Annotated in this window: 48 protein-coding genes and 1 riboswitch (1 of these 49 only partly in view); of the genes, 21 read left to right on the top strand and 27 right to left on the bottom strand. The window is 53.9% G+C overall.

All coding sequences use genetic code 11. The features are described 5' to 3' along the window. The 18 genes from ftsA to leuO form a co-directional block, all read right to left on the bottom strand. A protein-coding gene (gene ftsA / locus FDW88_RS03140; RefSeq protein WP_003018755.1) for a cell division protein FtsA crosses the window boundary here: on the bottom strand, nucleotides 1-1,106 show its 5' portion. It extends 157 nt beyond the left edge of the window; only the first 1,106 of its 1,263 coding nucleotides appear in the window; it begins with the start codon at nucleotides 1,104-1,106; the stop codon falls past the left edge of the window. After that, on the bottom strand, nucleotides 1,103-1,939 hold the full coding sequence (gene ftsQ / locus FDW88_RS03145; RefSeq protein ID WP_096758299.1) for a cell division protein FtsQ: 837 nt from the start codon (nucleotides 1,937-1,939) through the stop codon (nucleotides 1,103-1,105). Before ftsQ ends, ftsA begins: the two co-directional genes overlap by 4 nt. Nucleotide 1,940: 1 nt before the next feature. Continuing rightward, nucleotides 1,941-2,861, bottom strand: coding sequence for a D-alanine--D-alanine ligase (locus FDW88_RS03150; RefSeq protein WP_137362007.1), 921 nt, complete (start codon nucleotides 2,859-2,861; stop codon nucleotides 1,941-1,943). After that, nucleotides 2,854-4,329, bottom strand: coding sequence for a UDP-N-acetylmuramate--L-alanine ligase (murC, locus tag FDW88_RS03155; RefSeq protein WP_115259457.1), 1,476 nt, complete (start codon nucleotides 4,327-4,329; stop codon nucleotides 2,854-2,856). Before murC ends, FDW88_RS03150 begins: the two co-directional genes overlap by 8 nt. 51 nt (nucleotides 4,330-4,380) lie before the next feature. Then, nucleotides 4,381-5,448 carry an undecaprenyldiphospho-muramoylpentapeptide beta-N-acetylglucosaminyltransferase gene (murG, locus tag FDW88_RS03160; protein ID WP_096758302.1) on the bottom strand — a complete coding sequence of 356 codons (1,068 nt, stop codon included), beginning with the start codon at nucleotides 5,446-5,448 and terminating at the stop codon, nucleotides 4,381-4,383. Next, a complete protein-coding gene (gene ftsW / locus FDW88_RS03165) occupies nucleotides 5,445-6,689 on the bottom strand; it encodes a cell division protein FtsW (RefSeq protein WP_135912587.1) in 1,245 nt (414 codons plus the stop codon). The genes murG and ftsW overlap by 4 nt, the downstream gene beginning before the upstream one ends. Further along, nucleotides 6,689-8,005: a UDP-N-acetylmuramoyl-L-alanine--D-glutamate ligase gene (gene murD / locus FDW88_RS03170; protein ID WP_137362008.1), complete on the bottom strand. Its 1,317-nt coding sequence runs from the start codon at nucleotides 8,003-8,005 to the stop codon at nucleotides 6,689-6,691. Before murD ends, ftsW begins: the two co-directional genes overlap by 1 nt. Before the next feature lie 2 nt (nucleotides 8,006-8,007). Further along, on the bottom strand, nucleotides 8,008-9,090 hold the full coding sequence (mraY, locus tag FDW88_RS03175; protein WP_096758305.1) for a phospho-N-acetylmuramoyl-pentapeptide-transferase: 1,083 nt from the start codon (nucleotides 9,088-9,090) through the stop codon (nucleotides 8,008-8,010). After that, a complete protein-coding gene (murF, locus tag FDW88_RS03180; RefSeq protein WP_137362009.1) occupies nucleotides 9,084-10,442 on the bottom strand; it encodes a UDP-N-acetylmuramoyl-tripeptide--D-alanyl-D-alanine ligase in 1,359 nt (452 codons plus the stop codon). The genes mraY and murF overlap by 7 nt, the downstream gene beginning before the upstream one ends. Continuing rightward, nucleotides 10,439-11,926 (bottom strand): UDP-N-acetylmuramoyl-L-alanyl-D-glutamate--2,6-diaminopimelate ligase, encoded by a 1,488-nt coding sequence (gene murE, locus FDW88_RS03185; RefSeq protein WP_117342316.1) that lies wholly within the window; start codon nucleotides 11,924-11,926, stop codon nucleotides 10,439-10,441. The genes murF and murE overlap by 4 nt, the downstream gene beginning before the upstream one ends. Continuing rightward, nucleotides 11,913-13,679, bottom strand: a complete 1,767-nt coding sequence (gene ftsI / locus FDW88_RS03190; protein ID WP_096758308.1) for a peptidoglycan glycosyltransferase FtsI — start codon at nucleotides 13,677-13,679, stop codon at nucleotides 11,913-11,915. Before ftsI ends, murE begins: the two co-directional genes overlap by 14 nt. Nucleotides 13,680-13,694: 15 nt before the next feature. After that, on the bottom strand, nucleotides 13,695-14,060 hold the full coding sequence (gene ftsL / locus FDW88_RS03195) for a cell division protein FtsL (RefSeq protein ID WP_137362010.1): 366 nt from the start codon (nucleotides 14,058-14,060) through the stop codon (nucleotides 13,695-13,697). After that, complete coding sequence (gene rsmH, locus FDW88_RS03200; protein WP_115259463.1) at nucleotides 14,057-14,998, bottom strand: 16S rRNA (cytosine(1402)-N(4))-methyltransferase RsmH; 942 nt, start codon at nucleotides 14,996-14,998, stop codon at nucleotides 14,057-14,059. The genes ftsL and rsmH overlap by 4 nt, the downstream gene beginning before the upstream one ends. A 1-nt stretch (nucleotide 14,999) precedes the next feature. Then, on the bottom strand, nucleotides 15,000-15,458 hold the full coding sequence (gene mraZ, locus FDW88_RS03205) for a division/cell wall cluster transcriptional repressor MraZ (protein ID WP_005124560.1): 459 nt from the start codon (nucleotides 15,456-15,458) through the stop codon (nucleotides 15,000-15,002). A gap of 613 nt (nucleotides 15,459-16,071) precedes the next feature. Beyond that, a complete protein-coding gene (gene cra, locus FDW88_RS03210) occupies nucleotides 16,072-17,076 on the bottom strand; it encodes a catabolite repressor/activator (protein ID WP_096758311.1) in 1,005 nt (334 codons plus the stop codon). 179 nt (nucleotides 17,077-17,255) lie between these two features. Continuing rightward, a complete protein-coding gene (ilvN, locus tag FDW88_RS03215; RefSeq protein WP_096758312.1) occupies nucleotides 17,256-17,747 on the bottom strand; it encodes an acetolactate synthase small subunit in 492 nt (163 codons plus the stop codon). 2 nt (nucleotides 17,748-17,749) lie between these two features. Further along, complete coding sequence (gene ilvI, locus FDW88_RS03220) at nucleotides 17,750-19,474, bottom strand: acetolactate synthase 3 large subunit (protein WP_096758313.1); 1,725 nt, start codon at nucleotides 19,472-19,474, stop codon at nucleotides 17,750-17,752. 319 nt (nucleotides 19,475-19,793) lie between these two features. After that, nucleotides 19,794-20,741, bottom strand: a complete 948-nt coding sequence (leuO, locus tag FDW88_RS03225) for a transcriptional regulator LeuO (protein ID WP_137362011.1) — start codon at nucleotides 20,739-20,741, stop codon at nucleotides 19,794-19,796. Between the two features lie 654 nt (nucleotides 20,742-21,395). Between leuO and leuL the strand changes: the two genes are divergently transcribed. From leuL to leuD, 5 genes are all read left to right on the top strand, one after another. Beyond that, the gene (gene leuL, locus FDW88_RS03230; protein WP_115259466.1) at nucleotides 21,396-21,476 is read left to right on the top strand and encodes a leu operon leader peptide; all 81 of its coding nucleotides are present in this window, start codon (nucleotides 21,396-21,398) and stop codon (nucleotides 21,474-21,476) included. 96 nt (nucleotides 21,477-21,572) lie between these two features. Beyond that, nucleotides 21,573-23,144, top strand: a complete 1,572-nt coding sequence (gene leuA, locus FDW88_RS03235; protein ID WP_137362012.1) for a 2-isopropylmalate synthase — start codon at nucleotides 21,573-21,575, stop codon at nucleotides 23,142-23,144. After that, complete coding sequence (gene leuB / locus FDW88_RS03240; RefSeq protein WP_115259468.1) at nucleotides 23,144-24,235, top strand: 3-isopropylmalate dehydrogenase; 1,092 nt, start codon at nucleotides 23,144-23,146, stop codon at nucleotides 24,233-24,235. Before leuA ends, leuB begins: the two co-directional genes overlap by 1 nt. A gap of 2 nt (nucleotides 24,236-24,237) precedes the next feature. Continuing rightward, the gene (gene leuC, locus FDW88_RS03245; protein WP_137362013.1) at nucleotides 24,238-25,638 is read left to right on the top strand and encodes a 3-isopropylmalate dehydratase large subunit; all 1,401 of its coding nucleotides are present in this window, start codon (nucleotides 24,238-24,240) and stop codon (nucleotides 25,636-25,638) included. A gap of 10 nt (nucleotides 25,639-25,648) precedes the next feature. Continuing rightward, nucleotides 25,649-26,254, top strand: coding sequence for a 3-isopropylmalate dehydratase small subunit (leuD, locus tag FDW88_RS03250; protein WP_096758318.1), 606 nt, complete (start codon nucleotides 25,649-25,651; stop codon nucleotides 26,252-26,254). 107 nt (nucleotides 26,255-26,361) lie between these two features. On the opposite strand, the gene FDW88_RS03255 is transcribed toward leuD, so the two are convergent. Together FDW88_RS03255 and sgrT are read right to left on the bottom strand one after the other, a co-directional pair. After that, nucleotides 26,362-27,540: a sugar efflux transporter gene (locus FDW88_RS03255; protein ID WP_137362014.1), complete on the bottom strand. Its 1,179-nt coding sequence runs from the start codon at nucleotides 27,538-27,540 to the stop codon at nucleotides 26,362-26,364. A gap of 115 nt (nucleotides 27,541-27,655) precedes the next feature. Beyond that, complete coding sequence (gene sgrT / locus FDW88_RS03260; protein ID WP_096758320.1) at nucleotides 27,656-27,778, bottom strand: glucose uptake inhibitor SgrT; 123 nt, start codon at nucleotides 27,776-27,778, stop codon at nucleotides 27,656-27,658. A 99-nt stretch (nucleotides 27,779-27,877) separates the two neighbouring features. Here sgrT and sgrR point away from each other — a divergent pair, with 99 nt between their 5' ends. From sgrR to thiQ, 4 genes are all read left to right on the top strand, one after another. Next, nucleotides 27,878-29,533 carry an HTH-type transcriptional regulator SgrR gene (gene sgrR / locus FDW88_RS03265; RefSeq protein ID WP_137362015.1) on the top strand — a complete coding sequence of 552 codons (1,656 nt, stop codon included), beginning with the start codon at nucleotides 27,878-27,880 and terminating at the stop codon, nucleotides 29,531-29,533. A 46-nt stretch (nucleotides 29,534-29,579) separates the two neighbouring features. Continuing rightward, nucleotides 29,580-29,757, top strand: a riboswitch (TPP riboswitch). Between the two features lie 157 nt (nucleotides 29,758-29,914). Next, complete coding sequence (gene thiB / locus FDW88_RS03270; protein ID WP_115259471.1) at nucleotides 29,915-30,898, top strand: thiamine ABC transporter substrate binding subunit; 984 nt, start codon at nucleotides 29,915-29,917, stop codon at nucleotides 30,896-30,898. Continuing rightward, nucleotides 30,874-32,484 carry a thiamine/thiamine pyrophosphate ABC transporter permease ThiP gene (thiP, locus tag FDW88_RS03275; RefSeq protein ID WP_137362016.1) on the top strand — a complete coding sequence of 537 codons (1,611 nt, stop codon included), beginning with the start codon at nucleotides 30,874-30,876 and terminating at the stop codon, nucleotides 32,482-32,484. The genes thiB and thiP overlap by 25 nt, the downstream gene beginning before the upstream one ends. Next, a complete protein-coding gene (thiQ, locus tag FDW88_RS03280; RefSeq protein ID WP_137362017.1) occupies nucleotides 32,468-33,166 on the top strand; it encodes a thiamine ABC transporter ATP-binding protein ThiQ in 699 nt (232 codons plus the stop codon). Before thiP ends, thiQ begins: the two co-directional genes overlap by 17 nt. Nucleotides 33,167-33,225: 59 nt before the next feature. Here the strand turns inward: thiQ and FDW88_RS03285 are convergent, their stop codons facing one another. Both FDW88_RS03285 and araC read right to left on the bottom strand, forming a co-directional pair. Beyond that, on the bottom strand, nucleotides 33,226-33,993 hold the full coding sequence (locus tag FDW88_RS03285; RefSeq protein WP_137362018.1) for a DedA family protein: 768 nt from the start codon (nucleotides 33,991-33,993) through the stop codon (nucleotides 33,226-33,228). Nucleotides 33,994-34,112: 119 nt separating this feature from the next. Then, nucleotides 34,113-34,958 (bottom strand): arabinose operon transcriptional regulator AraC, encoded by an 846-nt coding sequence (araC, locus tag FDW88_RS03290; RefSeq protein WP_117342325.1) that lies wholly within the window; start codon nucleotides 34,956-34,958, stop codon nucleotides 34,113-34,115. 339 nt (nucleotides 34,959-35,297) lie between these two features. On the opposite strand from araC, the gene araB reads away from it, so the two are divergent. From araB to araD, 3 genes are all read left to right on the top strand, one after another. Beyond that, nucleotides 35,298-37,007, top strand: a complete 1,710-nt coding sequence (gene araB, locus FDW88_RS03295) for a ribulokinase (protein ID WP_135912599.1) — start codon at nucleotides 35,298-35,300, stop codon at nucleotides 37,005-37,007. A gap of 10 nt (nucleotides 37,008-37,017) precedes the next feature. Next, nucleotides 37,018-38,520, top strand: a complete 1,503-nt coding sequence (gene araA, locus FDW88_RS03300) for an L-arabinose isomerase (RefSeq protein WP_115259476.1) — start codon at nucleotides 37,018-37,020, stop codon at nucleotides 38,518-38,520. Nucleotides 38,521-38,616: 96 nt separating this feature from the next. After that, nucleotides 38,617-39,312 carry an L-ribulose-5-phosphate 4-epimerase gene (araD, locus tag FDW88_RS03305; protein ID WP_115259477.1) on the top strand — a complete coding sequence of 232 codons (696 nt, stop codon included), beginning with the start codon at nucleotides 38,617-38,619 and terminating at the stop codon, nucleotides 39,310-39,312. A gap of 43 nt (nucleotides 39,313-39,355) precedes the next feature. Here araD and FDW88_RS03310 read toward each other — a convergent pair whose 3' ends face one another. Next, nucleotides 39,356-39,742, bottom strand: coding sequence for a DUF4751 family protein (locus tag FDW88_RS03310; protein ID WP_115259478.1), 387 nt, complete (start codon nucleotides 39,740-39,742; stop codon nucleotides 39,356-39,358). A 527-nt stretch (nucleotides 39,743-40,269) separates the two neighbouring features. Between FDW88_RS03310 and polB the strand changes: the two genes are divergently transcribed. From polB to rluA, 3 genes are all read left to right on the top strand, one after another. After that, a complete protein-coding gene (gene polB, locus FDW88_RS03315; RefSeq protein WP_137362019.1) occupies nucleotides 40,270-42,621 on the top strand; it encodes a DNA polymerase II in 2,352 nt (783 codons plus the stop codon). Between the two features lie 175 nt (nucleotides 42,622-42,796). Continuing rightward, complete coding sequence (rapA, locus tag FDW88_RS03320; protein ID WP_137362020.1) at nucleotides 42,797-45,703, top strand: RNA polymerase-associated protein RapA; 2,907 nt, start codon at nucleotides 42,797-42,799, stop codon at nucleotides 45,701-45,703. Between the two features lie 11 nt (nucleotides 45,704-45,714). Then, nucleotides 45,715-46,374, top strand: coding sequence for a bifunctional tRNA pseudouridine(32) synthase/23S rRNA pseudouridine(746) synthase RluA (gene rluA, locus FDW88_RS03325; protein ID WP_115259480.1), 660 nt, complete (start codon nucleotides 45,715-45,717; stop codon nucleotides 46,372-46,374). Between the two features lie 141 nt (nucleotides 46,375-46,515). Here the strand turns inward: rluA and djlA are convergent, their stop codons facing one another. Beyond that, nucleotides 46,516-47,328 carry a co-chaperone DjlA gene (gene djlA / locus FDW88_RS03330; protein ID WP_137362021.1) on the bottom strand — a complete coding sequence of 271 codons (813 nt, stop codon included), beginning with the start codon at nucleotides 47,326-47,328 and terminating at the stop codon, nucleotides 46,516-46,518. A 255-nt stretch (nucleotides 47,329-47,583) separates the two neighbouring features. On the opposite strand from djlA, the gene lptD reads away from it, so the two are divergent. The 6 genes from lptD to apaH are packed head-to-tail and all read left to right on the top strand — an operon-like array spanning nucleotide 47,584 to nucleotide 54,324. Further along, the gene (gene lptD, locus FDW88_RS03335; protein ID WP_137362022.1) at nucleotides 47,584-49,938 is read left to right on the top strand and encodes an LPS assembly protein LptD; all 2,355 of its coding nucleotides are present in this window, start codon (nucleotides 47,584-47,586) and stop codon (nucleotides 49,936-49,938) included. A gap of 54 nt (nucleotides 49,939-49,992) precedes the next feature. After that, nucleotides 49,993-51,279, top strand: coding sequence for a peptidylprolyl isomerase SurA (gene surA / locus FDW88_RS03340; RefSeq protein WP_096758335.1), 1,287 nt, complete (start codon nucleotides 49,993-49,995; stop codon nucleotides 51,277-51,279). Further along, nucleotides 51,279-52,271 carry a 4-hydroxythreonine-4-phosphate dehydrogenase PdxA gene (gene pdxA, locus FDW88_RS03345; protein ID WP_137362023.1) on the top strand — a complete coding sequence of 331 codons (993 nt, stop codon included), beginning with the start codon at nucleotides 51,279-51,281 and terminating at the stop codon, nucleotides 52,269-52,271. The genes surA and pdxA overlap by 1 nt, the downstream gene beginning before the upstream one ends. Further along, nucleotides 52,264-53,085 (top strand): 16S rRNA (adenine(1518)-N(6)/adenine(1519)-N(6))-dimethyltransferase RsmA, encoded by an 822-nt coding sequence (gene rsmA, locus FDW88_RS03350; protein WP_096758337.1) that lies wholly within the window; start codon nucleotides 52,264-52,266, stop codon nucleotides 53,083-53,085. The genes pdxA and rsmA overlap by 8 nt, the downstream gene beginning before the upstream one ends. Before the next feature lie 2 nt (nucleotides 53,086-53,087). Then, a complete protein-coding gene (apaG, locus tag FDW88_RS03355; RefSeq protein ID WP_096758338.1) occupies nucleotides 53,088-53,465 on the top strand; it encodes a Co2+/Mg2+ efflux protein ApaG in 378 nt (125 codons plus the stop codon). A gap of 10 nt (nucleotides 53,466-53,475) precedes the next feature. After that, nucleotides 53,476-54,324 (top strand): bis(5'-nucleosyl)-tetraphosphatase (symmetrical) ApaH, encoded by an 849-nt coding sequence (apaH, locus tag FDW88_RS03360; protein ID WP_115259484.1) that lies wholly within the window; start codon nucleotides 53,476-53,478, stop codon nucleotides 54,322-54,324. A gap of 92 nt (nucleotides 54,325-54,416) precedes the next feature. Here the strand turns inward: apaH and folA are convergent, their stop codons facing one another. The 3 genes from folA to kefF form a co-directional block, all read right to left on the bottom strand. Continuing rightward, nucleotides 54,417-54,896: a type 3 dihydrofolate reductase gene (gene folA, locus FDW88_RS03365; RefSeq protein ID WP_096758340.1), complete on the bottom strand. Its 480-nt coding sequence runs from the start codon at nucleotides 54,894-54,896 to the stop codon at nucleotides 54,417-54,419. 198 nt (nucleotides 54,897-55,094) lie between these two features. Further along, on the bottom strand, nucleotides 55,095-56,957 hold the full coding sequence (gene kefC / locus FDW88_RS03370) for a glutathione-regulated potassium-efflux system protein KefC (protein ID WP_137362024.1): 1,863 nt from the start codon (nucleotides 56,955-56,957) through the stop codon (nucleotides 55,095-55,097). Beyond that, nucleotides 56,950-57,480: a glutathione-regulated potassium-efflux system oxidoreductase KefF gene (kefF, locus tag FDW88_RS03375; RefSeq protein ID WP_115259486.1), complete on the bottom strand. Its 531-nt coding sequence runs from the start codon at nucleotides 57,478-57,480 to the stop codon at nucleotides 56,950-56,952. The genes kefC and kefF overlap by 8 nt, the downstream gene beginning before the upstream one ends. Nucleotides 57,481-57,671 lie beyond the last annotated feature (191 nt).

Below are 57,671 nucleotides of genomic sequence, written 5' to 3' on the forward strand. Positions count from 1 at the left end.
TCTGTCAGACCGGTAATGTTCAGCGGTGCACCAATTCGCACCTGCGTGTGGAACACGCGTTGAGCGCAGGCCGCAAGGCCTTCAATTTGTGCCGCACCACCGGTTAATACAATCCCCGCCGCCAGATGATGTTTCACACCCTGCTGGCGAAGCTGTTCCTGTAATTGCAAAATCTCTTCGTTGACCAGGTTGAGCAGCTCGGTATAACGCGGCTCAATCACCTCTGCCAGGGTCTGACGCTGCAGACTGCGCGGCGGACGACCGCCCACGCTTGGCACCTCAACGCTTTCATCTTTACCGACGATAGATCCCAGCGCGCAGCCATGGCGCACTTTGATGGCTTCGGCATCGCTCGGCGGCGTACCAAAGGCATACGCGATATCGCTGGTTACCACATTCCCTGCGTAAGGGATCACTTTGGTGTGGCGCAACGCGCCGCCAGTATAAACGGCGATATCCATTGTACCACCACCAATATCGACTACGCAGACACCCAGCTCACGTTCGTCTTCCGTCAAGACAGAATAACTGGCTGCCAACCCGGCAAATATGAGTTGGTCAACTTTCAGGCCACAACGTTCAACAGCTTTAACAATATTCTTCGCCATGTCGTTGTGGCAGGTAATCAGATGCACTTTAGCCTGCATGCGTACGCCGGAAAGCCCTACCGGATTTTTAATGCCTTCCTGGTAGTCAATGGCGTATTCCTGCGGAATGACATGCAGAACACGATGCTCATCGCGTACGCGTACGGATTTCGCCGTATGCACCACGTTCTCTACGTCTTCCTGTGTCACTTCCTCTTCGGAAATGGGCACCATACCAATTTCATTCTGACAACTAATATGTTTACCAGAAAGCGCCAGATACACCGAGGAAATCTGGCAATCCGCCATCAGTTCAGCCTGGTCAATGGCGCGCTGTACGCATTTCACCACTGACTCAAGGTCATTCACCCCGCCTTTATCCATACCTCGCGATGGGCAACTGCCCACGCCAATGATATTGACCATACCGTCGGGCAGAACTTCCCCTACTAAAGCGGCTACCTTCGCGGTGCCTATCTCCAGTCCAACTACCAGTTTTCTGTCCGTCGCCTTGATCATTGTTGTTCTGCCTGTGCCTGATTCTGTTGCTGATTAGATTCCTCAGGAGGCAAGGGAACCCAGCCTACTGCCGCTCCTGAGTCATAACGCAAATCAACGTAGCTAATCCTTTTGCCATCGGTTTGCGCCTGCTGCTGTAAAACCGGGTAGAGTTCCACAAAGCGAGCCAAACGTTTTATCGTGTCGCCCCTGCCCAGATTCAGCTTAATATCGTTATTCAGCGTCAACTGCCAGGAACGACGCGCGGTCATTGCCGCTTCCTTCAGGGTGAATCTGTCCTTAGCCAGCACCTGCCCCATATCGCGGAACCCTTGCAGCACTTCACTTGCGCTACCTTCCGGGCCATACAACATCGGTAATACCTGCTTGTTGGAGCGACCCGTCGGTATGCTGAACGTATTTCCGTCTGCATCGACCATATGCTGATCATTCCAACGCGCTATTGGCACATATTCAACCAGATGAATCTTCAATTCATCAGGCCATTGCTTCCTGACGCTCGCCTGTTTAATCCATGGCAGGCGTTCAATCTGGCTCTGGATGATGTTGACATCCTGAGTCATAAAGGTTCCTGGTGCGCCCAGCGCCAGGATGGACTGACGAATATCATCGTTGCGCGTGTAGTGACGCTCGCCGGTCAAAACCAGTTTTGACAACGGCAAACGCTGCGCATCTTCCATCCATCCCAACACTACCCAGCCGCTGACAAACACGGTGCACAGCACTGTCAGCAGGAAAATAATTCCTGCAAGACGCGTTCCATTGTTGCGGCGTGAGGAGAGAGCTTCTTCTTCATCATCACCGTTTCGCGTGTTCAGCGCAGCCTGCGACATATCAGTCCGCCAACTCCAAAATTCGTACCACCAACTGCGAGAAGCTCAGGCCCGCCTGACGTGCCGCCATCGGCACCAGACTGTGGCTGGTCATACCCGGAGAGGTATTCGCTTCCAGCAGATAAAACTGGCCATCACTGTCCAGCATGACGTCAATGCGACCCCACCCCTTACAGCCCAGCGCGGTCCATGCTTTCAGGACTAACGCCTGTAAAGCAGCCTCTTGTTCAACTTCCAGACCAGCAGGGCAGAAATATTGTGTCTCATCAGACAGATACTTCGCCTCATAATCATAGAAGGTTCCGGCCGGTTGGATACGTATTGACGGTAAAATTTCTTCACCAAGTATTGCAACGGTAAATTCCGGGCCACTCAACCATTTTTCAATCAGTACTTCTTCATCATGCTGAAAAGCCAATGCTAATGCAGCCTGCAAAGCATTTTCTTCTTCAACTTTTGACATCCCAACGCTGGAGCCTTCGCGGCTTGGCTTCACAATCAGCGGCAAGCCTAACGCAGAAATCTGCGTAACCACTTCATCGCTAAGCCCTTTTTCAAACTCAGCGCGGGTCAAGGCCACCCATGGTGCAACGGGTAACCCTGCCCCCTGCCACAGCAGCTTGCTGCGCAGTTTATCCATTGAGATAGCGGAAGCCATCACACCACTACCGGTATAGGGCAAGCCTATCAACTCCAGCATGCCCTGCAAGGTACCATCTTCCCCACCACGGCCGTGCAGCGCAATAAACACCTTCTGAAAACCCATTGATTTCAGAAGAGTGACATCGACCTCTTTCGGGTCAACCGGGTGCGCATCCACGCCGCCTTCGCGTAAACCGGCCAGCACCGCTGCGCCTGAATTCAACGACACTTCTCGTTCTGCAGAGGTTCCGCCCAACAGGACCGCGATTTTATCAGCCATGTTGCTCTTCCTCCGGGTTTTGCGGCTTCAGTTTGATTTCAGCTAAGGAACGCGCGATTTTGCCGATATTTCCAGCGCCCTGCACCAAAATCAGATCGTTACCCGTTAACACCGATGCCAGCATTTCAGCCACCTGTGCCGGATCGGACACCAGGATCGGGTCAACCTTGCCGCGGCCACGAATGGTACGGCACAGCGAACGGCTGTCAGCCCCCGGGATCGGCGTTTCACCTGCGGCATACACGTCCAGCATCAACAGCGCGTCAACCTGTGTCAGGACGTTAGCAAAGTCATCGTACAGATCGCGGGTACGCGTATAGCGGTGCGGCTGGAACAGCATCACCAGATTTTTGTCCGGCCAGCCCGCACGTGCGGCTTTGATCGTGGCATCCACTTCCGTCGGGTGATGCCCGTAGTCATCCACCAACATTGCGCTACCGGCTTTACCGTTGACGGGCTCCAGCGGGAATTCACCAAGGAAGTCAAAACGACGCCCAGTACCCTGGAAACTTTCCAGCGCGCGCAGAATAGCGTCGTCCTCAATACCCTCTTCGGTCGCTACCGCAACCGCGGCTGCCGCGTTCAGCGCATTGTGACGGCCTGGCGCATTTAACGTAACGCGCAGATCGGCCATCCCCTGACGCAACAGCGTAAAGTGACCCTGCGGGCCAATCTGCTGGTAATCTTCTATGCGTACGTCAGCATCATCGCTGAAACCATAGGTTGTAGTCTGACGACCGACGCGCGGTAACAATTCACGGATCACCGGATCGTCAACGCACATCACTGCACGACCATAAAACGGCAGGTTATGCAGGAAATTAATAAACGTCTGCTTTAAATTTTCGAAGTCGCCCTGGTAGGTATCCATGTGGTCAGCTTCGATATTGGTGACAATCGCCACCATCGGCTGCAAATGCAGGAACGACGCATCGCTCTCATCCGCTTCCGCAATTAAATAACGGCTATGGCCTAAGCGCGCATGTACGCCCGCCGCCTTCACCAGCCCACCGTTGACAAACGTCGGATCCAGCCCTGCTTCTGCGTAAATGCTGGAGACCATCGCGGTGGTCGTGGTTTTACCGTGCGTCCCGGCAATGGCGATACCATGACGAAAACGCATTAACTCAGCCAGCATCTCTGCGCGACGAATCACCGGAATACGCGCTTCATGCGCCGCCACAATTTCCGGGTTATCCGCAGAAATGGCGCTGGACACCACCACCACGCTCGCATCACGCACGTTTTCCGGGCGATGGTTGAAGAAAATCGTCGCGCCCAGATTACTCAGCTGTTGCGTGACCGGATTCGGCGCTAAGTCAGAACCGCTGATCTGATACCCTTCATTGGCCAAAACTTCGGCAATACCACCCATACCAGCACCACCGATGCCGACAAAGTGAATGTGCCGAACGCGACGCATTTCGGGCACGATGGAACGCAGTTTTGCCAATTGTTGTGTATTCATTCTTTAGCCATTAACTTCTCAGTTCATGCGATGCAAAAGGCATCGCCACAATTACGCCCGGGCAGCCCGGCTCACTGCATTTGCAACCCATTCGGTGGAATTCGGTATGGATGCATTACGAGCACGTTCTGCCATGGTTAATAAGGTTTCTCGCGACCACCCATCAAGGGTGCTGGCGACGGCATCCACAGTAAACTGCGGCTGCTCTAAAATTTTGGCGGCGCCCGCTTTTTCCAGCGGCAACGCATTCCAGTACTGCTGTCGGTCTTTATGCTGGAACGGCACAAAAATCGCTGGCAGGCCCGCTGCTGCGATCTCGCTCACCGTTAGCGCGCCGGAGCGACAAACCACCACATCTGCCCACGCATAGGCTGCGGCCATATCATCAATAAATTCGGTGACCTTATGCTGCGGCTGTCCGGCATCAACATAGGCCTGTTCCACGGTCTGCTGTGCGCCTTTACCGCTCTGATGCCAGATAGTCACCGCGTCGCCAAGCTTTGCAGCAACCTGCGGCAGCGTTTGGTTCAGCACGCGCGCGCCCTGAGAGCCCCCGACCACCAGCACGCGAACCGGACCTTCACGTCCAGCCAGGCGTTCTTCAGGTAATGGCAGCGCCAGCACATCGGTACGTACCGGGTTGCCCACCACTTCCGCATCCGGAAAGGCGCCGGGAAACGCCTGCATCACCGTCGTGGCAATCTTTGACAGCCATTTATTGGTTAAGCCTGCGATGCCGTTCTGCTCGTGCAGCACGACCGGAATGCCTAACGACCAGGCCGCCAGACCACCGGGGCCCGAGACATAACCGCCCATCCCCAGCACCACGTCAGGTTTAAACTGCTTCATGATGGCGCGAGCCTGGCGCCAGGCGTTAAAAATACGCACGGGTGCGGCCAGCAGTGCGTTGAGGCCCTTGCCACGCAAACCGGAGATACGAATAAAATCAATGTCAATGCCATGCTTCGGCACTAAGTCCGCTTCCATACGATCGGCGGTGCCCAGCCAACGAACCTGCCAGCCCTGGGCCATTAAATGGTGCGCAACCGCCAGTCCCGGGAACACATGCCCACCGGTACCGCCTGCCATCACCATTAACCGCTTCGGTTGACCACTCATCGCGCACCTCGTGTAAACGCCTGTGCTTTTTCCAGACGCGTTTCATAATCAATACGTAACAAAAACATGATGGCCGTCGACATGATCAACAGACTTGAACCACCATAACTAATCAGCGGCAGCGTCAGACCTTTCGTGGGCAGCATACCTGCCGCAGCCCCAACGTTAACCAGCGCCTGAAAACTAAACCAAACCCCAATCGAGCAGGCTAAAAAGCCTGAAAAACGGTGGTCAATTTCCAGCGCTTTACGGCCAATCGACATCGCGCGAAAAGCGACGAAGAATACCATTAAAAGTGCCAATACCACACCGATATAACCCAGTTCTTCCCCAATAATGGCGAAGATAAAGTCAGTATGCGCTTCCGGCAAATACTCCAGTTTTTGTACCGAATTCCCCAGCCCCTGCCCCCAAATCTCACCACGACCAAAGGCCATCAGGGATTGCGTCAGCTGGTAGCCGCTACCAAACGGATCCTCCCAGGGGTTCCAGAAAGAGGTTACGCGACGGATACGATACGGTTCGGCGAGGATCAGCAGCACCACCGCCGAGATCCCCATGCCGATGATGGCGATGAACTGCCACAATTTTGCACCGGCCAGAAACAGCATCGCCAGCGTGGTAACAAACAGCACCACCACAGTACCGAGGTCAGGCTGCGCCAGCAGTAGCACCGCCAGCACCAGGATCACGCCCATCGGTTTTAAGAAGCCGCGCAGGTTGTTACGCACCTCATCCACCTTACGTACCAGGTAGTTGGCGAGATAACAGAACAGCGACAGCTTGGTAAATTCCGCCGGCTGAATACGCAGCGGGCCCAGTGCAATCCAACGCGATGCCCCGTTAACCGAGCTGCCTACCACCAGTACGATCAGCAACATGATGATCGAGGCGATCAACATGGTGGTGCTGTACTTTTGCCAGAATTCCATCGGCAGACGTAGCGTGACCATCGCCAGACAGAACGCCAGGAAGATATACAGCGCATCACGTTTGGCGAACAGGAAAGGATCGCCCGCCAGACGTTGCCCAACGGGCATTGACGCCGATGTCACCATCACAAAACCAATCGCTGCCAGACCAAACGTCAGCCACAGCAACATGCGGTCATACATGATCAGGCTGTCCGCGTCTTTATCACGCGACGCCATCACCCAGCCTTTAAGCGCCGCGAAGATCCACGCCAGGACACCCCATCCCGGTATGCGCGGCATTCTCAGACGAGGGAGAGATAAACGCATCAACCCAACTCCTTCGCCAGGCGGGTAAAGACATCGCCACGCTGCTCAAAGTTTTTAAACTGGTCGAGGCTGGCGCAGGCCGGCGACAGCAACACCATATCGCCCGGTTTAACGCGCGGCGCGAGCAGACGCATCGCCTGCTCCATGGTTTCAGTTTGCTCGGCAACGTCTGGTCGCAGAGCGGCAAGCTGCGCCCCATCGCGACCAAAACAGTACAGACGAATACGATCGCCAACCAGATAACGACTGAGCGGAGAAAAATCAGCGGATTTCCCGTCCCCGCCCAGCAGCAGATGCAGCGTGCCGTCAACGTGCAGGCCATTCAGCGCCGCTTCAGTACTGCCGACGTTGGTGGCTTTAGAATCGTTAATCCAGCGTACGCCGTTATGTTCCAGCACAACCTGAAAACGATGCGCCAGTCCGGTAAAGGTGGTTAGCGCTTTCAGGCTGGATGCCCGCGGCAGGCCCGCAGCATCCGCCAGCGCCAGCGCTGCCAGAGCGTTGGTATAGTTATGCTGGCCGGAAAGCGTCATCTCTTTCACGTTCAGCACTTTTTCGCCCTTCACCCGCAGCCAGGTTTCGCCCTGCTGACGATTCAGGTGATAGTCACCCATATTGATGCCAAAGCTCACGCAGCGTTCATCAGCCCCGCGAACCGGCATCGTCAGCGCATCATCGGCATTAACCACGCACACTTTCGCGTTCTCATAGACGCGCAGTTTCGCTGCACGGTACTGCTGCAACCCAAACGGGTAGCGATCCATATGATCTTCAGTCACGTTCAGAATAGTGGCCGCCACAGCCTGCAGGCTGGAGGTGGTTTCCAGCTGGAAGCTGGAGAGCTCCAGAACGTACAGCTCGCGTTCAGCATCCAGCAGCATCAGCGCAGGCAAACCAATATTACCGCCGACGCCGACATTCACCCCGGCCGCTTTCGCCATTTCACCGACCAGCGTGGTGACGGTGCTTTTACCGTTAGAACCGGTAATCGCCACGATCGGCGCCTGCGCTTCGCGACAGAACAGCTCAATGTCACCCACAATTTCAATACCAGCATCAGCGGCCGCACTCAGCGCTGGATGCGCCAGGGCAATACCTGGGCTGGCGACGATCAGATCGGCGGCCAGCAGCCAGTCATCATTCAGGCTGCCAACATGGTGCTCAACCGCTTCCGGTAATTTATCCAGCCCCGGTGGCGTCGTGCGGGTATCCATCACCCGCGGCGTAACGCCACGCGCGAGGAAAAAATCCACGCAGGACAGCCCAGTCAGCCCCAGACCGATAATGACGATTTTTTTACCCTGGTAATCAGCCATGATTAACGTACCTTCAGCGTTGCCAGGCCAATCAGCACCAGCATCAGCGAAATAATCCAGAAGCGCACGATCACGCGCGGCTCCGGCCAGCCTTTCAATTCATAGTGGTGGTGGATCGGCGCCATACGGAAGATGCGCTGTCCGCGCAGCTTGAAGGAGCCAACCTGCAGAATCACCGACAGGGTTTCCACCACAAACACACCGCCCATAATCACCAGCAGGAATTCCTGGCGCAACAGCACGGCAATAATGCCCAGTGCGCCTCCCAGTGCCAGCGAACCGACGTCGCCCATAAAGACCTGCGCCGGATAAGTGTTAAACCACAGGAAGCCTAATCCAGCCCCGACAATCGCCGTGCAGACGATCACCAACTCCCCCGCATGGCGTAAATACGGAATATGCAGATAGTTGGCAAAGTTCATGTTCCCGGTCGCCCACGCCACCAGCGCAAAGCCAGCAGCAACAAACACGGTCGGCATAATAGCCAAGCCATCAAGGCCGTCGGTCAGGTTGACCGCATTGCCGGTACCGACAATCACGAAGTAGGCCAGCAGAACGTAGAACAGGCCCAACTGCGGCATGACGTCTTTAAAGAACGGCACGACCAGCTGCGTGGCGGGCGTATCTTTGCCCACCAGATACAGCGCGAAGGCCACGCCTAATGCAATCACCGACATCCAGAAGTACTTCCAGCGGGCGATCAGGCCTTTGGTGTCTTTACGCACCACTTTGCGGTAGTCATCGACAAAACCGATAATGCCGTAACCCACCAGCACCACCAGTACGCACCAGACGTAAGGGTTAGACGGGTAGGCCCACAGCAGAACGGAGATAACAATCGCAGTGAGGATCATAATGCCGCCCATGGTCGGCGTACCGCGCTTGCTGAAATGCGATTCTGGGCCGTCGTTACGCACGACCTGACCAAAAGACATTTTTTGCAGGCGGGCGATCATGCGCGGGCCCATCCACAACGAGATGAACAGCGCGGTCAGCAGGCTGACGATGGCGCGAAACGTCAGATAAGAGAAGACGTTAAAGCCGGAATAATATTTGACCAAATGTTCGGCCAGCCAAACTAACATGTTGCATTCTCCTGTAATGCGCGTACTACCTCTTCCATAGCGGCACTACGTGAACCTTTCACTAAAATCGTCATCACCTGATGCTCAGCAATCAATGTCTTAAGATGCGCGGCCAGCGCGGGTTTATCCGCAAAATGTTCGCCAACACCGCTGGCATCGCTGATTGCCTGACTCAGTTTCCCTGTACTCAATACGCGGTCGATACCCGCCGCCTTCGCAGCCTCTCCTACCTGTATGTGACAGGCTTCGCTTTCCGCGCCAAGTTCTGCCATATCGCCCACCACCAGCACGCGATAGCCCGGCATTTCAGACAACACCTGTACCGCGGCGGTCATCGAACCGACGTTGGCGTTATAGGAGTCATCCAGCAGCAGCTGATTTTCGGCGAGCGGGATAGGGAACAGGCGTCCCGGCACTGCGTGTAAATCTTTCAGGCCGGTTTTAACCGCCTCATGCGTCGCGCCAACCGCCATGGAGAGCGCGGTGGCAGCCAGGGCATTGGCAATGTTGTGACGCCCCGGTAACGGCAGCAAAACATCAATGCTGCCCGTCGGCGTGTGCAGCGTAAACTCGGTGCCGTGTGACGTAACATGAATGTTGGTAGCAGAAAAGTCGCTGTTGGCCGCATTCGGCGAGAAGCGCCAGACGGTGCGATCGCCAATAATGCTCTGCCAGTTCAGCCAGTCGTTGTTATCGGCATTCATAATGGCGATACCGTTTTCCGCCAGGCCGGTAAAGATTTCGCCTTTTGCTTTGGCGACACCTGCCAGAGAACCAAACCCTTCCAGGTGAGCCGCCGCCAGGTTATTCACCAGCGCCGCTTCCGGTCGAGTTAATCCGACGGTCCAGGCAATCTCGCCCTGGTGGTTGGCACCAAGCTCAATCACCGCATAGTCATAATCGTTGTTCAGTCGCAGCAGCGTCATTGGTACGCCGATGTCGTTGTTCAGATTGCCCGCAGTGTATAACGTGTTCCCACACTGGCTGAGAATCGCGGCTGCCATCTCTTTGACAGAGGTTTTACCGGATGAACCGGTCAGTGCCACCACGCGGGCCGGAACCTGAGCGCGCACCCACGCCGCCAGCTCGCCAAACGCCAGGCGTGTGTCCTTCACAATCACCTGCGGCAGAGAAACATCCAGCGGACGACTGACCAGCAGCGCTCCCGCCCCGTTCTCCTTCGCCGTTCCGGCAAAATCATGGGCATCGAAGCGTTCGCCTTTCAGCGCTACAAACAGGCAACCCGACGTGACTTTACGCGTATCGGTGGTCACCGCATCAAGGGTCAGATCGCCCCCTTTCAGTTCGCCACCGAGGATCTCCGCCAACTGGCTGAGCGTTACGCTAATCATGCGATCACCCCCAGCAAACGAGCGGCCGTCACGCGGTCAGAATAGTCGAGGCGATGCGCGCCGACGATCTGGTAATCTTCGTGGCCTTTACCGGCCACCAGCACAACGTCGTTTTCTTTCGCCTGCATAATGGCGTTGGTGACCGCTTCAGCACGACCTTCCATCACCTTCGCGTGCCCGGCATCCAGCATACCTGCCAGAATGTCGTTAATGATGGCGCGCGGCTCTTCAGTGCGCGGGTTGTCATCAGTGACCACCACAATATCCGCGAACTCTTCCGCGATGGCGCCCATCAGCGGACGCTTGCCTTTGTCACGATCGCCGCCGCAGCCAAAGACGCACCACAGCTTACCGGTGCAGTGCAGACGTGCCGCCTGCAGCGCTTTTTCCAGCGCATCCGGCGTGTGGGCATAATCCACCACCACCGTTGTTTTGCCCGGCGCACTGAACACTTCCATACGCCCGCAAACTGGCTGCAGACGTGCCGCCGTTTTCAGTAAATCCGCTAACGGGTACCCTAATGCCAGCAGCGTTGCCAGTGCCAGCAGCAGATTACTGACGTTGAAGGCGCCCATCAGGCGGCTCTCAATTTCACCGTCACCCCAGGACGAGGTAAAGCGGATCGTCGCGCCGCTGTCGTGATAATTCACCTCAACCGCTTTCAGCCAACGACCGTGGCAGTTCGGGTTAATATGGTCTTCCATCGAAACGGCGACCGCATCCGGCAATTTTGCCAGCCAGCGACGGCCGACTTCATCATCTGCATTGACGATGGCCTGACCGCAATGGTGCGTGGAGTACAGCAGCCACTTCGCGGCTTCGTAATGTTCCATATCGCCGTGATAGTCGAGATGGTCACGGCTTAAGTTGGTAAATACCGACGCGGCAAACTTCAACGCTGCCACGCGATGCTGAACCAGACCGTGGGATGACACTTCCATCGCGCCTAACGTGGCGCCCTGCTCAACCAGCCCCGCCAGCACATGCTGGACGTCAACGGCTGAACCGGTGGTATTTTCGGTCGGGATCACTTTGCCCAGCAGGCCATTGCCGACGGTCCCCATTACGGCGCTGGTTTCGCCCAACAGCTGGCTCCACTGCGCCAGCAGTTGGGTGGTCGTGGTTTTCCCGTTGGTGCCGGTGACCCCCACCAGACGCATAGTGTCAGAAGGCTCGTGGTAAAAACGGCCCGCCAGTGCTGATAAACGTTCGTTAAGCTGGCTCAGATAGATAACCGGTACGCCGTGCATTTCACGGATTTCACCGTCGGTTGCCTCATCTTTTGCCTCTGCAATAATGGCAGCCACACCTTGCGCTATCGCCTGCGGGATATATCGACGCCCGTCCGCCTGATGACCTACCACTGCCACAAAGAGATCGCCCGATGCAGCCACACGGCTGTCGAGCGTCATCTCCCGCAGTGCTCGCTCCGGTGCACCCGGCACCCATGGAGCAAGAAGGTCGCGCAAATTACGATCTGCCACCTGTCGCCTCGCCTTGATTATTCACAAAATCACTTTTATCGCTCGTTGTCAGCGCATCCGGCTCGATGTTCATGGTGCGCAGTACGCCGCCCATGATGGCACCGAAGACCGGCGCGGAAACGGCGCCACCGTAGTATTTACCCGCCTGCGGATCGTTGATAACAACCACCAGCGCGAAGCGCGGCTGACTCGCAGGCGCAACGCCTGCGGTATAAGCAATGTATTTGTTGATGTAGCGACCATCCGGCCCTACTTTTTTCGCCGTACCGGTTTTAATGGCGATGCGATAGCCTTTAATCGCCGCCTTCACGCCGCCGCCGCCGGGCAGCGCCACGCTTTCCATCATATGAACGACGGTACGTACGGTAGATTCCGGGAAGATACGCTCGCCCGGAACAGGAGGATCAACTTTGGTAATCGACAGCGGGCGATAAACGCCATAGCTGCCGATCGTTGCGTAGACTCGCGCTAACTGTAACGGGGTTACCATTAGCCCATAGCCGAAAGAGAAGGTGGCCCTCTCTATGTCAGACCACCGTTGTTTTTGAGGATATAAGCCACTGCGTTCTCCGACCAACCCCAAATTGGTCGCTTTTCCCAGCCCAAAACGTGAGTAAGTATCTACTAACGCTGAGGACGGCATCGCTAACGCCAGCTTGGAAACACCGACGTTACTCGACTTCTGTAGTACCCCGGTCAGGGTCAATTCGCTATAACGCGCCACGTCTTTGATTTCGTGGCCATTAATTCGATAGGGAATGGTGTTCAGCACGGTATTTTCACGCACCACGCCGCGCTGCAGTGCCGTCATCACCACCATCGGTTTAACCGTTGAGCCCGGTTCAAATACGTCGGTGATGGTACGGTTACGCATGACATCTTTTTGCGTACCGGAGAGATTGTTTGGGTTGTAGGATGGGCTATTCGCCATCGCCAGCACTTCGCCTGTGTTGACGTCTACCAACACGGCGCTACCTGATTCCGCTTTGTTAAACGCGACGGCGTTGTTCAGTTCGCGATAGACCAGTGCCTGCAAGCGCTCATCAATACTCAGCGCCAGGTTATGTGCCGCCTGACTGTCTGTTGAAGAAATATCTTCAATAACGCGGCCATAGCGGTCTTTACGCACCACGCGCTCGCCCGGCTGACCGGTGAGCCATTTATCAAAACTCTTCTCAACGCCTTCAATGCCCTGGCTGTCGACGTTGGTAAAACCGATGAGGTGAGCGGTCACTTCCCCGGAAGGATAGTAACGGCGGGATTCTTCGCGCAGATGAATCCCCGGCAGCTTGAGTTTTTTGATGTAGTCGGCCATGTCAGGGTTGACCTGGCGTGCGAGGTAGATAAAACGCCCTTTCGGGTTGGCATTGATGCGAGAAGCCAGTTGGTCGAGCGGGATGTTCAGCGCAGTCGACAGCGCTCGCCAGCGTTCGCCAACGCTTACGCCACCCGCATCATGCACTTCTTTCGGATCGGCCCAGATGGCCTTCACCGGCACGCTCACCGCCAGCGGACGGCCGGAACGGTCGGTAATCATGCCACGTGACGTGGAGACTTCCTGGACGCGCAAGGAGCGCATGTCGCCCTGACGCACCAGCATGTCAGGCGCAATAATTTGCAGCCACGCTACGCGTCCCAGCAGGAAGCACAGCGCCAGCAAAATACAGCCGCACAGTAACGCAAAACGCCAACTGATAAAGTTGGCTTGTTCTTCCTGGCGTTTTGGTTTGAGCGTCTTTGCCGCTGCTTTCATGCGTCGCGTTTATCCTTATTTTTGTACAACGATATTTTCTTGTGAGGGAGCGACATGCTGCAACTGCAGCTTTTCCGTTGCGATCCGTTCAACACGGCTATGGTCACCGAGAGCGTTCTCTTCGAGGATCAGGTTACGCCATTCGATATCCAGTGCATCGCGTTCCAGAACTAACTGTTCACGCTGTGCGGTCAGTAACCGCGTATGGTGCGCGGTCGTCACGACGGTGACCGCCGTCAAAATAATGCAAATGAACAGGCAGAGTGGCAGCTTCCCGAACCGCAAAAGATCGTCACCGATCACGCCAGGCAAAGCATGGCGCTCGTTACTTCCTATCGATCCTTTAACTTTGCTGAGGGCTTCTGTCACTCTGCTGATCATGCGTTCGTCCTCTCTGCAATGCGCAGAACTGAACTACGGGCACGAGGATTTTCTGCGACCTCTTCTTCACCCGGCATCAACTTGCCTAATGCTCTCAACTCACGGCCGCCCAGCTTTTGGATCTGCGCTTCGGTCATCGGGATCCCCGCCGGAACCTGAGGACCGCGACTTTGTTCGCGCATAAAGCGCTTCACAATACGGTCTTCAAGCGAGTGGAAACTGATGACAGAAAGGCGACCACCTGGAGCCAGCACGCTGAGCGAGCTTTTTAGCGCCTGCTCTATCTCCTCCAGTTCACTGTTCACCCAAATGCGCACCGCCTGGAAGGTACGGGTCGCGGGATGTTTGAATTTGTCTTTTACCGGCATGGCCGCCGCAATGACTTCCGCCAGTTGTTTGGTGCGGGTCATCGGTTCAACGCGGTTACGCTCGACAATGGCGCGAGCAATGCGTTTGCCAAAGCGTTCTTCGCCAAAGGTTTTAATCACCCAGGCAATATCCGCTTCATCTGCCGTTTGCAGCCACTCGGCGGCTGACTGGCCGCGCGTTGGGTCCATACGCATGTCCAACGGACCGTCACGCATAAACGAAAAGCCGCGCTCCGCATCGTCTAATTGCGGAGAAGAGACGCCAAGATCGAGAAGGATGCCATCGATCTTACCGGTTAGCCCGCGCTCACTCACGTACTCAGCCAGCGCGGAGAAAGGTCCATGAATGATGGAGAAGCGGGGATCGTTAATGCTCTGAGCCACCGCAATGGCCTGCGGATCGCGATCGATAGCCAGCAAACGCCCCTCTTCGCCAAGCTGCGAGAGGATCAGTCGTGAGTGACCGCCGCGACCAAATGTCCCGTCAATGTAGATGCCGTCCGGACGAATATTCAGACCGTTTACGGCCTCATCCAGCAACACCGTTGTATGTTTAAAATTTTCCATCATCTTATAGAGACAAATCCTGCAATCGTTCCGACAGCGCGCCGGTAACAGATTGCTCAGCGTCGATATCTTCCTTGACCTGTTGATACCAGGTCGTTTCATCCCACAGCTCAAATTTGTTGAACTGCCCAACCAGCATCACTTCTTTTGTTAACCCTGCATGTTGCCGCAAAATGGGTGCTATCAGTAATCGACCGGCGCTATCCATCTGACATTCACTGGCATGCCCCAACAGCAGGCGCTGTACGCGGCGCTCTACCGGATTCATGCTGGACAGACGAGATAGCTTCTGCTCGATAATTTCCCATTCAGGCAGGGGGTAAAGCAGCAGGCACGGGTGATGGATGTCAATGGTGCAAACCATTTGACCGGTAGCACTCTCGAGCAGTTGATCCCGATACCGGGTAGGCACTGATAAGCGCCCTTTACTGTCGAGATTAACTAACGTCGCTCCCCGGAACATGCCAGTCTCACCCCCGATTACCACTTTGTCCCACAAAATCCCACTTATAAGGAGTTTACGGAGCGGAGGAAAACCTTGTCAAGCAAGTCACGGCGCTTAGCGGAGCAAAAAACCCAATGTTTACGGCCAATATCAGCGTTGAACAAATTCCGTACAGCGAACGAAGCAAATTAACGTCATGAATATTTGTAAGAAAAAAATCCAACAACTCATCATTGTTTAAAACAACTCAATATCATCTCGAGAAAATATAAAGTGTCAGTTTGCGACGCGAGCGGCATTTTAGGACAATATGCAGCGAGATAACAGTACCAGTTAATCGGTCTGTACGCCTTGTACGACCAAGGCAGGTGAGAAAAATCTGCAATACAGAAGCAAAGTGTTTGTTAATTCGGCAATTCCCTACAACCATGTAACAAAATAATACAATCGTAACGCGTCGTTACGTATCAATAACGTAAAATGGTGGGTTGCGTTTTTAATCACGATATATAGAAATTGAATTTCAGACAATTCTAAAGAATATTCTTAAATATAATGAGGTTATTTCTGATATTTGAATAAATGACCGCGCCAGAAGGTTATCGCCTTCCAGCGCGTCCAGCAGAACACCTTAACTCCGACTGAGAATACCGCGGCGATACAGGTTACGCTTGATGCGCGTTAAGCCTGGTTTTGGCTTACGCGGCTCATCCAGACTGGCCAACACGATTTCCAGTACGCGCTCTGCAACGTCGCGATGACGTTGCGCCACCGCCAGTACCGGGCACTGTAGGAAGTCGAGCAATTCATGATCGCCAAAGGTAGCAATCGCTAAATCAGACGGTAGCTGCCCGTCACGACGTAATGTCACATCCATCACGCCCTGTAAAAGCGCAAAGGAAGTGGTAAACAACGCCTGTGGCATCGGGTGCGTTTCCAGCCATTTATCAAACAGCTGCGCGGCGGCTTCCCGCTCATAACTGTTGGCATACAGGAAATTCACTTCACGCGGATCGTCCTTCCACGCGGTACGAAAACCCTGCTCACGCAGGAAACTCACAGATAATTCCGGCAGCGCACCGAGATAAAGGACGGTATCAGCCGGGAACTTACGCAATTCTTCCGCCAGCATTTCTGCATCGTCCTGATCGGCCCCGACAACGCTGGTGAAATGTTCACGATCCAGCGCGCGGTCTAACGCCACAATCGGGAATGCGCTGTTAGCCCAGCGCTGGTAAAACGGATGCTCCGGCGGCAAAGAGGTCGACACAATAATGGCATCAACCTGGCGTTGTAATAGATGTTCAATACAGCGCATTTCGTTATCTGGCTGATCTTCAGAGCAGGCAATCAGCAGCTGATAGCCACGCTGACGCGCCTGGCGCTCCAGGTAGTTGGCTATCCGGGTATAACTTGTATTCTCCAGATCCGGGATCACCAGCCCGATAGAACGTGTGCGTCCAGCACGTAGCCCGGCTGCCACAGCATTTGGGTGGTAATTATGCTCGCGCACCACCGCCATGACTTTTTCAACCGTTTTGTCGCTTACGCGATATTGCTTTGCTTTGCCATTAATAACGTAGCTTGCAGTCGTTCGCGAAACGCCGGCCAGCCGAGCGATTTCATCCAGTTTCACAATTGCCCCTTGCGTAAAATGTACCAACCATAACCTTTGAGATGGCATGGGTTAAACTCTTAACATCTAAGCGCAGAATAATGACCGCGGCAACCGCTTTTGTCTCTGGTTACCGCTGATTTCTCAAAAAAAAGCCCAACCGGTAGCATTGGGCTCACGAATTAATAACTGGGCCATGATTAGCGCATGATTTTATCACCGCGAGAAAGCCCCACCACGCCGGAGCGCGCAACCTCGACGATTTTCGCCACTTCACGCAATGTAGCCAGGAAAGCATCGAGCTTATCGCTGGTACCTGCCAGTTGTACGGTGTAGATGGACGGCGTGACGTCAATGATTTGCCCGCGGAATATTTCCGTATTGCGCACCACTTCTTCACGGCCGTAACCGCTGGCCTGAATTTTCACCAGCATGATCTCTCGTTCAACATGAGCCCCCTGTCCCAACTCGCTTACGCGCAGGACATCCACCAGTTTGTGCAGCTGCTTTTCGATCTGCTCAAGGACCTTTTCATCACCCACCGTCTGGATCGTCATTCGCGATAACGTCGGATCGTCCGTCGGTGCGACGGTCAGGCTTTCAATGTTGTAACCGCGCTGAGCGAAGAGACCAATCACTCGTGACAATGCACCCGACTCGTTTTCCAGTAATACTGATAATATCCGGCGCATAATCAGGTCCTCTCCGTTTTGCTTAACCACATTTCATCCATACCGCCTCCGCGAATCTGCATCGGGTAGACATGTTCACTGCCATCAACGGTGACATCGACAAACACCAGACGATGGTTACGCACGTGCTCCAGCGCCTCACCCAATTTGCTCTCGAGTTCATCCGGATGGTTTATCTGGATACCAATATGACCATATGCCTCGGCAAGACGTACAAAGTCGGGCAGCGACTGCATGTAAGACTGCGAGTGACGCCCGGAGTAAATCATGTCCTGCCACTGTTTAACCATGCCGAGGTAACGGTTGTTAAGATTGAGTACCAGCACCGGCAGCTCATATTGCAACGCCGTCGACAGCTCCTGGATATTCATCTGAATACTGCCATCGCCGGTGACGCACACCACCGTTTCATTCGGTAGCGCCATCTTTACGCCTAACGCTGCAGGTAAACCGAATCCCATGGTGCCGAGGCCACCGGAGTTAATCCAACGACGCGGCTTATCAAACGGGTAGTACAGCGCGGCAAACATCTGGTGCTGACCAACGTCCGAGGTTACATACGCATCCCCTTTCGTCAGACGCCAGAGGGTTTCAATGACAGCCTGCGGCTTAATGCTCTCACTTTGCGTGTCATATTTCAGACACTGGCGCGCACGCCACTGTTCTATCTGCTGCCACCAGTCGCGGTTATCATCAAGCGGTTGCTGCGATTTCTCCTGCGGTAGCAGTTCCAGCATCTGATCCAGCACCAGTCGGGCGTCGCCGACAATCGGAATATCCGCAGTGACGGTTTTCGAAATAGAGGTCGGATCGATGTCGATATGCAGTACGGTCGCATTTGGGCAATATTTTGCCAGGTTATTGGTTGTGCGATCGTCAAAGCGAACACCAACGGCAAAGATCACGTCGGAATGATGCATGGTCATATTGGCTTCGTAGGTGCCATGCATCCCCAGCATGCCCAGCGCCTGACGATGCGTGGCCGGAAACGCGCCCAATCCCATCAACGAAGAAACAACCGGCAGGTTAAGCGCTTGTGCAATCTGGCCAAGTTGTTCATGACAGGCCGCATTGACCGCACCGCCGCCAACATATACCACCGGTTTTTTAGCCGCGACCAGCGTTTGTAGCGCGCGCTTTATTTGCCCCTTATGTCCGGTTGTCGTCGGATTATACGAGCGCATACTGACCGACTCCGGCCAGCTATACGGCAGTTTCTTTGCCGGATTCAGAATATCCTTTGGCAAATCCACGACCACAGGGCCTGGGCGACCGCTTGCCGCCAGCCAGAAGGCCTTTTTCAGGACCTGAGGAATATCTTCCGTTTGCTTAACGAGGAAGCTGTGCTTCACCACCGGACGAGAGATACCGACCATGTCGCACTCCTGAAAGGCATCGTAGCCAATCAGCGACGTCGCCACCTGCCCGGAGAGGATCACCAGCGGAATGGAATCCATATACGCCGTAGCAATACCGGTTATCGCATTGGTTGCGCCCGGCCCGGAGGTCACCAGAACTACGCCGACGTCACCCGTGGCACGCGCCAGACCATCGGCCATATGTACGGCGGCTTGTTCATGACGGACCAACACATGATCGATTCCCCCGACCGTATGCAGCGCATCATAAATATCGAGGACCGCGCCCCCAGGATAACCAAATACCTGCTTCACACCCTGATCGATGAGCGATCGCACGACCATCTCGGCTCCAGACAACATCTCCATGGCTTGCCTCCACTCTTATAATGAATAACGGTTTAACAACACATTAACCGCTGAGGATGACGCATGGCAATTGACACCTAAGAGGGGGAATTCGCATGAATAAGAATAAAAAGGAGGTAAGCGCAGAATAAATGGAGATTTAAACCAGCATCCGCTAATGAAATGAGAAATAATCGCTTAAAAATGGAGACTTACAGCGATTAGTCTATTTTTTTACACTTTTGGACAGATGCAGAAAGACAAGTTCAGCACAAAATCTTAGATAAAAAGACAAAAGCAGAATAAACCAGACGTCTTGCCCGATTTATTCTGCCGAATACTACTGCTTACAGACGGAGACTAACAATTCTTCCATCCATTGGTGGCCTTTATCCCTGCCCGCAGCTTCATGCCAGGAAAGATAGCATGTGCGGCTATTCAATTTTAACGGTAAAGGCAATATCTGCAGATCTAACTGCTCAGAGAATTCTTCCGCTAACCAACGTGGTGCAATAGACACCAGATGCGTTTGCGAAACAATATTCAACACGCTGATTAACGCCATACCTTGATAAGCGACACAAGATTGTTTATCCGCAGTGTCATACCAGGGTTGGCTAAATGATGCAAAGCGATCGAGAGATACCGCCGCATGCTGTTCATTATAAACATCGTTTTCCAATAATGGACCACTAATACGGGGGTGTTTTCTGCTCGCGACTAACACCATCTCGTCATTGAACAAGGGAATACTGGTGAATTCAGGGCGACGGAACTCTTCATAACTAATAACGAACTCAGTTTCCTGATAGCGTAATTGATGTTCGGTGTTTTGATTGAGTGAAGATTTAAATACGACATTAATGTTTGGCGCAACTTGCTCAACCCGATTATAAATCAAGGAGGTCAGAATATTATCCAATGGGCTGCATACGCAGAGGTTGAATACGCGCTCGCTGCTGGCAGGCTCAAACCCCGAACCCGGCAGTTCATTCTGTACCAGTTGCAATGCCTGACGGACAGAGCCAAAGAGTTGGAAGGCCCGCGCTGTCGGCTGGATCCCACGACCATAACGAACAAAAAGTTCATCATTGAACATAATTTTCAAACGAGCCACAGCATTACTGACTGCAGGTTGCGACATCCCCAGAGTATGCGCAGCGCGGGTAATATTTTGTTCCTGCATTACCGCGTCAAAGACGGTTAATAAATTAAGATCAACCATGCGAAGCTGCGGCTTTCCCATTGTTATAGGATTTGGTTTATCTATTATTTTCACTTCTGGCATATTTAACTCCACTGTCACTCTAAACTCCCTTTTCCCAGACGGAGTGAAGAAATAACCTCCGTTAATATGATTTACCATGCATATAAAATAAGAAAAAGGAAAAACATTAAAATTAGGAAAACATAAAGGTATGAACCTAAATGAACAGAAACCCAATGCGAGCGCAGTGTGGCGGATGTCACTGCACGATGATTCATATGTTTAAATTTCACGAACAATATAACCATAAGCACGACGAATACACAATCATACGCACGGTGAATATATATTTAAGATTTGATTAAATGTTTATATTATTAATACATTAAAAGTTAACATTAATTTATCAATCATTGATAAGCGTGCCCCCTGTACTCATTCATGGTCACTATAAAAACTGATAAATCATAAAGATAAAAAGTGTATCTACACCCCATCTCATCAGCATGCTGTCACAATAGTTGCAAACAAATATGCTCAAATATGTCAAAGCATGAAAAGTATGTACGAACGCACACTGATTTATTTTATGCTTCTCTAAAAATTCAGCACAATTCGCTTAGATTGCAGAGGTGTTTTTCTTCTGAATACGGACGTTTACCGGGAGCGGGGTTGACATCAGCTTTCATATCCAGTACCACTAAAAGCATATCGCATTCGCCTGGAGCCTGATTGATGACTTACATTGTTCGTTTTAACGGTCTACTACTACTAAACGCATCTTCGTTGCGCGGTAGACTGGTGAACGACATTTAGCATTACGTCAGCTCCAGTTAAGACAAAAACCCGCGCCGCTGCGCGGGTTTTTTTATGCTCGAAGCAAGGCGCCAAAAAAGACAAAGGACCTAAACCATGAGCCAGCAAGTCATTATTTTCGATACCACCTTACGCGATGGTGAACAGGCGTTACAGGCAAGCCTGAGTGTGAAAGAAAAACTGCAGATTGCTCTGGCTCTCGAGCGTATGGGCGTTGACGTGATGGAAGTCGGTTTCCCTGTGTCTTCGCCAGGTGATTTTGAGTCGGTACAGACCATTGCCCGACAGGTTAAAAACAGCCGCGTCTGCGCCTTAGCCCGCTGTGTGGAAAAAGATATCGATGTGGCCGCTGAATCCCTGAAGGTGGCTGAGGCTTTCCGCATTCATACGTTTATCGCCACCTCGCCGATGCATATCACCACCAAATTACGTAGTACGCTGGATGAGGTTATCGAGCGGGCTGTCTATATGGTTAAGCGTGCGCGTAATTACACGGATGACGTGGAATTCTCATGCGAAGACGCCGGCCGTACCCCTATTGCCGATCTGGCTCGCGTGGTAGAAGCGGCGATTAATGCCGGTGCCAAAACCATTAATATCCCCGATACCGTCGGGTACACCATGCCCTTCGAATTTGGCGCAATCATTTCCGGCCTGTATGAACGAGTGCCGAATATCGACAAAGCGATCATTTCCGTGCACACCCACGACGATTTAGGTCTGGGCGTCGGTAACGCGCTGGCCGCTGTTCATGCCGGTGCGCGTCAGGTCGAAGGGGCGATGAACGGGATCGGTGAACGCGCCGGTAACTGCTCGCTGGAAGAAGTGATCATGGCGATCAAAGTCCGCAAAGATATTCTGAACGTACAGACCCGCATTAATCATCAGGAAATCTGGCGTACCAGCCAGTTAGTCAGCCAAATCTGCAATATGCCGATTCCGGCCAACAAAGCGATTGTCGGTAGCGGCGCCTTTGCCCACTCTTCCGGTATTCATCAGGACGGCGTACTGAAAAACCGTGAAAACTACGAAATCATGACCCCGGAGTCCATCGGTCTGAACCAGGTGCAACTGAACCTGACGTCCCGTTCCGGACGTGCTGCGGTCAAACACCGTATGGATGAGATGGGCTATAAAGAGAGTGAATACAGCCTGGACAACCTGTACGACGCCTTCCTGAAGCTGGCGGATAAAAAAGGTCAGGTATTTGATTACGACCTGGAAGCGCTGGCCTTTATTAACAAACAGCAAGAAGAACCCGAACATTTCCGCCTGGATTACTTCAGCGTGCAGTCTGGCTCCAATGATATTGCCACCGCCTCCGTCAAGCTGGCCTGTGGCGAGAATGTGAAAGCTGAAGCCGCCAACGGTAACGGCCCGGTCGATGCTATTTATCAGGCCATCAACCGTATTACCGACTACGACATCGAACTGGTGAAATACAGCCTGACCGCAAAAGGCCACGGTAAAGATGCGCTGGGTCAGGTGGATATCGTCGCCAACTTTAACGGCCGTCGCTTCCACGGCGTAGGCCTGGCAACGGATATTGTCGAGTCCTCCGCGAAAGCCATGGTGCATGTACTGAATAACATCTGGCGCGCCGAAGAAGTCGAAAAAGAATTGCAACGCAAAGCTCAAAACAACGAGAACAACAAGGAAACCGTGTGATGTCGAAGAATTATCATATTGCTGTTTTGCCGGGTGACGGTATTGGCCCGGAAGTGATGGCGCAGGCTCTGAAAGTACTGGACGCGATTCGCACCCGTTTCGCTATGCGCATTACCACCAGCCACTATGACGTGGGCGGCGTTGCCATCGACAACCACGGTCAGCCGCTGCCACCCGCAACAGTTGACGGCTGTGAGCAGGCCGATGCCATTCTGTTTGGCTCCGTGGGCGGCCCGAAATGGGAAAACCTGCCGCCAAACCAGCAGCCGGAGCGTGGTGCCCTGTTGCCGTTGCGTAAACACTTCAAATTATTCAGCAACCTGCGCCCGGCTAAGCTGTACCAGGGGCTGGAAGATTTTTGCCCGCTGCGCGCCGATATTGCCGCCAACGGTTTCGACATCCTGTGCGTACGCGAACTGACGGGTGGGATCTACTTCGGTCAACCAAAAGGCCGTGAAGGTAGCGGTCAACATGAAAAAGCCTTTGATACCGAGGTCTATCACCGTTTCGAGATCGAACGTATTGCGCGCATTGCATTTGAATCTGCCCGCAAGCGTCGCTGTAAAGTGACGTCGATTGATAAAGCCAACGTGCTGCAAACCTCGATTCTGTGGCGTGAAGTGGTCAATGAAATAGCCAATGAATACCCGGACGTTGTCCTGACGCATATGTATATCGACAACGCCACCATGCAGTTGATTAAAGATCCGTCTCAGTTTGACGTGCTGCTGTGCTCCAACCTGTTTGGTGACATCCTGTCCGATGAATGCGCGATGATCACCGGCTCCATGGGCATGCTGCCGTCTGCCAGCCTGAATGAACAGGACTTTGGCCTGTACGAGCCCGCCGGCGGCTCAGCACCGGATATCGCCGGTAAAAACATTGCCAACCCGATTGCCCAGATTTTGTCACTGGCTCTGTTGCTGCGCTACAGCCTGGACGCCAATGATGCAGCAGCAGCCATTGAAAGCGCCGTTAACCGCGCATTAGCAGAAGGTATTCGCACCGGTGATTTAGCCCGTGGCACAGCCGCAGTCAGTACCGATGAGATGGGCGATATCATTGCTCGCTACGTCGCAGAAGGGGTGTAATCATGGCTAAAACGTTGTATGAAAAGTTGTTCGATGCGCACGTCGTGTATGAAGCGCAGGACGAAACGCCGCTGCTGTATATCGACCGCCATCTGGTGCACGAAGTGACCTCACCGCAGGCATTCGACGGGCTGCGGGCGCATAACCGTCCGGTTCGCCAGCCGGGTAAAACCTTCGCCACCATGGATCATAACGTCTCGACGCAAACCAAAGACATTAACGCCTCCGGTGAAATGGCGCGCATCCAGATGCAGGAGCTGATCAAAAACTGCAATGAGTTCGGCGTCGAACTGTACGATCTGAACCACCCTTTTCAGGGTATCGTCCACGTGATGGGACCCGAGCAAGGTGTGACCTTACCGGGTATGACCATCGTATGCGGTGACTCCCACACCGCCACACACGGTGCGTTCGGCGCGCTGGCGTTTGGTATCGGGACCTCAGAAGTCGAACACGTGCTGGCCACGCAAACCCTGAAGCAAGGGCGCGCCAAAACCATGAAGATCGAAGTCAATGGCACGGCAGCACCAGGAATTACTGCCAAAGATATCGTGCTGGCGATTATCGGTAAAACCGGTAGCGCAGGCGGTACCGGGCACGTGGTTGAGTTTTGCGGCGATGCCATCCGCGCCCTGAGCATGGAAGGTCGTATGACCCTGTGTAACATGGCAATCGAAATGGGGGCCAAAGCGGGTCTGGTCGCTCCGGATGAAACCACCTTCAACTATGTACAGGGACGTTTGCATGCCCCTAAAGGTCAGGATTTTGCCGATGCCGTTGCCTGGTGGAAAACGCTGAAAACCGACGACGGAGCGACGTTTGATACCACCGTCACCCTGCAGGCAGAAGAGATTGCTCCGCAGGTCACCTGGGGCACTAACCCAGGCCAGGTAATCTCCGTAAACGATAACATTCCCGACCCCGCGTCGTTTAGCGATCCGGTTGAACGCGCATCAGCGGAAAAAGCGCTGGCCTATATGGGGCTGAAGCCAGGCATTCCGTTGACGGAAGTGGCTATTGATAAAGTGTTTATCGGCTCCTGCACCAACTCGCGTATTGAAGATTTACGTGCCGCAGCTGAAATCGCCAAAGGCCGCAAGGTCGCGCCGGGCGTGCAGGCATTGGTAGTGCCGGGTTCAGGCCCGGTTAAAGCCCAGGCTGAAGCAGAAGGTCTGGATAAGATTTTCATTGAAGCCGGTTTTGAATGGCGCTTACCGGGTTGCTCAATGTGCCTGGCGATGAACAACGATCGTCTGAATCCGGGCGAACGCTGTGCTTCCACCAGCAACCGTAACTTTGAAGGTCGTCAGGGCCGCGGAGGGCGTACGCACTTAGTCAGCCCGGCCATGGCCGCCGCGGCCGCCGTTACCGGTCATTTTGCCGACATTCGCCGCATCAAATAAGGAAACTACCATGGCAGAGAAATTTACCCAGCATACCGGCCTGGTTGTCCCCCTGGATGCCGCCAACGTCGATACGGATGCAATCATTCCCAAACAGTTTTTGCAGAAGGTGACGCGTACCGGTTTTGGCGCACACCTGTTTAACGACTGGCGCTTTCTCGATGAGAATGGTCAGCAGCCTAATCCGGAATTCGTACTGAACTTCCCGGAATATCAAGGCGCGTCGATTCTGCTCGCGCGAGAAAACTTTGGCTGCGGATCCTCGCGCGAACATGCGCCGTGGGCGCTGACCGATTACGGTTTCAAAGTGGTGATCGCCCCAAGCTTCGCCGACATTTTCTACGGCAACAGCTTTAATAACCAACTGCTGCCGGTGAAATTAAGCGACGACGAAGTGGATGAACTGTTCACGTTGGTACAGGCCAATCCGGGGATCCGTTTTGAGGTGGATCTGCAGGCACAGGTGGTGAAGGCTGGCGATAAAGCGTATCCGTTTGAAATCGACACCTTCCGCCGCCACTGCATGCTGAACGGTCTCGACAGTATTGGGCTGACGTTGCAGCACGAAGACGCGATCTCGACTTACGAGAACAAACAGCCCGCGTTTATGCGCTAGTGCTTGTTGTTGCCGGATAAGCATGCCGGATGACGACGCAAAAGCGTCTTATCCGGCCTACGGAAAGATTTGTAGGCCGGATAAGCGCAGCGTATCCGGCACACCCACTACACATCCTTCACTCGTCCGGTCATCACCAGCGTAACCACCGAAATTCCTGCAATCACCCAGTAGACGGCATAATGCCCATAACTTTGCGCCACCGCCCCCTGAATGACCCCCGCCATAATCACCCCCGTGGAGATACTATTGGTAAATAAGGTGGTAGCTGAACCCGCCCTGCCGGGCATCAGATCCTGAAACCACAGCATGCCTATTCCGGCAACAATCCCGATGAATACCGCATTAAACAGCTGCAGGACCAGTAGCGCCGTATGGCTATGGAAGAAGATAAGCCCAAGGTAAAACAGCACGCCTGCCGCCACGGCGGTTATCATCATCCGCCGCTTACCAAAACGCTTCACGTAGTAACCCGCCAGAATCATTGCCGGAATTTCCAACCCGGCGGCGGTGCCCATCAGGATCCCTGCCAGTTTGTCCGGTAGTCCCAGTTCAAGGCTAATCCACAGCGGCATATCGATAATGTACATGGTGTTGCAGGTCCACATCAGCGTGGAGGCAATAAACAACATGCGCACATTTTTGTCCTGCCAGCCGCCGGTCTGCTCAAGCGGGACATCGACAGGCTGCTCGACCCGCGCCACCGACGGCAGTATCAGCGCGATCAGCACCAGGCTAATGGCAAATATCCCGGCAGCAATCGAAAACATCATCGTGAAGCCGTAATTTAACGCCAGCATAAACGCCAGCGGCGGCCCAATCACCCACGCCAGCGAAAGCTGCGCACGCATCACCGAGCTGAACATCACCACTTCTCGCGCCGAGTTATCGGCATACTCCCGCGCCAGCGCAAACAGCTGCGGCATGGCGGTATTTGCCAGCGAAGCCAGCAGCACCCCGCAGGTGATCAGCGTTAAATAGTGGCGGTTAAAGGCAAACAGCAACGCATTGCCAATCGCCATCAGACAGCAGAACATGATCAGCTTACGCCGATCGCCCCGACTATCGGATCGTTTCGCCAGACCAAGGCTGACCGCGATCCCGGCGATCGCATTGACGGTGTAAAACAGCCCAACCCAAAATGGCTGTGCCCCCACCTCGCGACTCAGAAACAGGCTCAGCGTGGGTGCCTGTAACGCGCCCGCTACGCCCATCATAAAGGCAACCAGCATAAACGCCGCATACACGCCGTTGAGGCGCCGTCCCATGGTCATAATCCAGAGCATATCTTTCCTTGTAAGCGCAGCGGAAACGAAAAAAGCCAGCAGATAATACCTGCTGGCGCGGCGATTAACACCAATACTCAGTCACACATGATGTCTGCAATTCCCAATTCAGAGGTCAGTCTTGCAACTCCCACTGCATCAGTTCATCGAGCATCTTTAAGCGCTGCGGCGCACTCAGGCAAGCCAACCAGGACAAACGCGCTGTCGAGGTAAAGTACTTTAAATAGAACTGACGCATAGATGACCCCTTCGTTGTCTCATCGCTTCATCGGAATTCATTATTGGCTTAATATGGGGATAATAAAATTGCTGAGTTTTCCGTGGGAGTTCCCCTTTTATGTCTTCTGGTCGTTTGCAACAACAGTTTATCCGCCTGTGGCAATGCTGCGACGGCAAAACGCAAGACACCACGCTGAACGAGTTGGCAGAGTTACTCAGTTGCTCGCGCCGCCATATGCGCACCCTGCTCAACACCATGCAGGAACGCGGCTGGCTAACGTGGGAAGCCGAGGTCGGTCGCGGCAAACGTTCACGCCTGACCTTTCTCTACACCGGGCTGGCGCTCCAGCAGCAGCGGGCGGAAGACCTGCTGGAACAGGATCGCATTGATCAACTGGTGCAACTGGTCGGCGATAAAACAGCCGTGCGACAAATGCTGGTTTCCCATCTGGGCCGCAGCTTTCGCCAGGGGCGGCACATCATGCGCGTCCTTTACTATCGCCCGATGCGCAATCTGCTCCCGGGTACGGCGCTACGCCGTTCCGAAACCCATATCGCCAGGCAAATCTTCAGCGCCTTAACCCGCGTAAATGAGGAAAATGGGGAACTGGAAGCCGATATTGCCCACCACTGGCAACAAATTTCGCCGCTGCACTGGCGGTTCTTCCTGCGTCCTGGGATCCATTTTCATCATGGTCGCGAGCTGGAAATGGAGGATGTGATCGCCTCACTGAGGCGGATCAACAGCCTGCCGCTGTACTCGCACATTACGCAAATTGCCTCTCCCACGGCCTGGACGCTGGATATCCATCTGGCGCAACCTGATCGCTGGCTGCCGTGGCTACTGGGACAGGTCCCCGCCATGATCCTGCCGCGCGAATGGGAAACGCTGAATAACTTTTCCAGCCACCCGATTGGCACCGGTCCCTATGCGGTCGCCCGCAATACGAGTAACCAGCTAAAAATTCACGCTTTTGATGATTACTTTGGTTACCGGGCGCTGATTGACGAAGTGAACGTGTGGGTGTTACCGGACATCGCCGAAGAGCCTGGCGGCGGACTCACGCTCAAAGGCCCGACGGAAGATGAAAAGGCTATCGAAAGCCGGCTGGAGGAAGGGTGTTATTACATGCTGTTTGATTCCCGCGCCCATCGCGGAGCCAATCAGGAGGTGCGCGAATGGGTAAGCCGCATACTCTCGCCGACGAATTTAATTTTTCAGGCTGACGAGCAGTATCAGCGACACTGGTTTCCCGCGTACGGATTACTGCCTCGCTGGCATCACGCCAGGCCAGGACTCGGTGAAAAACCGGCGGGACTGGAAACGCTGACGCTCACCTACTATCGCGATCATATCGAGCATCGGGTGATTGCGCAGATCATGAAAACGTTACTGGCGGAGCATCAGGTACAGCTGAATATTCAGGAGATCGACTACGATCAATGGCACGCAGGTGAGACCGTCAGCGATATCTGGCTCAACAGCGCCAACTTTACCTTACCGCTGGACTTCTCGCTGTTCGCCCATTTGTGCGAAGTCCCGCTGCTGCAAAACTGTCTTTCTCTGGACTGGGAAAGCGACGCCGCCCGCTGGCGCACTGGCGAGATGAGCCTCGCAGCATGGTGTCAGCAACTGCTTGCCAGTAAAGCCATTGTACCGCTGATCCATCACTGGCTGATCATTCAGGGGCAGCGCAGTATGCGTGGGTTACGCATGAATACGCTTGGCTGGTTTGATTTTAAATCAGCATGGTTTGCACCGCCGGACCCGTAGATCCGGCTCTTGATTGCCGCATAGCAACAAAATCATTACACTAACGCCGTTCTCAACGGGGTGCCAATAAAAGACATACACAAAATCATTCATGATGCATCAAGGCGGCAAGCAAACGCAGCCAACGCAGAGGCAGCGTGAAGGATGAAGTGTATGAGGCTGAGAGATACCCGTCGAACCTGATCCGGATAATGCCGGCGAAGGGATTTGAGGCTGTAGCTCAAGTCCTTTGCCACCTAACTCGTCATACTTCAAGCTGCAGATGCGTTGGCTTTCCTCGCTCACCCCAGTCACGTACTACCTGTACGCTCCCGGGGATGCGCTACGTCGCCGCCTTCCTGCAACTCGAATTATTTAGAGTTTTACTTTATGAGGTGCAAAGTGTTTAAAAAATGTCTTCCGCTTTTACTGCTGTGCGCAGCGCCTGCCTTCGCCAAACCCGTTCTGACCGTCTATACCTACGACTCGTTCGCCGCCGACTGGGGCCCCGGTCCAACCATCAAAAAAGCCTTTGAAGCCGACTGCAACTGCGAACTAAAGCTGGTGGCGCTGGAAGATGGCGTTTCGCTGCTTAACCGCCTGCGTATGGAAGGAAAAAACAGTAAAGCCGACGTCGTGCTCGGACTGGATAACAACCTGCTCGACGCGGCAATGCAGACCAAACTGTTTGCCAAAAGCGGCGTGGCGAGCGATGCCATCAACGTCCCTGGCGGCTGGAAAAACGACACCTTTGTACCATTTGATTACGGTTATTTCGCCTTTGTGTATGACAAAAACAAGCTGAAAAACCCACCAAAGAGCCTGAAAGAACTGGTCGAAAGCGACCAGAAATGGCGCGTAATTTATCAGGACCCACGCACCAGCACGCCGGGTCTGGGACTGCTGCTGTGGATGCAGAAAGTGTACGGCGATAAAGCGCCGGAAGCCTGGCAGAAACTGGCGGCTAAAACCGTCACCGTCACCAAGGGCTGGAGTGAAGCCTACGGTCTGTTCCTAAAAGGTGAAAGCGATCTGGTGCTGAGCTATACCACCTCTCCGGCGTATCACATCATCGAAGAGAAGAAAGATAACTACGCCGCCGCCAATTTTAGCGAGGGACACTATTTGCAGGTGGAGGTCGCCGCACGTACCGCCGCCAGCAAACAGCCCGAACTGGCGGAAAAATTCCTGACATTTATGGTTTCTCCGGCGTTCCAGAACGCAATCCCCACCGGCAACTGGATGTATCCGGTAACCCAGGTCACGCTTCCTCCTGGCATTGCACAACTGGAAAAACCGTCCACCGCGCTGGAATTCACCCCACAACAGGTAGCAACTCAACGTCAGACATGGATTAACGCATGGCAACGCGCCGTCAGCCGTTAATTCCCGGCTGGCTGCTCCCAGGGATTTCGGCCGCTACGTTGATAGTGGCCGTCGCCCTGGCGGCGTTTCTGGCGCTGTGGCTGAACGCCCCTCAGGGAGACTGGCTCACGCTGTGGCAGGACAGCTACCTGTGGCACGTGGTGCGTTTTTCCTTCTGGCAGGCATTTTTATCCGCTGCGCTGTCGGTGATCCCGGCAATCTTCCTCGCCCGGGCGCTTTATCGTCGCCGTTTCCCTGGGCGTATAGCGCTGCTGCGCCTGTGCGCAATGACGCTGATCCTGCCGGTGCTGGTCGCCGTCTTTGGCATCCTTAGCGTCTACGGTCGTCAGGGCTGGCTGGCCTCACTTTGGCAGGCTCTCGGCCTGGAGTGGACGTTTTCACCGTACGGTCTGCAGGGCATTCTGCTGGCACACGTCTTTTTCAACCTGCCGATGGCCAGCCGTTTACTGCTGCAGTCGCTGGAGAATATTCCCGGCGAACAGCGGCAGCTCGCCGCGCAGCTAGGTATGCGCGGCTGGCATTTCTTCCGCTTCGTTGAATGGCCGTGGCTACGCCGCCAGATCCCTCCGGTAGCGGCGCTCATCTTTATGCTGTGCTTCGCCAGTTTTGCTACCGTGTTGTCGCTCGGCGGCGGGCCACAGGCGACCACCATCGAGCTGGCTATCTATCAGGCGCTGAGCTTCGACTACGATCCCGCCCGCGCCGCCATGCTGGCACTGATCCAGATGATTTGCTGCTTAGGACTGGTGCTGCTCAGCCAGCGCATGAGTCGAGCGATAGCCCCCGGCACCACGCTGGTACAAGGCTGGCGCGATCCCGACGACCGCCTGCACAGCCGAGTGACCGACACCCTGCTGATTATTCTGGCGCTGCTGCTGTTACTCCCGCCGCTGCTGGCGGTGATTGTCGATGGTGTTAACCGTCATATTCTGGACGTTCTCGCGCAGCCTGTATTGTGGCAAGCCCTGTGGACTTCGCTGCGTATTGCGCTGGCGGCAGGCCTTCTGTGCGTCATTCTCACCATGATGCTGTTGTGGAGCAGCCGCGAGCTGCGGGCACGGCAGCAAGTTTTAGCCGGTCAGGCGCTGGAACTGAGCGGCATGCTGATCCTCGCAATGCCGGGCATCGTGCTGGCAACCGGGTTCTTCCTGCTGCTCAATAACAGTATTGGACTGCCGGACTCTGCCGACGGCATTGTGATTTTTACCAATGCACTAATGGCCATCCCTTATGCGCTGAAAGTGCTGGAAAACCCGATGCGTGACGTAACGGCGCGCTACAGCATGTTGTGCCAGTCTTTAGGCATTGAAGGATGGTCGCGGTTGAAAGTGATTGAGCTGCGTGCGTTGAAACGCCCGCTGGCGCAAGCCATGGCCTTCGCCTGCGTCCTGTCGATTGGCGATTTTGGCGTGGTAGCCCTGTTTGGCAACGAGGACTTCCGCACGTTACCGTTTTACCTCTATCAGCAGATTGGCTCCTATCGCAGTCAGGATGGTGCAGTCACCGCATTATTGCTGCTGATCCTGTGCTTTACGCTGTTTACTGTTATTGAGAAATTACCGGGTCGACATGTTAAAACTGATTGATATCACATGGCTGTATCACCATTTACCCATGCGCTTTACGCTGTCGGTCGCGCGCGGTGAACAGATCGCCGTGCTGGGACCCAGCGGCGCCGGGAAAAGTACGCTATTAAACCTGATTGCCGGTTTTCTGGCACCAGCCAGCGGCACAATGATGATTGGTGGTGAGGATCATACCCGCACGCCGCCTTCTCGCCGCCCTGTCTCCATGCTGTTTCAGGAAAACAATCTGTTCAGCCACCTGAGTGTGCAACAGAATATCGCCCTCGGACTTAACCCTGGGTTGAAACTGAACGCGCAGCAGCAGGAGAAAATGCGCCACATTGCTCAACAAATGGGACTCGACATGTTGCTGGAAAGGCTACCTGGCGAGCTTTCCGGCGGGCAACGTCAGCGTGTAGCCCTGGCGCGCTGCCTGGTGCGGGAGCAGCCCGTGTTGCTGCTTGATGAACCGTTCTCTGCACTCGACCCCGCCCTGCGTCAGGAGATGCTCACACTGGTGGCCGACGTGTGTCGTGAGAAGCAACTGACGCTGCTGATGGTGTCCCACAGCGTAGAAGACGCCGCGCGCATTGCGCCACGTTCAATCGTAGTCGCCGACGGGCGCATTGCGTGGCAAGGTAAAACGGAGGCGTTGTTGAGCGGTCACGCCAGCGCCTCGGCGCTGTTGGGTATTAAAGCATAGTGGCGCAATTTTCGGCCCGTAGGCCGGATTAGCGCCAGCGCCATCCGGCAAAATAAGCCCTAATAGCCCACCACTTTGCGCAGGATATCGATATACACCGGCATCAGCGGATGGCGGATCAGTGCGACCAGCGCCACCACGCCGATCCCGAGAACAAGCGGAGCCAGATACAGCAGCCGACCTCGCGGCAAATAAACGGTTAAGCGATCAACAGCCGCTTTGCCGCTACGCCATAGCCGCCAGCACAGCCATCCCCCGACCCACAGCAATAGTGCGGTCGCCAGCAATAGCCATTTGAAATTGCCGCTCTGTACATCTGAGGGAATATCAATTGCCGCGCCCGCCAGGATACCCGGCAGAAAATAAAACGGCGGCCACAGTACGCAGCCAATGATATTAGGCACAATAAATTTGGCGACAGGCAGATCAAGCATCCCCGCCACCATTGGCACCAGCGGACGCGTCGGACCAACAAAACGACCTACCAGAATAGTAAACATGCTGTGCTGATGAAGCGCATGTTCAGTTTTATCCAGTAACGCCTTGTTCTTTTTCATAAAAGACCAGCGATGCAGCGGCTTTTTAAAACGCCAGCCCAGCCAGAAGGAGATCCAGTCACCCATCAGGCAGCCGACAATGCCCGCAAGCCAGGCATGCCAGAAGTTCAGTTCACCGCTACCAATCAGCGCACCCAGTCCGGCCATCAGCACGGTACCGGGTAAAATTAAGCCCACCAGCGCCAGCGACTCCAGAAAAGCCACCAGCAGTACGGCTATCAAAGAGTATACGGCGGACTGGAGAATAAAATGTTCCAGCAATGCTTGCATAATGTGTCCGTCAGATTTACGAAGCAAGGATTCTGATAACCCTTCTCAACTTCGTCAAGCCATCATTCGTATGAATAGTTTGCGAGATATGACAACTTTTCGGACACATCATTCACTTTTTATTCACAGCCAGCGCGAAACTCGCTCGGGCTGGCGCCGGTACATTTTTTGAAAACGCGGGAGAAATAGAGCTGATCGTCAAACCCGACGTTGCGCCCGACGGTGGCGATCGGCATGCGCGTGGTGCTCAACAGGAGCTTCGCCTGGCTAATTCGCTGATCCTCACGCCAGCTGAGTACGCTGATGCCGAGCTGCTGGCGGAACAGGTGCGACAAACGAGACGGCGACAGGCAGACATGCTGCGCGACGCTGGCAATATCAAAATTGCTGTCCGCCAGGTGATCGCTGATGTACTGACAGGCATCACGCACACGGTTATCCATGGGGGGATGCAGCGATTCATTAATTGCTTCCATACGTCTGAGCAGCAGTTGTTCCAGCAAATTGATCGCCAACAGCTCAGAGTAACGACCCTCCCGCTGCCCGGCGCTGATTATCTGGCCAAACAGTTCGTTGAAGTGTGGCTGATGCGCTTCATCCGGGCGGAAAAAACCCGTCTGTGCAAAAATCGCCGGCCAGGTAAGCCACTCCTGCCAGTAGGCGCGAGGTCGAAAGTAGACCCACTGGTGGTACCATTCACTGGCATCGGGATGGCGGCCGTAATGGTGAACTTCACCCGGCGGAAACAGCAAAATATCACCCGGTCGGCAAACAAACTGCTTACCTTGATTGTTGATGACCCCTTCCCCGCGAATGGTCAGGTTCAAGATATAGCCCTTCATTCCCAGCGGTCTGTCGATAAAAAAATCCAGGTACCCGTTCGCCTCAATAGGGGTTAATCCCGCCACTAAATGCGCGTTAAACGAGTAGCCCGGCAACAGGGGATCGTTTTGCGGTTCAGCCATAATTTCAATACTCCCGGTGTTCTGATAAGAAACAAATCGTCCATATTATGCAAGATATCGTCACCGTCGCCCCTGTAGACCGTTATGGTTTCAGTGATGGACCATCAACCCCGCATGCGAAAAGCATTTTGTAAAAAACATGTCCTGCGCCAACGATAAAAACGGCTAACAAAAGTGTCTATAACTACGGCAGAAATGTCCACATTGAATATTTGCACGGCGTCACACTTTGTGATGCCACAGCATTTTAGTCCATAAGATTAGCGGATCCTGCCTGACGGTTTTCACCCCCATTATCTACTGTTTATCCATACCCGTATTTTTGGATGGAGTAAGACGATGGCGATTGCAATTGGCCTCGATTTTGGAAGTGATTCAGTACGCGCTTTGGCGGTGGAATGTGCCACCGGCGAGGAGATTGCCACCAGCGTAGAGTGGTACCCACGTTGGCAGGAAGGGCAATATTGCGATGGTCCAAACAACCAGTTTCGCCATCACCCGCGTGACTACATTGAATCCATGGAAGCCGCACTGAAAACGGTCCTCGGCGAACTGAGCGCACAACAGCGTGCGGCAGTGGTCGGGATTGGCGTTGACAGCACCGGTTCAACCCCTGCGCCTATTGATGCCAACGGCAACGTCCTCGCACTCAGAGAAGAGTTCGCCGAGAACCCGAACGCGATGTTCGTCCTGTGGAAAGACCACACGTCAGTCGAAGAAGCCGAAGAAATCACCCGCCTGTGCCATACGCCGGGCAAGGTCGATTATTCCCGCTATATCGGCGGCATTTATTCCAGTGAATGGTTCTGGGCGAAAATCCTGCACGTTACCCGCCAGGACAACGCAGTCGCGCAGGCTGCCGTGTCCTGGATTGAGCTGTGCGACTGGATCCCCGCCCTGCTCTCTGACACCACGCGCCCACAGGATATTCGTCGCGGACGCTGCAGCGCCGGTCACAAATCCCTATGGCATGAAAGCTGGGGTGGCCTGCCGCCAGCCAGTTTCTTTGATGAACTCGACCCCCTCATCAACCAACATCTGCAATACCCGATGTTTACCGATACTTTCACCGCAGACCTGCCAGTGGGCACGCTCTGTGCGGAATGGGCACAGCGCCTGGGTCTGCCGGAAAGCGTGGTCATTTCCGGCGGTGCATTCGACTGCCATATGGGCGCAGTCGGCGCGGGCGCACAGCCAAACACGTTGGTGAAAGTCATTGGCACCTCGACCTGCGATATTCTGATTGCCGACAAAGCCAGCGTCGGCGAGCGCGCAGTGAAAGGCATATGCGGCCAGGTTGATGGCAGCGTGGTGCCGCACTTTATTGGCCTGGAAGCCGGTCAATCCGCCTTCGGCGATATCTATGCCTGGTTTAGCCGCGTGCTGAGCTGGCCGCTGGAGCAGCTTGCTGCGCAGCACCCGGAACTCAAAACGCAGATTAAAGCCAGCCAAAAACAGCTGCTGCCTGCGCTAACCGAAGCATGGGCAAAAAATCCGTCTCTGGACCATCTGCCGGTAGTACTCGACTGGTTCAACGGGCGTCGTACACCCAATGCCAACCAACGTCTGAAAGGGGTCATTACCGACCTTAACCTCGCGACCGACGCACCAGCGCTGTTTGGTGGATTGATTGCCGCAACGGCGTTTGGCGCACGCGCCATTATGGAATGCTTTACCGAACAAGGCATCGCAGTGAATAACGTGATGGCGCTCGGCGGCATCGCACGTAAAAACCCGGTCATCATGCAGGCCTGTTGTGACGTCCTTAATCGTCCGCTGCAGATTGTCGCCTCAGACCAGTGCTGCGCGCTTGGTGCGGCAATTTTTGCCGCCGTTGCCGCAAACGTGCATGCCGATATCCCCGCCGCCCAGCAAAAAATGGCGAGTGCCGTGGAAAACACACTGCACCCTCGTCCTGAGCAGGCTCAACGTTTTGAACAACTGTATCGCCGCTACCAGCAGTGGGCGGTAAGCGCCGAACAACAATACCTTCCGACTGCCGCACCGGCGCACAAAGCCCCGGTAGATCTGGCAACCCTGACACATTAAGGACACGACAATGACGATTTTTGATAACTATGAAGTGTGGTTTGTGATTGGTAGCCAGCACCTGTATGGCCCAGAAACCCTGCGTCAGGTAACCCAGCACGCCGAGCACGTTGTTAACGCACTGAATACTGAAGCTAAACTGCCCTGCAAACTGGTGTTAAAACCGCTGGGAACATCGCCTGACGAAATCACGTCTATTTGCCGCGATGCCAACTATGACGATCGTTGTGCGGGCCTGGTGGTCTGGCTGCATACCTTCTCACCCGCCAAAATGTGGATCAACGGCCTGACCATTCTCAACAAACCGCTGATGCAGTTCCATACCCAGTTCAACGCCGCCCTGCCGTGGGATAGCATTGATATGGACTTTATGAACCTGAACCAAACTGCACACGGCGGCCGTGAGTTTGGCTTCATCGGCGCGCGTATGCGCCAGCAGCATGCCGTGGTCACCGGTCACTGGCAGGATAAGCAAGCGCACGAGCGTATCGGTTCCTGGATGCGCCAAGCCGTGTCCAAACAGGATACCCGCCATCTGAAAGTATGCCGCTTTGGCGACAACATGCGTGAAGTTGCAGTCACTGACGGCGATAAAGTGGCTGCTCAGATCAAATTTGGTTTCTCGGTGAACACCTGGGCCGTGGGCGATCTGGTACAGGTAGTGAACGCGATTAGCGATGGTGAGATCAACGCGCTAATCGACGAATATGAAAGCACCTACACCATGACGGCTGCAACGCAAATCCACGGTGACAAGCGTCAGAACGTGCTGGAAGCCGCCCGTATTGAACTGGGCATGAAGCGTTTCCTCGAACAGGGTGGATTCAATGCCTTTACCACCACGTTTGAAGATTTGCACGGCCTGAAACAACTTCCGGGTCTGGCCGTACAGCGTCTGATGCAGCAGGGCTACGGCTTTGCAGGCGAAGGTGACTGGAAAACTGCCGCTCTGCTTCGCATCATGAAGGTGATGTCAACCGGTCTGCAAGGTGGCACCTCATTTATGGAGGATTACACCTACCACTTCGAGAAGGGCAACGATCTGGTGCTCGGCTCGCACATGCTGGAAGTGTGCCCGTCGATTGCCGTAGAAGAAAAACCGATCCTCGACGTGCAGCACCTGGGCATTGGCGGTAAAGACGACCCTGCTCGTCTGATCTTCAACACCAAAACCGGCCCAGCCGTGGTTGCCAGCCTGATCGATCTCGGCGATCGCTATCGTCTGCTGGTCAACTGCATTGATACAGTACAAACCCCGCACGACCTGCCGAAACTGCCGGTGGCGAACGCGCTGTGGAAAGCCCAGCCGGATCTGCCTACCGCGTCTGAAGCCTGGATCCTGGCCGGTGGCGCGCACCACACCGTCTTCAGCCATGCGCTGGATCTGAATGACATGCGTCAGTTCGCTGAAATGCACGATATCGAGATCGCGGTGATCGACAACGATACCCGCCTGCCGGCCTTTAAGGACGCGCTGCGCTGGAACGAAGTGTACTACGGGTTCAAACGTTAATTATCGAAACGGATTGCCCGGTGGCATTTCATTTACCGGCCTACAAATCACCGTAGGCCGGATAAGCGTAACGCCATCCGGCATTCAGGAGTTAACATGCTAGAAGATCTTAAACGTCAGGTCCTGGAAGCGAATCTGGCGCTGCCAAAGCACAACCTGGTGACCCTCACCTGGGGGAATGTCAGCGCCGTCGACCGTGAACATGGCGTGTTCGTGATCAAACCTTCCGGTGTTGATTACAGCGTAATGACCGCGGACGATATGGTAGTGGTCAGTATTGCCACCGGTGAAGTGGTGGAGGGGCAGAAAAAACCGTCTTCCGATACGCCCACTCACCGTCTGCTGTATCAGGCTTTCCCGAGCATTGGTGGTATTGTCCACACCCATTCACGTCACGCGACGATCTGGGCACAGGCGGGTCAGTCGATTCCAGCCACAGGAACGACCCACGCAGACTATTTCTACGGCGCTATTCCCTGCACGCGAAAAATGACCGATGCAGAAATTAACGGTGAATACGAGTGGGAAACCGGGAATGTGATCGTTGAATCCTTTGAAAAACAAGGTATTGATGCGGCACAAATGCCAGGCGTACTGGTACATTCTCACGGCCCGTTTGCATGGGGTAAAAACGCCGAAGATGCCGTTCATAACGCGATTGTGCTGGAAGAGGTTGCCTATATGGGGATCTTCTGCCGCCAGCTCGCACCGCAGCTACCGGATATGCAGCAAACGCTGCTGGACAAGCATTATCTGCGTAAGCACGGTGCTAAAGCCTACTACGGACAATAATCTTCTTTATAAGCGCGTAGATAAACTACGCGCTCCAGTATCATTATTCGCTGAAGTATTCAGCAAAGGAAGCTTGATATACGCAATCATTTGAGCAGAGATAGTCAATTACAGTATCACAATGCCCATTATCTTGATCGCCCTCCACACAATGGAAAAAGACATAATCTGAAATTGTAGTCTGCCACTTCTGACCATTCACCACGTAATTAATAACCGTATCACGATGACCGTTACTTTTATCACTACCCTGCCAATGGAAAAAAGCATTGCCATCATCAATAACTTCAGCATTCCACAGTTGACCGTTCCATGTTTTATATAAAATAAATTTACTCACGGTCTTTACAGCAGGGTTAGCCAGCAATGTATTAACAAACATATAGTTACTGTACTTGACGCTAAGTTGCTGTTTAGAGAAAATATTCATAAAGACTCCATTCTCATATTAATTACATGAAATATAATAAACATTTGAAGTATCCCAGTTAGCGCTAGAAATAAAATTATATTAAAATAAAAATCAAATAACACAGAGAGATAACCCGACGAAATCGAACTGAAATCCGTTTTTATTCAACAATAGAATCCCAGTTAAATATATTATATTTAACCTGCTAGCCCGAACACTTCGAATAAAATTCTTACACCAACCTGTAATAAACACAAATAGAAAAAACATAATTTTCCATTTCCGAGAAATTAGTTGCATAATTAAATAAGCACAATTCCTAAAAGTCGACAAAAATCCGGAAATGGACTTGAATTCAACTCGCAATATATAAATCAGATAAGTAATAAAAAATTAAAAAAGTAAGCCTACGAATAAAATAATTCATCCACCCAAATCTTCATCCTCGTATTCATGAATCAAATTCGTCATAAGCTGTATAAAAAAACAGTACAACCAGATAAACCAGGCTATAATCATGCCGGGTTTTTTGATGGGTACGCAGCGTGGCGCAGGCAGGTTTTATTTTAACCCGGCACTGGCGGGATACCCCACAGGGGACAGAGGTTTCATTCTGGCTGGCAACGGACGACGGGCCATTGCTGGTCACGCTTGCGCCGCAGGAGTCAGTTGCCTTCATCCCAACCAGCCAGGTTTCCCGCGTTACTTCACTATTACGCGCAGAAAACGGCTTTCGGCTGGCTCCGCTTAACCTGCAGGATTTTCATCGCCAGCCCGTTTCGGGGCTGTACTGTCGATCCCATCGCCAGTTGATGCGTCTTGAGAAGCTGCTACGCGAAAATAGCGTCACGGTCTATGAGGCCGACGTGCGTCCGCCGGAACGTTATCTGATGGAGCGCTTTATCACCTCCCCCGTTTGGGTGGATGGCGATCGGTATAATGATACGCTGATCAACGCGCGGCTGAAGCCAAACCCGGACTATCGCCCCCCCTTAAAATGGCTATCGCTGGATATCGAAACCACGCGGCACGGCGAGCTTTACTGCATTGGTCTCGAAGGCTGCGGACAGCGTATTGTCTATATGCTCGGCCCGGCCAACGGTGATGCCTCACAGCTTGATTTTGAACTTGAATATGTGGCGAGCCGTCCGCAGTTGCTGGAAAAGCTCAACGCGTGGATAGCCCACCACGATCCTGATGTCATCATCGGCTGGAACGTCGTGCAGTTCGATTTACGTGTCCTGCAAAATCATGCCGAGCGTTACCGAATTCCCCTGCGTTTTGGCCGTGACAACAGCGAACTGGAATGGCGCGAGCACGGTTTCAAAAACGGCGTTTTTTTCGCCCAGGCCAAAGGCCGCCTGATCATTGACGGCATTGAGGCCCTCAAATCCGCGTTCTGGAACTTTTCCTCGTTTTCGCTGGAAACGGTGTCGCAGGAGCTACTGGGTGAAGGGAAATCAATTGATAATCCCTGGGACCGCATGGACGAAATTGACCGCCGATTCGCTCAGGATAAGCCCGCGCTTGCCACTTATAATCTCAAAGACTGTGAACTGGTCACGCGCATCTTTCATAAAACCGAGATCATGCCGTTTCTGTTGGAGCGCTCAACGGTCAACGGTCTGCCGGTCGACAGGCACGGTGGCTCGGTTGCGGCATTTGGTCATCTCTATCTTCCGCGCATGCACCGTGCCGGTTACGTTGCGCCAAATCTCGGGGAAGTCCCCCCCCATGCCAGCCCCGGTGGCTATGTGATGGACTCGCGTCCTGGTTTGTACGACTCGGTGCTGGTTCTGGATTACAAAAGCCTGTACCCGTCTATCATCCGCACCTTTCTGATCGATCCGGTGGGACTTATCGAAGGTATGGCGCAGCCGGATCCTGAACACAGCACTGAAGGATTCCTTGGTGCCTGGTTTTCGCGCGAAAAACACTGCTTACCGGAAATAGTGACCCAGATCTGGCACGGGCGTGACGAAGCAAAACGCCAGGGAAATAAGCCGCTCTCGCAGGCGCTCAAAATCATTATGAACGCCTTTTACGGCGTGCTAGGCACCACGGCATGTCGATTTTTCGATCCCAGACTGGCCTCGTCGATCACCATGCGCGGGCATGCGATCATGCGCCAGACCAAAGCGCTGATTGAAGCGCAGGGGTATGACGTTATCTATGGCGATACCGACTCAACGTTTGTCTGGCTCAAAGGCGCACACGCGGAAGAGGATGCGGCAAGGATTGGTCGGGAGTTGGTCCATCATGTCAACACCTGGTGGGCGCAGTCGCTGCAACAACAAAACCTGACCAGCGCGCTCGAACTGGAGTTTGAAACCCATTTTCGCCGCTTTTTGATGCCGACCATTCGCGGCGCGGATACGGGCAGTAAGAAGCGCTACGCCGGGCTCATTCAGGACGGGGACCAGCAGCGCATGGTCTTCAAAGGATTGGAAACCGTACGCACTGACTGGACACCGCTGGCACAACGGTTCCAGCAGGAACTCTATTTGCGGGTCTTTCGCCAGGAGCCGTATCAGGATTTTGTCAGGGAAACCATCGACCGCCTGATGGCCGGTGAACTGGACGATCAGCTGGTTTACCGTAAGCGCCTGCGCCGCCCGTTAAGCGAATACCAGCGTAATGTCCCACCCCACGTTCGCGCCGCGCGGCTTGCCGATGAACAGAACATCAAGCGAGGCCGTCCGCCGCAATATCAAAACCGTGGCACCATAAAATATGTCTGGACGATAAACGGCCCGGAACCTGTGGATTATCAGCTCTCTGCGCTGGATTATGAGCATTATCTTACGCGCCAGATACAGCCGGTTGCCGAGGGAATTCTTCCCTTTGTTGATGATAACTTTGCTACACTACTCACAGGGCAACTGGGGTTATTTTGACGCGTGACGAAACCGTCGCCATCCAGTACCATAGCGCCCTTTCCATTCCTGGACCCATTTTACACCACTACCACTGATTCATTAGCCTGGTAGCGGGGTCGTATGCTCTGAAAACTCGGGATACCCGATACATGACGAGTATTACCTGCAATTAAAGATATAGAGCCGAACACATATGCCTTTTACACTTGGTCAACGCTGGATCAGCGATACAGAAAGCGAATTGGGACTTGGTACCGTTGTCGCCATGGATGCGCGAACCGTCACCTTACTTTTCTCATCGACGGGTGAAAACCGTCTGTATGCGCGCAGTGACTGCCCTGTGACCCGCGTGATGTTCAATCCTGGTGATACGATCACTAGCCATGAAGGCTGGCAATTGCATGTCGATGAAGTAAAAGAAGAAAACGGACTGCTTGCCTATATCGGAACCCGCCTTGATACCGAAGAAACCGGCGTCGTGCTGCGCGAAGTCCTGCTCGACAGCAAGCTGGTGTTCAGCAAACCTCAGGATCGTCTGTTTGCTGGCCAAATCGACCGTATGGACCGCTTTGCGCTGCGCTATCGTGCGCGTAAATTTCAGAGCGAACAGTATCGTATGCCGTGGAGTGGTCTGCGCGGTCAACGTACCAGCCTGATCCCCCACCAGCTTAATATTGCCCATGATGTCGGTCGTCGCCATGCCCCTCGCGTTTTGCTGGCAGATGAAGTGGGCCTGGGAAAAACCATTGAAGCCGGGATGATCCTGCATCAGCAACTGCTGTCCGGTGCCGCCGAACGCGTGCTGATCATCGTCCCTGAGACGTTACAGCACCAATGGCTGGTCGAAATGCTGCGCCGTTTCAACCTGCGCTTTGCGCTGTTTGATGATGAGCGCTATGCCGAAGCGCAGCACGATGCCTACAACCCGTTTGAAACCGAGCAGCTTGTCATCTGCTCTCTGGATTTTGCGCGTCGTAGCAAGCAGCGTCTGGAGCATTTGTGTGAAGCAGAATGGGACCTGTTGGTGGTCGATGAAGCTCATCACCTGGTGTGGAGCGAAGATGCGCCAAGCCGCGAGTATATGGCGATCGAACAACTGGCCGAGCGCGTACCGGGCATCTTGCTGCTGACCGCAACGCCGGAACAGCTGGGTATGGAAAGTCACTTTGCGCGTTTACGCCTGCTGGACCCAAGCCGTTTCCACGATTTCGAGCAGTTTGTTGAAGAGCAAAAAAATTACCGTCCGGTAGCCGATGCCGTCGCCATGCTGCTGGCAGGCAATAAACTGAGCAACAATGAGCTGAACATGCTCGGCGATCTGATTGGCGAGCAGGACATCGAGCCGCTGCTGCAAGCTGCTAACAGCGATAGTGAAGATGCCCAGAGCGCGCGCCAGGAACTGGTTTCCATGCTAATGGACCGCCATGGCACCAGCCGCGTACTGTTCCGTAACACCCGTAATGGGGTGAAAGGTTTCCCGAAACGCGAACTGCATACTATTAAGCTGCCGCTGCCGACCCAATACCAGACAGCAATCAAAGTCTCCGGCATTATGGGCGCACGTAAAAGCGCAGAAGAGCGCGCCCGCGACATGCTCTATCCGGAGCAGATTTATCAGGAGTTCGAAGGCGATACCGGCACCTGGTGGAACTTCGACCCACGCGTTGAATGGTTGATGGGCTACCTGACCAGTCATCGTCCGCAGAAAGTACTGGTTATCTGTGCGAAAGCGACCACCGCGTTGCAGCTGGAGCAGGTGCTGCGCGAGCGTGAAGGCATTCGCGCTGCCGTATTCCATGAGGGTATGTCGATCATCGAACGTGACCGTGCTGCCGCCTGGTTTAGCGAAGAGGACAGCGGTGCGCAGGTGATGCTGTGCTCGGAGATCGGTTCTGAAGGCCGTAACTTCCAGTTCGCCAGCAACCTGGTGATGTTTGACCTGCCGTTTAACCCGGATCTGCTGGAACAACGTATTGGACGTCTGGACCGTATTGGTCAGGCGCACGATATTCAGATCCACGTCCCGTACCTGGAAAAAACCGCCCAGTCCGTGCTGGTGCGCTGGTACCACGAAGGTCTGGATGCGTTTGAGCACACCTGTCCGACCGGGCGTACGATTTATGATACGGTCTATAACAACCTGATTGGTTATCTGGCGGAGCCGGAAAACAACGAAGGATTTGATGATCTGATCAAAGCCTGCCGTGAACAGCATGACGCACTGAAAGCGCAGCTGGAACAAGGGCGCGACCGTCTACTCGAGATTCACTCCAACGGCGGCGAAAAAGCGCTGGCGCTGGCTGAGAGCATTGAGGAGCAGGATGACGACACCAGTCTGATCGCCTTCGCCATGAACCTGTTTGATATCGTCGGTATTAATCAGGACGATCGCGGGGACAACTTAATTGTGCTGACGCCGTCCGATCATATGCTGGTCCCGGATTTTCCGGGGTTGCCTGAAGACGGCTGCACCATTACCTTTGAGCGAGATATTGCACTGTCGCGTGAAGACGCCCAGTTTATCACCTGGGAGCATCCGCTGATCCGTAACGGTCTGGATCTTATCCTGTCTGGTGATACCGGCAGCAGCACCATATCTCTGTTGAAAAACAAAGCTTTGCCGGTTGGTACCCTGCTGGTTGAACTGGTGTACGTGGTCGAAGCGCAGGCACCGAAGCAACTGCAGCTCAACCGCTTCCTGCCACCGACGCCGGTGCGCATGTTGCTGGATAAAAACGGTAACAACCTCGCCGCTCAGGTGGAGTTTGAAACCTTTAACCGCCAGCTCAGTGCCGTTAATCGCCATACCGGTAGCAAGCTGGTCAACGCCGTGCAGCAAGATGTCCATGCGATTCTGCAGTTGGGTGAAGCGCAGGTTGAGCAATCTGCCCGCGCGCTGATCGACGCCGCGCGTAAAGAAGCGGATGAGAAGCTGTCTGCAGAACTGTCGCGTCTGGAAGCGCTGCGCGCCGTTAACCCGAACATCCGTGATGACGAACTTGCCGCGATTGAAAGCAACCGTCAGCAGGTGATGGAAAGCCTGGATCAGGCCGGCTGGCGTCTGGATGCCTTACGCCTGATCGTCGTGACGCATCAGTAACGGAGCCATACATGGGGATGGAAAACTACAATCCGCCGCAGGAACCCTGGCTGGTTATCCTGTATCAGGATGAACACATTATGGTGGTCAACAAGCCGAGCGGCTTGTTGTCCGTGCCGGGTCGCCTTGAAGAGCACAAAGACAGCGTGATGACGCGTATTCAACGCGACTATCCACTGGCAGAATCAGTGCATCGCCTGGACATGGCCACCAGCGGCGTGATTGTAGTGGCGCTGACCAAAGCGGCAGAGCGCGAGCTAAAGCGTCAATTTCGCGAGCGCGAACCGAAGAAGCAATATGTCGCACGCGTGTGGGGGCATCCCTCACCCGCCGAGGGACTGGTGGATTTACCGCTGATTTGCGACTGGCCGAACCGACCAAAACAGAAAGTCTGTTATGAGACGGGCAAAGCCGCGCAGACTGAGTATGAAGTCGTGGAATTCGCGGCGGATAATACCGCGCGGGTGGTGCTGAAACCCATTACCGGGCGTTCTCATCAGCTACGCGTGCATATGCTGGCGTTAGGGCATCCGATTCTGGGTGACCGCTTCTATGCCCCGCCGGAAGCCCTGGCGTTAGCGCCACGCCTGCTGCTGCATGCCGAGATGCTCACCATTACTCATCCCGAGTATGGCAATAGTATGACCTTTAAAGTCCCAGCAGATTTTTAAGGCGCAGATCTTCCCGAACCGGGCGTTATTGGCGCAGCCAGTTTGGACACGGACAGCGCGCAACCGCAGGAGCGTACACGTAGTACGTGACTGCGGTGAGCACTGCCCTGGTTCAAAATGGCAAGTAAAATAGCCCGGAACCTACTTGAAGCTTTTCTGTTCTTTAATTAACTCATAAGCCTTTTGAATTTCCTGCGCTTTCTGCTTGGCCATTTCCATCATCTCCGGCGGTAGTCCTTTCGCGACCAGCTTGTCGGGATGGTGCTCGCTCATCAGTTTACGATAAGCGCGCTTAATAGTAGTGGCATCGTCGGTCGCTTTAACACCCAGCACATTACACGCATCTTCCAGCGTCGGGCCACGCTGTGCCTGCTGCCAGCCACCGCCAGACTGTTGCTGATATCCACCACCAAACTGCGCACCACCCTGCATCATGCGCAGATACTGATCAAATTGCGCGCGCGAGATCCCCAGCTCTTCAGCAATCACATATAGCACTTCACGTTCGTTAGGATGCAGCGACCCGTCCGCAAACGCCGCCTGGATCTGGATCTCCAGAAACATACGGATCAGGTCGAAGCGGCCAAAACAGACGCTGCGAAACTGGCGCATTTTTTCACGTAATGGGTAATTGTCTGATTTTCCCACCCGGAAGGCATGCTGCGCAGCGGTACGTGAGTCACCGTGTAAATTCATCCGGTCCATCAGCTGGCTGGCGATATGAATATCGGCTTCCGTGACGCGTCCTTTTGATTTGGTCAGGTGTCCCATCACCTCAAAGGTGGTGGCAAAAAACAGCGCCTGACGTTCACGTTGATTGGCAAACCACGCCATTTTGCGCATGCGGGCTTTGTCGAACATATGACCCACAAGCAGGCCTAAAACCACGCCCCAGAAGCCGCCGCCCATCATTAAGGCCACGGCGACACCAATAATCTTTCCCCAATACTGCATAGACTCCCCAAATCTTTACGCTGCCAGCCGGGCTATGTACCACAATATAAGGTGCTTTTACCGTTTTACGGCAGCGGTCAATTGTGGGACATCGCCTATAATTTGCATTATCATACCTGTCATTCAATGCCGTGCCTAACACCACGGATGCCTAAATGGGCAGGATTAACACTAGCGCAGTGAAGATGAGATAAGTTAGGCTGTGACCGTTTGTCACGCGCGACGCTACTGATGATGGAACAATAAATACAACGTATGAAAAAACGTATTCCCACTCTTCTGGCCACCATGATTGCCAGCGCCCTTTATAGTCAACAGGGTCTGGCAGCCGATCTCGCCTCACAGTGCATGTTAGGCGTGCCAAGCTATAACCGTCCTCTGGTGCAGGGCGAGACCAATGAATTACCTGTTACCATCAATGCCGATCACGCGAAAGGGAATTACCCGGATGACGCCGTGTTTACTGGCAACGTGGATATCGCACAGGGTAACAGCCGCCTGCAGGCTGACGAAGTGCAGTTGCACCAGAAGCAGGCCGAGGGTCTGCCGGAGCCGGTCCGTACCGTCGATGCGCTGGGTAACGTCCATTATGATGACAATCAGGTCATTCTGAAGGGGCCGAAGGGTTGGTCGAATCTGAATACCAAAGATACCAACATCTGGGAAGGCGACTATCAGATGGTCGGTCGTCAGGGACGCGGTAAAGCCGACCTGATGAAACAGCGGGGTGAAAACCGCTACACCATTCTGGAAAACGGGAGCTTCACTTCCTGTCTACCGGGTTCCAATACCTGGAGCGTTGTCGGTAGCGAAGTGATCCACGATCGCGAAGAACAGGTCGCGGAAATCTGGAACGCCCGCTTTAAACTGGGTCCGGTTCCGGTTTTTTACAGCCCGTATATGCAGCTGCCCGTCGGCGACAAACGCCGCTCCGGTTTCTTGATCCCGAACGCAAAATACACTAGCAATAACTATTTTGAGTTCTACCTGCCGTATTACTGGAACATCGCGCCCAATATGGACGCCACCATTACACCGCATTACATGCACCGTCGTGGCGGCGTGATGTGGGAGAACGAATTCCGTTACCTCAGCCAGGCGGGTGCCGGTTTGATGGAATTCGACTATTTGAACTCCGATAAAGTCTACGAGGATGAAAACTCGAAGGATGACAACTCACGCCGCTGGTTGTTCTACTGGCAACACGCTGGCGTGATGGACCAGGTGTGGCGCTTCAATGTCGACTACACCAAGGTCAGCGACTCTAGTTATTTCAATGACTTTGATAACAAGTACGGTTCCAGTACCGACGGCTACGCCACGCAGAAATTCAGCGTCGGCTACGCGGTACAGAACTTTGATGCGACAGTTTCCACCAAACAGTTCCAGGTCTTTGGCGATCAGAACACCAGTAGCTATTCCGCCGAGCCACAGCTAGACGTTAACTTCTATCAGAACGATGTTGGTCCGTTTGATACCCGCGTTTATGCGCAGGCAGTGCATTTCGTCAACACGACCGACAACATGCCGGAAGCAACGCGTTTACACCTCGAACCGACCATCAATCTGCCGTTGTCCAATCAGTGGGGAAGTATCAACACTGAAGCCAAAATGCTGGCTACGCACTATCAGCAGAGTAATCTTGACGATTACCCTCAGTATGACGAGACCGTAAACCGTGTGATGCCGCAGTTTAAAGTCGACGGTAAGATGATCTTTGAACGCGATATGGCAATGCTGGCACCGGGTTATACCCAGACGCTGGAGCCGCGCGCGCAGTATTTATATGTGCCATACCGCGATCAAAGCAACATTAATAACTACGACTCTTCCCTGCTGCAAGCTGACTACAGCGGCCTGTTCCGTGACCGCACCTATGGCGGTTTGGACCGTATTGCCTCGGCCAACCAGGTAACGACCGGGGTCACATCTCGCGTATATGATGACGCCGCCGTTGAACGTTTTAACATTTCTGTGGGTCAAATCTACTATTTCACCGAGTCTCGCACCGGTGATGACAACATAGAATGGGAGAATGATGACAAAACCGGTTCACTGGTGTGGGCAGGCGATACCTACTGGCGTATCTCCGAACGCTGGGGTTTACGCAGCGGGATCCAGTACGATACCCGTCTGGACAGCATCGCGACCAGCAACAGCAGTATCGAATACCGTCGTGACGAAAACAGTTTGCTGCAGTTGAACTACCGTTACGCCAGCCCGGAATACATCCAGGCCACACTGCCGAATAACAGTGCTGATAAAAATAAATGGAATCAGGCACAGTATGAAAACGGGATTTCTCAAGTGGGCGCCGTGGCCAGCTTGCCGATTGCTGACCGCTGGTCAATTGTCGGGGCTTATTACTTCGATACGAACGTCAATAAACCTGCTGACCAGATGCTGGGCGTGCAGTACAACTCCTGCTGTTATGCCATTCGCTTTGGCTACGAGCGTAAGCTGAACGGTTGGGATGATACGCAAAAACACGCGATTTATGACAACACGATCGGCTTTAACATCGAACTCCGCGGTCTGAGCTCTAACTATGGTCTCGGCACCAACCAAATGTTGCGTTCGAACATTTTGCCGTATCAAAGCGCTTTATGATCTGATTGATTTAAAACGTAATCCGCATTGCGGTTAATTAATAATGGAAAAAGTATGAAGAACTGGAAAACGCTGCTTCTCGGTATCGCCATGGTCGCGAATACCAGTTTCGCTGCCCCACAGGTAGTCGATAAAGTCGCAGCCGTCGTCAATAACGGTGTCGTTCTGGAAAGCGACGTTGATGGCTTAATGCAGTCAGTAAAACTTAATGCGGGTCAGGCGGGTCAGCAATTACCCGACGACGCAACGCTGCGCCATCAGATCCTCGAACGTTTGATCATGGATCAAATCGTTCTGCAGATGGGTCAGAAGATGGGGGTGAAAATCACTGATGAGCAGTTGGATCAGGCCATCGCCAACATCGCTAAGCAGAACAATATGACACTGGACCAGATGCGCAGTCGTCTGGCCCACGATGGTCTGAGCTATTCGACCTATCGTAACCAGATCCGTAAAGAGATGACCATCTCTGAAGTGCGTAACAATGAAGTTCGCCGTCGCGTCACCATTCTGCCGCAGGAAGTGGATGCTCTGGCTCAGCAGGTTGGCAATCAAAATGATGCCAGCACTGAGCTGAACCTGAGCCACATTCTGATTCCGTTACCGGAAAACCCATCCTCCGACCAGGTTAATGAAGCAGAAAGCCAGGCGCGTGCTGTCGTCGAAGAAGCACGTAACGGTAGCGATTTCGGTAAACTGGCGATCACCTATTCCGCAGACCAGCAGGCGCTGAAAGGCGGCCAGATGGGATGGGGACGTATTCAGGAACTGCCAGGCATCTTTGCACAGGCACTAAGCACTGCGAAAAAAGGCGATATCATCGGCCCGATTCGTTCAGGTGTCGGCTTCCACATTCTGAAAGTCAACGATATGCGTGGCCAGAGCCAGAGCATCTCCGTAACGGAAGTTCATGCCCGCCATATCCTGCTGAAACCGTCTCCGATCATGACCGATCAGCAGGCGCGTCTGAAACTGGAGCAAATCGCGGCTGATATTAAGAGCGGTAAAACGACCTTTGCCGCCGCGGCTAAAGAGTTCTCTCAGGATCCTGGTTCTGCAAACCAGGGCGGCGATCTGGGTTGGGCGGCAGCGGATATTTTCGATCCAGCCTTCCGCGATGCGCTGACCCGACTGAACAAAGGTCAGATGAGCGCTCCGGTGCACTCTTCTTTTGGCTGGCACCTGATCGAACTGCTGGACACGCGTAACGTTGATAAAACTGACGCCGCGCAGAAAGACAGAGCCTACCGCATGCTGATGAACCGTAAGTTCTCAGAAGAAGCGGCGACCTGGATGCAAGAACAGCGTGCCAGCGCGTACGTTAAAATTCTGAGCAACTAATGGTCCGTACTCAACGCGTTGTCATCACTCCCGGCGAACCCGCCGGGATTGGTCCGGACCTGGTGGTCCAGCTTGCGCAGCGTGAGTGGCCGGTTGAACTCGTCGTCTGCGCCGATGCCGCGTTACTTTCGAACCGAGCAGCTATGCTCGGTTTACCGCTTTCGCTCCTCCCCTACTCTCCTTATATCCCAGCCAAACCACAAGCAGCGGGCACATTGACGCTGTTACCGATTGCGCTGCGGGCCCCTGTCATTGCGGGGCAACTGGCGGTAGAGAATGGACCGTATGTGGTTGATACGCTGGCTCGCGCATGCGACGGTTGCTTACACGGTGAATTCGCCGCGCTGATTACTGGCCCGGTTCACAAGGGCGTAATCAACGATGCCGGCGTGCCGTTTACCGGACACACTGAGTACTTTGAAGAACGCTCGCAGGCGAAAAAAGTCGTGATGATGCTGGCGACCGAGGAGCTGCGCGTTGCCCTGGCAACCACGCACCTGCCGCTCAGAAACGTTGCCGATGCCATTACGCCCACACTACTGCGGGAAGTGATCGGCATTCTTCACCATGATTTACGCACCAAGTTTGGCCTGAACGATCCGCAGATTCTGGTCTGCGGCCTGAACCCACATGCGGGGGAAGGCGGTCATATGGGGACGGAAGAGATCGATACGCTCATTCCAGTACTGGATGAAATGCGTGCTCAGGGAATGAAATTACGCGGTCCACTGCCCGCAGATACCCTGTTTCAACCTAAATATCTCGATAGCGCGGATGCCGTGCTGGCAATGTACCACGATCAGGGTCTCCCCGTGCTAAAATACCAGGGATTTGGTCGCGGTGTGAATATCACACTGGGCCTGCCCTTTATTCGCACATCCGTTGATCACGGCACCGCACTCGAACTTGCGGGTCGTGGGCTAGCAGATGTCGGCAGTTTTATTACGGCGCTTAACCTCGCCATCAAAATGATTGTTAATACTAATGAATAATCGAGTCCATCAGGGCCATTTAGCCCGTAAACGTTTCGGGCAAAACTTCCTCAACGATCAGTTTGTGATCGAAAGTATTGTCTCTGCTATCAACCCGCAAAAGGGTCAGGCCATGGTCGAAATCGGTCCGGGCCTTGCGGCATTAACCGAGCCGGTAGGTGAACGTCTGGACAAGCTCACGGTCATTGAACTGGACCGCGATCTGGCCGCACGCCTGCAAACGCACCCGTTTTTAGGGCCGAAGCTGACTATCTATCAGCAAGATGCCATGACCATGGACTTTGGCGAGTTGTCGCAAACCCTGGGTCAGCCGCTACGCGTATTTGGTAACCTGCCATACAACATCTCCACGCCGCTGATGTTCCATCTTTTTACCTATACTGATGCCATTGCCGACATGCATTTCATGTTGCAAAAAGAAGTGGTCAACCGTCTGGTTGCAGGGCCAAACAGTAAAGCGTATGGTCGACTAACCGTTATGGCACAATATTACTGCCAGGTGATCCCGGTACTTGAAGTACCGCCATCCGCGTTCACGCCTGCGCCTAAAGTTGATTCCGCCGTTGTACGCCTGGTCCCTCACGCGACGATGCCGTACCCGGTCAAAGACGTTCGCGTCCTGAGCCGCATTACGACCGAAGCGTTTAACCAGCGCCGTAAAACGGTACGTAACAGCCTCGGTAATCTGTTCAGCGTTGAAGTGCTGACGGAACTGGGTGTTGATCCGGCGCTGCGAGCGGAAAATATCTCTGTCGCCCAATACTGCCGGATGGCTAACTATCTGTCAGAAAAAGCGTCATCGAAGGAGAGTTAAGCATGATCAATTCGCCCCGAGTGTGTATTCAGGTACAAAGCGTCTATATTGAGGCGCAATCCTCACCTGATGATGAACGTTACGTTTTTGCCTATACCGTAACCATCCGCAATTTGGGGCGAGCGCCGGTGCAACTGTTGGGACGTTACTGGTTGATTACCAATGGTCATGGCCGTGAAACCGAAGTTCAGGGTGAAGGTGTGGTTGGCGTTCAGCCCCACATTGATCCCGGTGAAGAGTACCAATATACCAGCGGCGCGGTGATTGAAACCCCGCTGGGCACCATGCAGGGTCATTACGAAATGATCGATGAGAAAGGCGTTGCCTTTACCATCGATATTCCCGTATTCAGGCTCGCCGTTCCAACGCTCATCCACTAAAACAATAGCTATGGCAACATACCTCATTGGCGACGTTCACGGTTGTTACGACGAACTGATCGCATTGCTGCATCAAGTCAATTTTGCCCCTGGGAAAGATACCTTATGGCTCACAGGCGACCTGGTCGCACGTGGCCCCGGCTCGCTTGACGTACTGCGTTATGTCAAATCGCTCGGCGACAGCGTAAGGTTAGTCTTAGGTAATCACGATTTGCACCTGCTGGCCGTATTTGCAGGCATCAGCCGGAATAAACCCAAAGACCGGCTCACGCCGCTACTCGATGCCCCGGATGCGGATTCTCTGCTGAACTGGCTACGTCGCCAACCGCTGTTACAGGTTGATGAAGAGAAGAAGCTGGTGATGGCGCATGCCGGGATTACACCACAGTGGGATCTCCAAACCGCGAAAGACTGCGCCCGCGATGTCGAAGCCGTGCTGTCGAGCGACTCGTACCCGTTCTTTCTTGATGCCATGTATGGCGACATGCCAAATAACTGGACGCCGGAACTGACCGGATTGGCACGCCTACGTTTTATTACTAACGCCTTTACCCGCATGCGTTACTGTTTCCCGAATGGCCAGCTGGATATGTACAGCAAAGAGTCGCCGGAAGACGCGCCCGCTCCACTGAAACCGTGGTTTGCCATCCCAGGACCGGTCAGTGACGCCTATAGCATTGCCTTTGGGCACTGGGCCTCACTGGAAGGTAAAGGGACGCCGGAAGGGGTTTACGCGCTGGATACAGGCTGCTGTTGGGGCGGGGATCTCACCTGTCTGCGCTGGGAAGACAAACAGTACTTTACTCAGCCGTCAAATCGCCATCTGAAGCTGGATCCCGGTGAGGCGGTAAACGCCTGAAATGTTTATGCCTGATGGCGCTACGCTTATCAGGCCTACTCCAGTGCCGGATGTAGGCCTGATAGTTTCGCCGCCATCCGGCAATTACATGATTAACGACGTTCCAGAACTTCGAAGCAATAGCTGTGTGAGTTTTGCGCGTCGGCATCGTGGAATTCGCTAAAGACGGATTCCCAGTCATCCGGCTCGTAGTCCGGAAAATGCGTATCCCCTTCGACTTCTGCATCGATATGCGTCAGATACAGCTTCTGTGCTTTAGGCAGGAACTGCTCATACACGCGCCCACCGCCAATCACCATAATCTCGGGTTCATCGCCACAGGCAGCAATCGCCTCATCAATAGACTTCACCCACTGCACGCGATCGTCGGTGCCCGGCTTGCTGCTGATGACGATATTTTTACGCCCTGGCAACGGTCGGCCGATGGATTCCCAAGTATGGCGCCCCATAATAACCGGCTTATTTAAGGTGTTACGTTTAAACCAGGCGAGATCGGCAGGGAGGTTCCACGGCATGGCGTTTTCCATACCGATGACGCGATCTACCGCTAACGCCGCAATCAGACTGATCATTGAATAATTCCCGGATACAAAAAAATTGTCGCCACTATACGGAAAGCGCATTCTTTCGTCGACTAGCCAAAGGAAGATGTGCAGGAAAATTTTCTGTTCTGCTGGCGAGTCCGTGACTTCTTAGTGGGCTGCCAGCATTACAGTAGTTCAAAAACAGTCAATTAGCAGTAAAGTTTGCAGAACATCACATTTTTTACCCTATGTTGACGGTTTCACTTCCGGCTCATCTGCGACGTCTCCCGTATGTTTACCTTCATCCGTGCCTTGCCAGCCATGGCGTTGAATCAGAGACAAATGCTGACGATCCTCGGTAATAATTTCACTCAACATGGCGCTGGTGCGCTTATATACCGCCGCGCGTGAAATCGCGTCGTTTTCACCTTTCACCATTTCCTCAACCATCAGCGTATTGAAACGACGGAATAAATCGGCCCGCTCACGTGCTTCATAGCGCCCAAGCCCCAGACCCTCCAGCGCCAGGCGCCCGGTTTTCAACGCGCCTTCAAAGGTTTCACGCTCAGGCATCTCAACCCCCGCCTGACGCAAGCGAATATAATGATCAACATCGCGCGCCCGGGCAATAATTTGCAAGTGCGGGAAATGTGCTTTCACCATTTCGGTCAGTTGCAGACTGGTTTGCGGATCGTCAATGGCATTAATGATCACCTCCGCTTTTGCGGCCCCCGCAGACTCCAGTAGATCCATCCGTGTTGCATCGCCATAAAAAACCTTCATTCCAAATTTGCGCAGCGTTTCGATATGGTCCGGGTCATGATCAAGTACCACCATCTTCACCCCGCTCGACAGCAGCAAGCGACCGGTTATCTGGCCGAATCGACCAAACCCAGCGATAATCACCCGGGGTTGCTCCTCATCGATTTCATCCGCCTCACGCGCTTCACCGGTGGACGATTTTTCCAGCCGCGTCAGGACAACCAGCAAAATGGGCGTGGCCGCCATCGACAGTGCCACCGCCAGCGTCAGCGCTTTTGCCCATTCAGGATCAAGCACATTGGCCATTTGCGCCGCACCAAACACCACGAAGGCAAACTCACTCCCTTGTCCTAATAATACGGCAAACCAGCGACGTTGCTTGTTCGGCACCTGCAACGGCTTAGCAATCACCCACAGCATGATGGTTTTGATTGCCAGGAAACCCGCCAGCAGAATAATAATACGTAGCGGATTATCAATTAGCGTGCCGAAGTCGATAGACATCCCGACGCCGATGAAAAACAGCCCCAGCAACAACCCTTTAAACGGTTCGATATCACTTTCCAGCGCATGACGATACTCCGAGCTTGCCAGCAAAACGCCCGCCAGGAATGCGCCCATCGCCATCGACAGGCCCACCTCTTCCAGCAATAAACCGAATCCAAAAACCAGGAACAGGGCGACGGCGCTGAACACTTCCCGCAGTCCGGAGCGCGCGACAAAACGCAGGGCCGGTCGTGTGACATAACGACCCAGAACCACCACCAACGCCAGTGCACCGGCCACTTTCAGCGCCGACAGCGCAAACGCTCCGAGCGTGGTTGACGCCCCGCTCGCCGCCAGCAGCGGGATCATGGCAACCAGCGGAATGGCGGCAATATCTTGGAACAACAGTACGGCAAACGCACTGCGGCCCATTTGCGACACCATCAGGTTGCGTTCATTCATCGCCTGCATGGCGATAGCCGTCGAGGAGAGAGCCAGCGTCATGCCAATAAGTACAGCCACCTGCCAGCGCAGGCCGAGGAACATACAGAACAAACCAATTAATCCGCCGCAGACCACCATTTGCAGCGCGCCACCACCAAACACCGATGTCCGCAGCTTCCATAAACGTTGTGGGTCGAGTTCCAGACCGATGACAAACAGCATCAGCACCACACCGATTTCCGCAAAGTGCAGGATAGATTCGGCGTCCGTCACCAGCCTTAAGCCCCACGGGCCGATGATGCACCCTGCAATGAGATACCCCAGCACCGAGCCTAACCCCAGTCGTACCGCAATCGGCACAATCAACGCCGCTGAGCCAAGATATATCAGCGCCTGTATCAGCGTGTGGCTATCCATGATGTGCCTCCTGCCATTCCATTAAGCGCTGCTTATAATGCCGCGCCTGCGCCTGCAGCGTTTCGTCATCACAGATGAACGTACAGTGCATCGCAAACGGCGGTAACCACTTAAGGCCGCAATATAACGCCGTGGCCTGCAACGGTTGAGAAAGCACGTCAAAACCTGGGTGTGAGCCGATATCAAAATGATTTTCACCGCCGCCGGTGGTGACCGCCCACAACAAATGTTTACCGCGCAGCGCAGTGCCACCATGACCATACGCCCAGCCGTGGGCGAGGACTTTGTCCATCCACAGTTTGAGGAGAGGCGGTGTGCTGTACCACTGCATGGGATGCTGCCAGACGATGAGGCTCGCGCGTGAAAGCGCGTCCTGCTCCGCGGCGATGTCGATATTGAAGTCGGGATAAAGCTGGTAGAGCGAACGAACCTCTACGCCCTCCAGCGTCCTTGCCTGCTCAAGCATCCGCTTATTCGCATGCGAGTGCTGCGGATAGGGATGTGCATAAATGATGAGAATCATGATTAGCCTGCTATCACTGCATTATTGTAATACCAGTGAGTTTAGTCAGTTAATCAGCAGGCTAAAAGTCAATATTATTGAGGCCTATACACAAAATCATTCATGTTGCATCAAGGCGGCAAGGGAATGAATCCCCAAGAGCTTACTAAAGTAAGTGACTGGGGTGAATGAGCGCAGCCAACACTGAGGCA

Origin of the sequence: Citrobacter sp. wls829 (assembly GCF_005280825.1) — a bacterium.
GTDB lineage: Bacteria > Pseudomonadota > Gammaproteobacteria > Enterobacterales > Enterobacteriaceae > Citrobacter > Citrobacter gillenii.

Coding starts and splice junctions, on each gene's coding strand:
- kefF (WP_115259486.1), bottom strand. CDS start 57,480: ATGATTCTCATCATTTATGCACATCCCTATCCGCAGCACTCGCATGCG.
- murG (WP_096758302.1), bottom strand. CDS start 5,448: ATGAGTGGTCAACCGAAGCGGTTAATGGTGATGGCAGGCGGTACCGGT.
- araC (WP_117342325.1), bottom strand. CDS start 34,958: ATGGCTGAACCGCAAAACGATCCCCTGTTGCCGGGCTACTCGTTTAAC.
- leuA (WP_137362012.1), top strand. CDS start 21,573: ATGAGCCAGCAAGTCATTATTTTCGATACCACCTTACGCGATGGTGAA.
- leuL (WP_115259466.1), top strand. CDS start 21,396: ATGACTTACATTGTTCGTTTTAACGGTCTACTACTACTAAACGCATCT.
- ilvI (WP_096758313.1), bottom strand. CDS start 19,474: ATGGAGATGTTGTCTGGAGCCGAGATGGTCGTGCGATCGCTCATCGAT.
- apaG (WP_096758338.1), top strand. CDS start 53,088: ATGATCAATTCGCCCCGAGTGTGTATTCAGGTACAAAGCGTCTATATT.
- araA (WP_115259476.1), top strand. CDS start 37,018: ATGACGATTTTTGATAACTATGAAGTGTGGTTTGTGATTGGTAGCCAG.
- mraY (WP_096758305.1), bottom strand. CDS start 9,090: ATGTTAGTTTGGCTGGCCGAACATTTGGTCAAATATTATTCCGGCTTT.
- araB (WP_135912599.1), top strand. CDS start 35,298: ATGGCGATTGCAATTGGCCTCGATTTTGGAAGTGATTCAGTACGCGCT.
- ilvN (WP_096758312.1), bottom strand. CDS start 17,747: ATGCGCCGGATATTATCAGTATTACTGGAAAACGAGTCGGGTGCATTG.
- leuC (WP_137362013.1), top strand. CDS start 24,238: ATGGCTAAAACGTTGTATGAAAAGTTGTTCGATGCGCACGTCGTGTAT.
- FDW88_RS03150 (WP_137362007.1), bottom strand. CDS start 2,861: ATGGCTGATAAAATCGCGGTCCTGTTGGGCGGAACCTCTGCAGAACGA.
- murD (WP_137362008.1), bottom strand. CDS start 8,005: ATGGCTGATTACCAGGGTAAAAAAATCGTCATTATCGGTCTGGGGCTG.
- leuO (WP_137362011.1), bottom strand. CDS start 20,741: ATGCCAGAAGTGAAAATAATAGATAAACCAAATCCTATAACAATGGGA.
- thiQ (WP_137362017.1), top strand. CDS start 32,468: ATGTTAAAACTGATTGATATCACATGGCTGTATCACCATTTACCCATG.
- FDW88_RS03310 (WP_115259478.1), bottom strand. CDS start 39,742: ATGAATATTTTCTCTAAACAGCAACTTAGCGTCAAGTACAGTAACTAT.
- thiP (WP_137362016.1), top strand. CDS start 30,874: ATGGCAACGCGCCGTCAGCCGTTAATTCCCGGCTGGCTGCTCCCAGGG.
- sgrT (WP_096758320.1), bottom strand. CDS start 27,778: ATGCGTCAGTTCTATTTAAAGTACTTTACCTCGACAGCGCGTTTGTCC.
- rsmA (WP_096758337.1), top strand. CDS start 52,264: ATGAATAATCGAGTCCATCAGGGCCATTTAGCCCGTAAACGTTTCGGG.
- araD (WP_115259477.1), top strand. CDS start 38,617: ATGCTAGAAGATCTTAAACGTCAGGTCCTGGAAGCGAATCTGGCGCTG.
- pdxA (WP_137362023.1), top strand. CDS start 51,279: ATGGTCCGTACTCAACGCGTTGTCATCACTCCCGGCGAACCCGCCGGG.
- folA (WP_096758340.1), bottom strand. CDS start 54,896: ATGATCAGTCTGATTGCGGCGTTAGCGGTAGATCGCGTCATCGGTATG.
- ftsI (WP_096758308.1), bottom strand. CDS start 13,679: ATGAAAGCAGCGGCAAAGACGCTCAAACCAAAACGCCAGGAAGAACAA.
- ftsL (WP_137362010.1), bottom strand. CDS start 14,060: ATGATCAGCAGAGTGACAGAAGCCCTCAGCAAAGTTAAAGGATCGATA.
- rluA (WP_115259480.1), top strand. CDS start 45,715: ATGGGGATGGAAAACTACAATCCGCCGCAGGAACCCTGGCTGGTTATC.
- leuD (WP_096758318.1), top strand. CDS start 25,649: ATGGCAGAGAAATTTACCCAGCATACCGGCCTGGTTGTCCCCCTGGAT.
- sgrR (WP_137362015.1), top strand. CDS start 27,878: ATGTCTTCTGGTCGTTTGCAACAACAGTTTATCCGCCTGTGGCAATGC.
- djlA (WP_137362021.1), bottom strand. CDS start 47,328: ATGCAGTATTGGGGAAAGATTATTGGTGTCGCCGTGGCCTTAATGATG.
- ftsQ (WP_096758299.1), bottom strand. CDS start 1,939: ATGTCGCAGGCTGCGCTGAACACGCGAAACGGTGATGATGAAGAAGAA.
- lptD (WP_137362022.1), top strand. CDS start 47,584: ATGAAAAAACGTATTCCCACTCTTCTGGCCACCATGATTGCCAGCGCC.
- FDW88_RS03285 (WP_137362018.1), bottom strand. CDS start 33,993: ATGCAAGCATTGCTGGAACATTTTATTCTCCAGTCCGCCGTATACTCT.
- mraZ (WP_005124560.1), bottom strand. CDS start 15,458: ATGTTCCGGGGAGCGACGTTAGTTAATCTCGACAGTAAAGGGCGCTTA.
- surA (WP_096758335.1), top strand. CDS start 49,993: ATGAAGAACTGGAAAACGCTGCTTCTCGGTATCGCCATGGTCGCGAAT.
- murC (WP_115259457.1), bottom strand. CDS start 4,329: ATGAATACACAACAATTGGCAAAACTGCGTTCCATCGTGCCCGAAATG.
- FDW88_RS03255 (WP_137362014.1), bottom strand. CDS start 27,540: ATGCTCTGGATTATGACCATGGGACGGCGCCTCAACGGCGTGTATGCG.
- murF (WP_137362009.1), bottom strand. CDS start 10,442: ATGATTAGCGTAACGCTCAGCCAGTTGGCGGAGATCCTCGGTGGCGAA.
- apaH (WP_115259484.1), top strand. CDS start 53,476: ATGGCAACATACCTCATTGGCGACGTTCACGGTTGTTACGACGAACTG.
- kefC (WP_137362024.1), bottom strand. CDS start 56,957: ATGGATAGCCACACGCTGATACAGGCGCTGATATATCTTGGCTCAGCG.
- rsmH (WP_115259463.1), bottom strand. CDS start 14,998: ATGATGGAAAATTTTAAACATACAACGGTGTTGCTGGATGAGGCCGTA.
- ftsW (WP_135912587.1), bottom strand. CDS start 6,689: ATGCGTTTATCTCTCCCTCGTCTGAGAATGCCGCGCATACCGGGATGG.
- leuB (WP_115259468.1), top strand. CDS start 23,144: ATGTCGAAGAATTATCATATTGCTGTTTTGCCGGGTGACGGTATTGGC.
- rapA (WP_137362020.1), top strand. CDS start 42,797: ATGCCTTTTACACTTGGTCAACGCTGGATCAGCGATACAGAAAGCGAA.